The 55,689-nt window shown below is 68.4% G+C and carries 57 protein-coding genes and 1 tRNA gene; 34 read left to right on the top strand and 24 right to left on the bottom strand.

Features of this window, described 5'->3' with window-relative positions; translation table 11 throughout:
* Positions 1-21: 21 nt before the first annotated feature.
* A complete protein-coding gene (locus tag ACESK8_RS01675; RefSeq protein WP_372967014.1) occupies positions 22-1,032 on the bottom strand; it encodes a hemin ABC transporter substrate-binding protein in 1,011 nt (336 codons plus the stop codon).
* A 156-nt stretch (positions 1,033-1,188) separates the two neighbouring features.
* Between ACESK8_RS01675 and ACESK8_RS01670 the strand changes: the two genes are divergently transcribed.
* Both ACESK8_RS01670 and ACESK8_RS01665 read left to right on the top strand, forming a co-directional pair.
* Positions 1,189-1,635 carry a MarR family winged helix-turn-helix transcriptional regulator gene (locus ACESK8_RS01670; RefSeq protein ID WP_372967013.1) on the top strand — a complete coding sequence of 149 codons (447 nt, stop codon included), beginning with the start codon at positions 1,189-1,191 and terminating at the stop codon, positions 1,633-1,635.
* A 278-nt stretch (positions 1,636-1,913) separates the two neighbouring features.
* A complete protein-coding gene (locus ACESK8_RS01665; RefSeq protein WP_347125399.1) occupies positions 1,914-3,269 on the top strand; it encodes an MFS transporter in 1,356 nt (451 codons plus the stop codon).
* Positions 3,270-3,334: 65 nt separating this feature from the next.
* Here the strand turns inward: ACESK8_RS01665 and ACESK8_RS01660 are convergent, their stop codons facing one another.
* Both ACESK8_RS01660 and ACESK8_RS01655 read right to left on the bottom strand, forming a co-directional pair.
* On the bottom strand, positions 3,335-4,129 hold the full coding sequence (locus tag ACESK8_RS01660; protein WP_347125397.1) for a PaaX family transcriptional regulator C-terminal domain-containing protein: 795 nt from the start codon (positions 4,127-4,129) through the stop codon (positions 3,335-3,337).
* 154 nt (positions 4,130-4,283) lie between these two features.
* Positions 4,284-4,877, bottom strand: a complete 594-nt coding sequence (locus ACESK8_RS01655) for a TetR/AcrR family transcriptional regulator (protein WP_347125395.1) — start codon at positions 4,875-4,877, stop codon at positions 4,284-4,286.
* A gap of 83 nt (positions 4,878-4,960) precedes the next feature.
* On the opposite strand from ACESK8_RS01655, the gene merA reads away from it, so the two are divergent.
* The 3 genes from merA to ACESK8_RS01640 all read left to right on the top strand — a co-directional run bounded on the left by merA (position 4,961) and on the right by ACESK8_RS01640 (position 8,088).
* Positions 4,961-6,370, top strand: a complete 1,410-nt coding sequence (gene merA / locus ACESK8_RS01650; RefSeq protein WP_347125393.1) for a mercury(II) reductase — start codon at positions 4,961-4,963, stop codon at positions 6,368-6,370.
* A 129-nt stretch (positions 6,371-6,499) separates the two neighbouring features.
* Positions 6,500-6,844, top strand: a complete 345-nt coding sequence (locus ACESK8_RS01645) for a metalloregulator ArsR/SmtB family transcription factor (RefSeq protein ID WP_347125391.1) — start codon at positions 6,500-6,502, stop codon at positions 6,842-6,844.
* Complete coding sequence (locus tag ACESK8_RS01640) at positions 6,841-8,088, top strand: MFS transporter (RefSeq protein ID WP_347125389.1); 1,248 nt, start codon at positions 6,841-6,843, stop codon at positions 8,086-8,088. Before ACESK8_RS01645 ends, ACESK8_RS01640 begins: the two co-directional genes overlap by 4 nt.
* Before the next feature lie 18 nt (positions 8,089-8,106).
* Here the strand turns inward: ACESK8_RS01640 and hisD are convergent, their stop codons facing one another.
* On the bottom strand, positions 8,107-9,645 hold the full coding sequence (hisD, locus tag ACESK8_RS01635; protein ID WP_372967012.1) for a histidinol dehydrogenase: 1,539 nt from the start codon (positions 9,643-9,645) through the stop codon (positions 8,107-8,109).
* A gap of 57 nt (positions 9,646-9,702) precedes the next feature.
* On the opposite strand from hisD, the gene ACESK8_RS01630 reads away from it, so the two are divergent.
* From ACESK8_RS01630 to ACESK8_RS01575, 12 genes are all read left to right on the top strand, one after another.
* Positions 9,703-10,602, top strand: a complete 900-nt coding sequence (locus ACESK8_RS01630) for a cation diffusion facilitator family transporter (RefSeq protein WP_372967011.1) — start codon at positions 9,703-9,705, stop codon at positions 10,600-10,602.
* 51 nt (positions 10,603-10,653) lie between these two features.
* On the top strand, positions 10,654-11,031 hold the full coding sequence (locus ACESK8_RS01625; protein WP_372967010.1) for an ArsR/SmtB family transcription factor: 378 nt from the start codon (positions 10,654-10,656) through the stop codon (positions 11,029-11,031).
* Between the two features lie 295 nt (positions 11,032-11,326).
* Entirely contained in the window at positions 11,327-12,244 is a 918-nt protein-coding gene (locus ACESK8_RS01620) for a helix-turn-helix transcriptional regulator (protein ID WP_372967009.1), read from the top strand.
* Positions 12,245-12,500: 256 nt separating this feature from the next.
* Positions 12,501-13,589: an ArdC family protein gene (locus ACESK8_RS01615; protein WP_372967008.1), complete on the top strand. Its 1,089-nt coding sequence runs from the start codon at positions 12,501-12,503 to the stop codon at positions 13,587-13,589.
* Complete coding sequence (locus ACESK8_RS01610; RefSeq protein ID WP_372967007.1) at positions 13,589-14,521, top strand: bifunctional DNA primase/polymerase; 933 nt, start codon at positions 13,589-13,591, stop codon at positions 14,519-14,521. The genes ACESK8_RS01615 and ACESK8_RS01610 overlap by 1 nt, the downstream gene beginning before the upstream one ends.
* Entirely contained in the window at positions 14,521-15,180 is a 660-nt protein-coding gene (locus ACESK8_RS01605; protein ID WP_347125377.1) for a DUF2637 domain-containing protein, read from the top strand. The genes ACESK8_RS01610 and ACESK8_RS01605 overlap by 1 nt, the downstream gene beginning before the upstream one ends.
* The gene (locus ACESK8_RS01600; protein WP_347125375.1) at positions 15,177-15,638 is read left to right on the top strand and encodes a hypothetical protein; all 462 of its coding nucleotides are present in this window, start codon (positions 15,177-15,179) and stop codon (positions 15,636-15,638) included. Before ACESK8_RS01605 ends, ACESK8_RS01600 begins: the two co-directional genes overlap by 4 nt.
* 79 nt (positions 15,639-15,717) lie before the next feature.
* Positions 15,718-16,581, top strand: a complete 864-nt coding sequence (locus tag ACESK8_RS01595; protein ID WP_347125373.1) for a hypothetical protein — start codon at positions 15,718-15,720, stop codon at positions 16,579-16,581.
* Entirely contained in the window at positions 16,578-17,657 is a 1,080-nt protein-coding gene (locus ACESK8_RS01590) for a ParB N-terminal domain-containing protein (protein ID WP_347125371.1), read from the top strand. Before ACESK8_RS01595 ends, ACESK8_RS01590 begins: the two co-directional genes overlap by 4 nt.
* Positions 17,658-17,741: 84 nt before the next feature.
* Positions 17,742-18,440: a hypothetical protein gene (locus tag ACESK8_RS01585; protein WP_347125369.1), complete on the top strand. Its 699-nt coding sequence runs from the start codon at positions 17,742-17,744 to the stop codon at positions 18,438-18,440.
* Between the two features lie 15 nt (positions 18,441-18,455).
* Positions 18,456-19,616: a M23 family metallopeptidase gene (locus tag ACESK8_RS01580; protein ID WP_347125367.1), complete on the top strand. Its 1,161-nt coding sequence runs from the start codon at positions 18,456-18,458 to the stop codon at positions 19,614-19,616.
* Positions 19,616-19,882 (top strand): DUF6112 family protein, encoded by a 267-nt coding sequence (locus ACESK8_RS01575; protein WP_347125365.1) that lies wholly within the window; start codon positions 19,616-19,618, stop codon positions 19,880-19,882. Before ACESK8_RS01580 ends, ACESK8_RS01575 begins: the two co-directional genes overlap by 1 nt.
* A 77-nt stretch (positions 19,883-19,959) precedes the next feature.
* Here the strand turns inward: ACESK8_RS01575 and ACESK8_RS01570 are convergent, their stop codons facing one another.
* The gene (locus ACESK8_RS01570; protein ID WP_347125363.1) at positions 19,960-21,681 is read right to left on the bottom strand and encodes a hypothetical protein; all 1,722 of its coding nucleotides are present in this window, start codon (positions 21,679-21,681) and stop codon (positions 19,960-19,962) included.
* Positions 21,682-21,954: 273 nt separating this feature from the next.
* Here ACESK8_RS01570 and ACESK8_RS01565 point away from each other — a divergent pair, with 273 nt between their 5' ends.
* The 11 genes from ACESK8_RS01565 (at position 21,955) to ACESK8_RS01515 (ending at position 32,810) form a co-directional block, all read left to right on the top strand.
* Positions 21,955-22,224, top strand: a complete 270-nt coding sequence (locus ACESK8_RS01565; RefSeq protein WP_062764860.1) for a DUF6112 family protein — start codon at positions 21,955-21,957, stop codon at positions 22,222-22,224.
* Positions 22,225-22,264: 40 nt separating this feature from the next.
* Positions 22,265-23,692 carry a conjugal transfer protein TrbL gene (locus ACESK8_RS01560; protein WP_347125362.1) on the top strand — a complete coding sequence of 476 codons (1,428 nt, stop codon included), beginning with the start codon at positions 22,265-22,267 and terminating at the stop codon, positions 23,690-23,692.
* A 6-nt stretch (positions 23,693-23,698) separates the two neighbouring features.
* Positions 23,699-25,159, top strand: a complete 1,461-nt coding sequence (locus tag ACESK8_RS01555; protein WP_347125360.1) for an SCO6880 family protein — start codon at positions 23,699-23,701, stop codon at positions 25,157-25,159.
* Positions 25,160-25,202: 43 nt separating this feature from the next.
* Positions 25,203-26,381 carry a hypothetical protein gene (locus ACESK8_RS01550; RefSeq protein WP_347125358.1) on the top strand — a complete coding sequence of 393 codons (1,179 nt, stop codon included), beginning with the start codon at positions 25,203-25,205 and terminating at the stop codon, positions 26,379-26,381.
* The gene (locus ACESK8_RS01545) at positions 26,378-27,925 is read left to right on the top strand and encodes an ATP-binding protein (RefSeq protein WP_347125357.1); all 1,548 of its coding nucleotides are present in this window, start codon (positions 26,378-26,380) and stop codon (positions 27,923-27,925) included. The genes ACESK8_RS01550 and ACESK8_RS01545 overlap by 4 nt, the downstream gene beginning before the upstream one ends.
* Complete coding sequence (locus ACESK8_RS01540) at positions 27,925-28,476, top strand: hypothetical protein (protein ID WP_347125355.1); 552 nt, start codon at positions 27,925-27,927, stop codon at positions 28,474-28,476. Before ACESK8_RS01545 ends, ACESK8_RS01540 begins: the two co-directional genes overlap by 1 nt.
* Positions 28,473-30,248, top strand: a complete 1,776-nt coding sequence (locus ACESK8_RS01535; RefSeq protein WP_372967006.1) for a type IV secretory system conjugative DNA transfer family protein — start codon at positions 28,473-28,475, stop codon at positions 30,246-30,248. Before ACESK8_RS01540 ends, ACESK8_RS01535 begins: the two co-directional genes overlap by 4 nt.
* Positions 30,249-30,319: 71 nt before the next feature.
* A complete protein-coding gene (locus tag ACESK8_RS01530) occupies positions 30,320-30,796 on the top strand; it encodes a single-stranded DNA-binding protein (protein WP_347125352.1) in 477 nt (158 codons plus the stop codon).
* Positions 30,797-30,810: 14 nt separating this feature from the next.
* On the top strand, positions 30,811-31,431 hold the full coding sequence (locus tag ACESK8_RS01525) for a hypothetical protein (protein ID WP_372967005.1): 621 nt from the start codon (positions 30,811-30,813) through the stop codon (positions 31,429-31,431).
* On the top strand, positions 31,412-31,627 hold the full coding sequence (locus ACESK8_RS01520; RefSeq protein ID WP_347125348.1) for a helix-turn-helix domain-containing protein: 216 nt from the start codon (positions 31,412-31,414) through the stop codon (positions 31,625-31,627). The genes ACESK8_RS01525 and ACESK8_RS01520 overlap by 20 nt, the downstream gene beginning before the upstream one ends.
* Complete coding sequence (locus ACESK8_RS01515) at positions 31,620-32,810, top strand: tyrosine-type recombinase/integrase (RefSeq protein ID WP_372967004.1); 1,191 nt, start codon at positions 31,620-31,622, stop codon at positions 32,808-32,810. The genes ACESK8_RS01520 and ACESK8_RS01515 overlap by 8 nt, the downstream gene beginning before the upstream one ends.
* Positions 32,811-33,043: 233 nt before the next feature.
* Here the strand turns inward: ACESK8_RS01515 and ACESK8_RS01510 are convergent.
* Positions 33,044-33,117 (bottom strand) — tRNA-Pro (locus ACESK8_RS01510).
* A gap of 199 nt (positions 33,118-33,316) precedes the next feature.
* Here ACESK8_RS01510 and ACESK8_RS01505 point away from each other — a divergent pair.
* The 5 genes from ACESK8_RS01505 (at position 33,317) to ACESK8_RS01485 (ending at position 37,344) form a co-directional block, all read left to right on the top strand.
* Positions 33,317-33,895 (top strand): GNAT family N-acetyltransferase, encoded by a 579-nt coding sequence (locus ACESK8_RS01505; protein ID WP_372967003.1) that lies wholly within the window; start codon positions 33,317-33,319, stop codon positions 33,893-33,895.
* Positions 33,896-33,939: 44 nt separating this feature from the next.
* Entirely contained in the window at positions 33,940-34,392 is a 453-nt protein-coding gene (locus tag ACESK8_RS01500) for a hypothetical protein (protein ID WP_372967002.1), read from the top strand.
* 123 nt (positions 34,393-34,515) lie between these two features.
* Entirely contained in the window at positions 34,516-34,902 is a 387-nt protein-coding gene (locus ACESK8_RS01495) for an RNA-binding S4 domain-containing protein (protein WP_372967001.1), read from the top strand.
* Between the two features lie 38 nt (positions 34,903-34,940).
* Positions 34,941-36,398, top strand: a complete 1,458-nt coding sequence (locus ACESK8_RS01490) for a DUF222 domain-containing protein (RefSeq protein ID WP_372967000.1) — start codon at positions 34,941-34,943, stop codon at positions 36,396-36,398.
* Between the two features lie 382 nt (positions 36,399-36,780).
* Positions 36,781-37,344: a hypothetical protein gene (locus tag ACESK8_RS01485; RefSeq protein WP_372966999.1), complete on the top strand. Its 564-nt coding sequence runs from the start codon at positions 36,781-36,783 to the stop codon at positions 37,342-37,344.
* On the opposite strand, the gene ACESK8_RS01480 is transcribed toward ACESK8_RS01485, so the two are convergent.
* From ACESK8_RS01480 to ACESK8_RS01395, 18 genes are all read right to left on the bottom strand, one after another.
* Positions 37,337-38,281, bottom strand: coding sequence for an NUDIX domain-containing protein (locus ACESK8_RS01480; protein ID WP_372966998.1), 945 nt, complete (start codon positions 38,279-38,281; stop codon positions 37,337-37,339). The genes ACESK8_RS01485 and ACESK8_RS01480 overlap by 8 nt on opposite strands.
* Positions 38,278-38,478 (bottom strand): hypothetical protein, encoded by a 201-nt coding sequence (locus tag ACESK8_RS01475; RefSeq protein WP_372966997.1) that lies wholly within the window; start codon positions 38,476-38,478, stop codon positions 38,278-38,280. The genes ACESK8_RS01480 and ACESK8_RS01475 overlap by 4 nt, the downstream gene beginning before the upstream one ends.
* 187 nt (positions 38,479-38,665) lie before the next feature.
* Positions 38,666-40,186 (bottom strand): ribosome biogenesis GTPase Der, encoded by a 1,521-nt coding sequence (gene der, locus ACESK8_RS01470; protein WP_060927575.1) that lies wholly within the window; start codon positions 40,184-40,186, stop codon positions 38,666-38,668.
* Entirely contained in the window at positions 40,179-40,853 is a 675-nt protein-coding gene (gene cmk / locus ACESK8_RS01465; RefSeq protein ID WP_372966996.1) for a (d)CMP kinase, read from the bottom strand. Before cmk ends, der begins: the two co-directional genes overlap by 8 nt.
* Positions 40,846-41,991, bottom strand: a complete 1,146-nt coding sequence (locus ACESK8_RS01460; protein ID WP_372966995.1) for a prephenate dehydrogenase — start codon at positions 41,989-41,991, stop codon at positions 40,846-40,848. The genes cmk and ACESK8_RS01460 overlap by 8 nt, the downstream gene beginning before the upstream one ends.
* Positions 41,988-42,776 carry a pseudouridine synthase gene (locus ACESK8_RS01455; protein WP_372966994.1) on the bottom strand — a complete coding sequence of 263 codons (789 nt, stop codon included), beginning with the start codon at positions 42,774-42,776 and terminating at the stop codon, positions 41,988-41,990. Before ACESK8_RS01455 ends, ACESK8_RS01460 begins: the two co-directional genes overlap by 4 nt.
* A 58-nt stretch (positions 42,777-42,834) precedes the next feature.
* On the bottom strand, positions 42,835-43,437 hold the full coding sequence (gene scpB, locus ACESK8_RS01450) for an SMC-Scp complex subunit ScpB (protein WP_372966993.1): 603 nt from the start codon (positions 43,435-43,437) through the stop codon (positions 42,835-42,837).
* Positions 43,427-44,188, bottom strand: coding sequence for a ScpA family protein (locus tag ACESK8_RS01445; protein WP_372967100.1), 762 nt, complete (start codon positions 44,186-44,188; stop codon positions 43,427-43,429). Before ACESK8_RS01445 ends, scpB begins: the two co-directional genes overlap by 11 nt.
* Positions 44,189-44,348: 160 nt before the next feature.
* A complete protein-coding gene (locus ACESK8_RS01440) occupies positions 44,349-45,182 on the bottom strand; it encodes a ParA family protein (protein ID WP_056517281.1) in 834 nt (277 codons plus the stop codon).
* Positions 45,183-45,360: 178 nt separating this feature from the next.
* Positions 45,361-46,263, bottom strand: coding sequence for a site-specific tyrosine recombinase XerD (gene xerD, locus ACESK8_RS01435; RefSeq protein WP_372966992.1), 903 nt, complete (start codon positions 46,261-46,263; stop codon positions 45,361-45,363).
* Position 46,264: 1 nt separating this feature from the next.
* Positions 46,265-46,861: an NUDIX domain-containing protein gene (locus ACESK8_RS01430; RefSeq protein ID WP_372966991.1), complete on the bottom strand. Its 597-nt coding sequence runs from the start codon at positions 46,859-46,861 to the stop codon at positions 46,265-46,267.
* A 36-nt stretch (positions 46,862-46,897) separates the two neighbouring features.
* Entirely contained in the window at positions 46,898-48,616 is a 1,719-nt protein-coding gene (locus ACESK8_RS01425) for a CTP synthase (protein ID WP_372966990.1), read from the bottom strand.
* A 17-nt stretch (positions 48,617-48,633) separates the two neighbouring features.
* Positions 48,634-50,325, bottom strand: a complete 1,692-nt coding sequence (gene recN, locus ACESK8_RS01420) for a DNA repair protein RecN (protein WP_372966989.1) — start codon at positions 50,323-50,325, stop codon at positions 48,634-48,636.
* The gene (locus ACESK8_RS01415) at positions 50,322-51,236 is read right to left on the bottom strand and encodes an NAD kinase (protein ID WP_372966988.1); all 915 of its coding nucleotides are present in this window, start codon (positions 51,234-51,236) and stop codon (positions 50,322-50,324) included. The genes recN and ACESK8_RS01415 overlap by 4 nt, the downstream gene beginning before the upstream one ends.
* Positions 51,233-52,030 (bottom strand): TlyA family RNA methyltransferase, encoded by a 798-nt coding sequence (locus ACESK8_RS01410; RefSeq protein ID WP_372966987.1) that lies wholly within the window; start codon positions 52,028-52,030, stop codon positions 51,233-51,235. Before ACESK8_RS01410 ends, ACESK8_RS01415 begins: the two co-directional genes overlap by 4 nt.
* On the bottom strand, positions 52,027-52,203 hold the full coding sequence (locus tag ACESK8_RS01405) for a hypothetical protein (protein ID WP_372966986.1): 177 nt from the start codon (positions 52,201-52,203) through the stop codon (positions 52,027-52,029). Before ACESK8_RS01405 ends, ACESK8_RS01410 begins: the two co-directional genes overlap by 4 nt.
* A gap of 159 nt (positions 52,204-52,362) precedes the next feature.
* The gene (locus ACESK8_RS01400) at positions 52,363-53,400 is read right to left on the bottom strand and encodes an HAD-IIA family hydrolase (protein WP_372966985.1); all 1,038 of its coding nucleotides are present in this window, start codon (positions 53,398-53,400) and stop codon (positions 52,363-52,365) included.
* On the bottom strand, positions 53,400-54,314 hold the full coding sequence (locus ACESK8_RS01395) for a hypothetical protein (protein WP_372966984.1): 915 nt from the start codon (positions 54,312-54,314) through the stop codon (positions 53,400-53,402). Before ACESK8_RS01395 ends, ACESK8_RS01400 begins: the two co-directional genes overlap by 1 nt.
* Positions 54,315-54,383: 69 nt before the next feature.
* On the opposite strand from ACESK8_RS01395, the gene ACESK8_RS01390 reads away from it, so the two are divergent.
* A complete protein-coding gene (locus ACESK8_RS01390; protein WP_372966983.1) occupies positions 54,384-55,574 on the top strand; it encodes a hypothetical protein in 1,191 nt (396 codons plus the stop codon).
* The last annotated feature ends 115 nt before the right edge of the window (positions 55,575-55,689 follow it).

Genomic DNA, 55,689 nt, shown 5'->3' with positions numbered 1-55,689 from the left:
CCGCTGCCTTTCCCGAGACGCTCACAGTTCAGGAAACAGCGCTGCCTGCAGTGTCAGCACTGCACGGCCCGTGGACACGCCCGAGAACGCGATCTCCGTATCGCCCAGGACGATCAGCGCCTTTGTGTCGGCCGCCGGCACGGCGGAGAGTCCCGGAACCGTCGTCCAGATGCCATCTTCGCCGCCGAGGTCTGCCAGCTCGCTGTCACGGACAATGATGATGTCCGGCTTCGCGGCGATCAGTCCCTCGGCCGTGATCGACTGGTAGCGGTCCAAGCCGGATTCCGCACCTGCGTTGCGGGCACCCGCCGCGACGATGATCTCGTGCGCAGGCGTCGATTGGCCCGCCGCGGTCGTGGCCCCGCTGTCGCCCGCACCGGACGACGAGATCACCATGACGCTGGGGCGATCCTCATCCGGAATTCCGGTTGCGTTGTCTCTCGCCGCGTCGATCTGCGCTTCCACCGCTGACGCAAGCTCGTCACCAGTACTCGCAACCCCGAACACCTCCGCCGTCTTGCGGATCTTGTCGGGTGCAGGCTGGCTCGTGTCGATCAACACGGCGGGAACGCCCACCGCACGCAGCCCGGCGACAAGATCGCCATGTCGACGCAGGTTGTCGGCGACTACGAGAGTCGGCTCCAACGCAACAATGCCCTCAACGGTAAGGGGCCCCTGCCCTGCGGTGGTGACCCGTGTGTCGGCCTGCGAAGCGAGGTCCTGGAGCAGGGACTCCTCCGGCGTGATTGCTATTGTGTCGCCCACCCCCAACGCATGCGCGATCTCCAGGGTGGCATCGTCGAGCACCATGACCCGCTCCAGACTCGACACTTCCACCTCAGCCCCATCATCTCCGGTGAACACCACGGGCAGCTCCGGCGTGCCGGGGTCCACAGTGGGAACCGTGATCTCTGCAGGCGCCTGCGCAGTTTCCTGTGCCCCCTCCGTCGTCGGCTGCGCTGATGTGCACCCGACGACAGTCAGTCCGAGTCCTGCTGCGATCAAGATCGCGATCGCCCGCTTGATTCCCACGTTTACGCTCCTTCGAAGTAGGAAACCTCGGTGTGCGAGGTATTAGGCAACCCTAACCTATATTCGATGTCAGGAGGACAGCCTGCGGTGATCTGGGATGATCGTTGAGTGCGCTCAACCCTGCGCACAACGTCGAGGGCGGTCGAGGAGGATGCAATGGAAGACGTTGACGCTGCTCGACTGTCGCGCGTGATCGTCGAGCTTCGTCGCGCTCAGCGCATTCACAATGCAGCACCATCCCCTGTCCCGCGGTTGACCATGATGCAGAAAGAAGTCCTGGGGTGCGTCGCCGCCGCTCCCGGCGTGGGAACCTCGGCCATCGCGCAGTCGCTACACCTGAAACCCAACACGGTCAGCGGGGTGGTCAGCGTCTTGGTTCGACTCGGCTACCTGGAGCGCTCCACAGATGTTCGCGATCGCAGGGCCACACGCTTGCTCTTGACCGAGAAGGCCCGACACGCAAGCAGTCTGCGATGGGAGGGACGCGCTGATCGCATTTCTGCTGGGCTGGCGCATCTCGACGATACCCAGAGGGCCGCTATTCAGCTCGCACTCCCCGCACTCGAGTCACTGCGAGACGCGCTGGGGCCGGGGACCCCGTAGGCGCTCCTCGTTCTTGCGATCGGGCCGGGCGCATACGTCGCAGAAGCCCCAAGCCGGCCCACGGCCCGCGCTTCGACGCGCCGAGCGGGCGTTCAAGCATGAGTAGTGCGTTAACAGCACGCATCGCTGGTGCGACAGGCGAGACGTCGCTGACCCGCACGCGCAGTAGAGCACACCCCACTGCCGAAACCGCGCGATCATCGTGGAGGACGACGGAATATGTGACACACTCATTGCGTTACACGCATTACTTGTCACTTATTGAGAGGGGTCCTCGTATGAGCACCGCACCGAGCCGTGAGAGGGCGTCACTGGGCGCATCCTCGCGCGGCACCACGAAAAGATCCGCCGGGCTTGTCATCGCCCTCGCCTTCGTCGCGCTCGTCTTCGACGGTTATGACCTGGTCGTCTACGGCACGATCGTCCAGTCCATCCTCGATTATGAGGCGTGGGGACTCACGACCGCGGAGACCGGCGCCATCAATAGCCTCGCGCTGGTAGGCATGGCGCTCGGGTCCCTGACCGTGGGGTACCTCACCGACCTGATCGGGCGCCGCAAGGTACTGATCGGGGCCGTCGCCTTCTTCTCCGTGCTCATGATCGCCACGGCGCTGGCGCCCACGCCGGAACTCTTCGGCCTGTTCCGCTTCCTCGCGGGTATCGGGCTCGGTGGAGTGATCCCGACTGCGGTCACCGCAACGGTCGAATTCTCGAGGCCGGGGCGCAAGAACTTCAACAACGCGCTGATGTTCTCCGGGTACTCGGTCGGTGGCATCATTGCGGCGCTGCTAGCAATCTGGCTGGTCGACTCGATCGGCTTCCGTGGGATGCTCTCCATCGGCGCTCTGCCGCTGGTGACGATCCTTCCGCTGCTGATCTTCTTCTTCCCGGAGTCTCCGGCTTACCTTCGGGCCAAGGGGCGCATCGCCGAGGCGGACCGGATCATCCAGCAGTACGGCCTGGCGCCCGTGGCATCCGCACCGGCGACGACGGCGATCTCGGTGACGGACGGGTCCCCCCGTCAGCGGAACCCGCTGCTGGCGATTTTCACCGGCCGCTGGGCGCTGATCACCGTAGTGTTTCTCATCGCCGCAATCGCCGGTCAGATCCTCATTTACGGGCTGAACACCTGGCTGCCGAAGCTGCTGACAATCGCCGGCTACTCGCTGACCTCGTCGCTGACGTTCCTCCTTGTCACCAACGCCGGAGCTGTGGTCGGTTCGCTGATCGCCTCACCGCTGGCGGATCGTTTCGGCGCGAAGCGCGTCGTGTCCGTCTCCTTCGCCCTCGCCGGCACAGCACTGTTCCTCATGGCGCTGGGCTTCCTTCTCGGAGACGGCAGCGGGTTCCCGCTCGCTGTGACGTACCTGCTGGTGGGCGTCGTCGGCTTCGGCTCCATCGGTGCACAGATCCTGCTCAACGGGTTCATCGCCACCTCGTACACCGATGCGACACGCGGAACAGCGCTGGGCACAGTTCTGGCCGTCGGACGCGCCGGCGCCGCAGTAGCCATCGTCCTCGGCGGAGCACTCATCGCCGCAGAGCTGTCGAACTTCGTCAACTTCGCCGTGTGGGCCATTCCGGCACTTGTCGGCTCCGTGATGGTACTCAGCGTCCCACGCCGCAGGGAGTAGGCCAGCACACCGGTCTTCTTGACGGAGGGCGACGCGCAGTGCGTGTGCCCTCCGTCAAGACGACGCTACGGCGATGGCGCCCCAAATGTGGCGTCGACGAACGCCTGCGCGCCTCGGCGCAGACAACTCTCCGCCCGGTGATAGATCTCAAGAGCTTGCTGAGCCGGCCAGCCGGCCGGCTGCAGGGCCCGCGGCAAGCGGGGGTCGTGGCTCGGAAAGTGCCTCCAGTCGCTGATGATCTCCACCCGAGCGCGGAAGGCAGCGTCCGGTGCGGATGGCTCACAGTCCGCGGCGAGTCCGCCCCACCGTTCGAGGAACGCCCGATAGCCGCCTGCGATCTCGTCGAGCTCCCAACATTTGTCGACAAGTTCCAGGTCTTCGGTCAGGCCACCGGTCGAGGCGTTGAGCACGACGATCGTTGGGTCATCATGGCAGCCGAGCATGCGGTGCATGCGTTCGCGATCGTCATGCGGACTTACCCATGTGGTCGCGTTGAGCTGACCGAAGCCGTCGTCGAGGAGAATCCTCTTGAGCTTCTCTCTTCGACCACGCTCAGCTTCGGGAATCTGGTAGAGCACGATCGTCCACGTGCCAGCCCATTTATCGGACGCGAGGCGGTAGCTTCGCGCCCGGTCCTCGTCCAAAGCTGAACGGTACTCATCCGACGCCCGATAGATGGTCTCTCGGCCGATGCGCCGTGAGAAGAGCAGGCCTTCGCGACGCATGCGTGCGACTGTTGCGCGCACGGTCGCAGGTTCTATTTCGAGCGCCGCAAACAGTGTCGATAGCCGGGATAAGTGAACACCTTCATCGGGAATGTACTCGTCGAAGACGACACCGACGACGTCTCGAGCGTGCACGCAACTCCCCTCCCTGCGGTCCTATCGCACCGGGTGTCGACCCAGGATGCACAGAACGTTGCGCCGACACAGCGCCCATCCTAACGGGACGCACCGCATCGAACACCTCACCGAGACACAGCCATGGGCGGGCACCGCCGGACACCATGCGGCTTCAGTCCCGGGCGCCGCTGATCTCATCGACGCCATTCTCTGCGATCACCCTGACGGTGGGAATGAGTCGTTCGATCGCCACTCTTCCTGTCGTGCCCGCTGTGACTTTCGCACCTTCATACAAGGCCAACAGAACTTCGGAAGCTCTGCGACGGTCAAGCACGGAAGCACCGCACACATGATTCTGGAAGAACTCGAGCACGATGTTCCGATACTCGTCCGCGATCTCGACGGCGTGGCTTTCTTCGCTCAGGTGCTCACTGGTCGCGCCCGCGAACCGACAGCCGAGATAGTTGCCCGTGCTCGCCATATCGGCGGCTTCCTCAAACAAGGCGGTGATAGCTCGCGGCGATCCGACATGGGCGCGCGTGAGGTCCGCGAGATGGTCACGTACACGGTCCAGATGGTGCCGCAGATAAGCCTCGATGAGCGCGTCTTTCGACGGGAAGTGTGCGTACAGGGTCGCCTTGGCGACGTGTGACTCTTCAAGGATCCGATCAATACCAACAGCCCGTATCCCGTGATCGTAGAACAGGTCACTGGCGGTCGCCAGAAGCCTCTCCCGCGCAGGGGTGCGCCGCGATGCCGTCGTCATGAACTTGACAATACCAGACAGAACTGTCTAGTGTCGTGGCTATCGTACAGAACTGTCTGTTCATATTGTGGCAAGGAGCACAGATGTCAGTGAATCGAGAAGGGTCCACATACGATCTCGTCGTTATCGGTGGAGGGTCAGCGGCGTCCGCGGCGGCGGCCGAGGCGCTTCGCCTCGGCAAGTCGGTCGCGAAGGTGCAGGATGGCCCGATCGCGGGCACATGCCTGAACGTCGGATGCATACCGTCCAAGACGCTTCTGATCGCGGCGGCGGATCATGCCCGCGCCAGGCGGGCGAGATTCCAGGGCGTGAACACATTCGCAGGGACCGTTGATCTGCGGGCACTCGTGGCGGATAAAGAAGACTTCCTCGACACGTTGCGGCGAAATCAAGTCGAGGCGGCGAAGACGGCAGGTTTCGCGGACTACCGCGGCCGGGCCTCCTTCGTTGCCGACCACACCACTGAGCTGGTCCGAATTCGGATCGACACGCCGGATGGTGTCGAGGAACTGCAGGGCTCGGAAGTGATCATCGCGACCGGTGCTGACTCATTCATCCCCCCGATCCCGGGGCTCGATTCGATCGACTATCTCACTTCGGCGTCAGCGATGGCCTTGGAGACCCTCCCGGCGTCGCTGCTCGTCATTGGTGGGAACGCGATCGGCCTCGAGCAGGCGCAGCTCTTCTCCGACCTCGGCACCCGGGTGACGGTCATTGAGATTGCGGCACGAATCGCGCCGCTCGAAGACCCAGAGATGTCAACAGCGCTACAGGGCGCGCTCGCATCGCAGGGCATGCAGTTCGTCACGAACGCACATGTCTCTGAGGTGAGCCGTACCCAGGAGGGCGTTGTGATGCGCCTTCGCGTGGACGGGCAGCAGCGGGAATTGACGGCCGACGCGGTGTTGGTCGCAACGGGACGGCGCCCTCTGACCGACTCCCTCAATCTCGGTGCCATCGGGATCGAGACCGGTTCACGCGGCGAGGTGCCCGTCGACGAAAACCTGCGCACCGTCCATCCGCACGTCTGGGCGGCAGGCGACGTGACGGGTCAGGCACAGTTCGTCTATGTCGCTACCGCCCAGGGTCGAGCTGCCGCCGCGAACGCCCTGGGCAATAGTGCGCTGGCACTCGACTACGCGAACCTGCCGCGCGTCACGTTCACGTCTCCTCCGATCGCATCTGTGGGCCTGACTGCGGCCCAGGCTATGGAACAGGGCATCGAGGTGGACGTGCGCCGACTGGACATGGCATGGGTGAGCCGAGCGCTCGTAAACCGTGAAACCGACGGGTTGCTGAAGCTGGTCACAGACCGCGCGAGTGGTCGTATCATCGGTGCGCAGATGGTCGGTCACGAGGCCGGCGAGATCATCGCAGCGGCGGGATTCCTGGCATCCGCGGGTGTGACCGTGCAGCAGCTCGGCGACGCCTGGGCGCCGTATCTCACGATGATGGAATCGCTCCAGCTCATCGCCCGCACGCCGGCAGAATGAGCGCGAGGCGCCGTGCGGCGAGGAGTGCGAGGAGCGCGGTACCCCTCCTCGCCGCACGGCGTAACTCTCGGTGACACGGTGGGCGATCGTCTCGACACGCGCCGACGCTGCATGGTTTAGAATCTACGCATGCATGCAGAAACATCTGAAGAGCACACTGATCCCCACAGCGAATTCGTCGAGATCGTGGCCGAGGTGTTCCGCCTGCTCGCGGATGCGACACGGATCCGGGTGATCCTGGCGCTGAAGTCGGGGGAACTGTCCGTGAATGAGCTTGCGGAGATCGTCGATCGGCCGGCGCCCGCCGTGTCGCAGCATCTCGCGAAACTGCGCTGGAGCAAGCTCGTACGAGTGCGTCAAGAGGCGACGCGAATGTACTACTCACTCACCGATGATCATGCGCTGCGACTGATCACCGAGGCGATCCTGCAAGCGGAACACACGGTTGAGGATGCGCCGAGGCACCACGCATGATCGGTGTGCTGCGCAACGGCACCTATCGTGCGCTGTTCTTCGCACAGGTGATCGCACTCGTCGGTACGGGACTTCTGACTGTTGCGCTCGGGCTGCTCGCTTTTGAGATCGCGGGCGAGGCCGCGGGGTCCGTGCTTGGGACCGCGCTGACGATCAAGATGGTCGCCTATGTGGGCGTTGCTCCGTTGGCGGCGGCGCTGGTCGATCGTCTGCCGAAGAAGGCTGTCCTGGTCGGTGCGGATGTCATCCGGTTCGGCATCGCGCTGATGCTTCCGTTCGTTCAAGACACCTGGCAGATCTATCTGCTGGTGTTCGTGTTGCAGTCGGCGTCGGCGACGTTCACTCCTGCGTTCCAGTCGTTGATCCCGAGCGTGCTTCCCGACCCTCAGCAGTACACTCGAGCGCTGGCTTTGTCGCGGCTCGCGTATGACCTCGACTCCATCCTCAGCCCGCTTATCGCGGCGGCACTGCTGACGTTGATCGCCTACAACGATCTATTCGTGGGAACGGCAGTGGGCTTCGCCGTCTCGGCCGCCCTCGTGCTCATCGCCCGGCTCCCGGTCCTCCCCCGGGAGGGCTCGGGGTCGACATTCTGGGAACGGCTGCCCACGGGGCTCAAAGTCTTCGCTCGCACTCCCAGTCTCCGTTTTCTGATGGCGGCCAACGTCGTGGTCGCGGCGGGAACCGCGATCGTGTTGGTCAACTCGGTCGTGTATGTGAAGGGAGTGTTTGGGCTCGGTGATGCCTCTCTGGCCCTCGCACTCGGAGCCTACGGCGCGGGCTCCCTCGTGATCGCGCTGAACGTGCCATGGATCGTGGACCGGATCGGCGTGCTCCGCACGATGAGCGCCGGAGGATGGGCTCTCACTGCAGGCATGGTCTGTGCCGTGGCGATGACGATCGTCGCGACGACGACCGGGACGGGGTGGTGGATGCTCCTTGCGACCTGGGCGCTCCTAGGTGCAAGCACGTCACTGATCAACACGCCCTCGTCGCGCCTGCTCGCAGACGCATCGATTCCGGAGAATCGCAACCTCGTCTACACGGCACAGTTCGCCCTGTCCCACGGCTGCTTCCTGATCAGTTACCCGGTTGCGGGGTGGCTGGGAGCGATCGGTCTTCCGGTCGCGGCGTTCGCCCTGCTTGGCCTCGCGGTCGTCGGTCTCGTCGCGGTGACGCTGCTGCGCAGGCCAGCCGAACGGGTGAACGCGACCAGCGGGCTGAGCAGTGCCACCGGCAGTTGACTCTCTTGCGCCTATCGCTCAACTCAGGCGTGTTGTGACGGCGTCGCCGTGCGCCCACAGCCCCTCTGCGGCTGCCAGAGCAACAACCGTGGGCGCGGCGGCCCGAAGCCCTGCCAGCTCGTAGGCGATGATCTGCGTCGGGCGGAGGAAGGTCATCACCGACAAGGCCGCGGAGTGCCGAGAGCTCCCGCCGGTCGGGAGCACGTGATTCGAACCCGCGGCATAGTCTCCCAGTGACACCGGGGACCAGGGCCCGATGAAGATCGCACCCGCGTTGCGGACTCGGGCGGCGATCGACTCAGCGTCACGAGTCATGATCTCCAAGTGCTCCGGGCCATAGCGTGCACAGAACCCGACGGCGTCGTCCAGGCCGTCGACGATGGCGATGAACGACTGCGGGCCCGCCAGAGCACGACGCGCACGGTCACGATTGCGTGCGTTCCGTGTCTGCGCCTCGACCTCCTCGGCGACTGCGGTGGCGAGAGAAGCCGAGTCGGTCACGAGCACCGAGGCGGCATCTTCCGAGTGTTCGGCCTGGCTCAGCAGGTCAGCCGCGACGAAGACGGGATCCGCCGTGTCATCCGCGATGATCATGACCTCGGTGGGCCCCGCGACCGAGTCGATACCCACTGTCTGCTGCACCAGTGACTTCGCGGCGGCAACGTATGCGTTGCCGGGGCCTGTGATGATGTCCACGGCACGAACACCATCGCCGTTCGGCCCCGTCAACCCGAACGCCATTGCCGCGATCGCCTGGGCACCACCCACAGCGATCACCTCGGTGATGCCGAGCCGATAGCAGGCCGCCATCACCGGCGCGGGGGGCAGGCCGGTCCGCCGATCGGGCGGACACGCGACCACGATCGACTCGACGCCCGCCACCTGCGCGGGAACAGCATTCATAATCACGCTCGACGCGTACGCCGCCTTGCCTCCGGGCACATACAGCCCCGCTCGCTCCACAGGCCGGTACTCCTGCCGCACACTGGCGCCGCGACCGTACTCCGTCGCACTGGCGACCGGGAGCTGTGCGCGATGCGCTCGCTCCACCCGGTCCACGGCGTCGTCGACGGCCCTCCGAAAGCCCTCGGACTGCAGAGACCATGCGTCTTTCAACGCGACAGCGGGTGTTCTCAACCATTCCGGACGCAGCCCATCGAACTGCTCGGAATAGTCCAGTACGGCATCGCGACCCCGCGTGCGCACCGCGTCCACGATCTCCGCCGCACGCTGCAGAACGTCTTCCACCCCGCTCCCGCCTCGCTCGACGGGCAAGCGCCCGCTCTGACCTCCGCGGGCATCTCGGATCTGGATCACTTCTGCTCCTCCCCTCAATCCGCCGTCCGGTGGACGACTCGCACCAAATACGCTAATCTGCGTTTCTACGTGTATACGCATATTATAGGTAATCAGGAACCACGTGGAAAGCGAGATCGCATGGACAGCACGCCCCAACCACCCCGCACGCACTCGGAGGCCCCCTCCGCAGAGCACTCCCACGCGGACAACGCCCACGATCACGCGCACAACGACGCCGGGCGCGGCGATCACTCCCACGGAAGCGGAGCATGGGCGCAGTTCAAGCACGCGATCACACCGCACTCGCATGACGCGATGGAGAAGATCCAGACAGCGGAAGAAGCCCGCAACGACGGCATCCGAACCGCCTGGATCGGGCTGGCCGGAATGCTCACGGTGGCCATCGCCCAGATCTTCATCGTCGCGATCTCAGGCTCGATCGGCTTGCTGGCCGACACGGTGCACAGCTTCGGGCACGCCGTCACCACCATCCCACTGGTGATCGCCTTCCGGATCGGAGCCCGGCGTGCCACCGAGCGATATCCCTACGGCTACCGTCGCGCCGAAGACGTCGTGGGAATCTTCATCGTCTTCATCATCTTCCTCACCGCCGTGTACATCGGCTACGAAGCCATCAACGCACTAGTCAACCCGCGACCGCTGACCAACCTCGGATGGGTGTTCGCCGCGGGCATCGTCGGTTTCCTCGGCAACGAGATCGTCGCGGTCTACCGGATCCGCGGAGGCAAGCGGATCGGGTCCGCCGCGCTGATCGCCGAAGGGCAGCACGCGCGAGCCGACGGATTCACCTCACTCGCGGTCGTCGTCGGCATCAGCCTGGCCTGGCTCGGATTCCCGCAGGCGGATGCGATCGTGGGGTTGTTCATCGCCGTCGTGATCTTCGGAATCATGCTCAGCTCCCTGAAGTCGATCCTGAACCGCCTCATGGACGGCGTCGACAAAGGACTCATCGCCCAGGCGACCAATCTGGTTCGCGAGGTCCCCGGCGTTCGAAGTGCCACGGTCCGAGCCCGCTGGAGCGGACACCGCCTGCTCGTGGAAGCGTTCATCGAGGTCGACCCCGACCTGTCGCTCACCGAGAGCACAATGATCGCAGACGACGTGCGCACGACGCTCAAGACGAGCCTGCGCAGCGTGGAATCCACCACCGTTGAGTTCACCCCGACGACAGCAGCACACCCACACGAACACTAAGACCGCGCTCGCCGTCCGACGATCCAACGGACGGCGAACGCGGCGCGCAGCATGGAACGGAGCATCCTTGTGGACAGTACTGCCACGCCCGCCATCACCCCCGAAGACGCCGACGTCGCACGTGCGGTGCGCGTGCTGGCCCTTCTCGCTGAACCGACGCGCTTCCGAATCATCCTCGCTACCCAATACGGACCGATGTCCGTCAACCACCTCGCCGACATCGTGGAACGCTCCCCCGCCGCCGTATCGCAGCATCTCGCCAAGCTGCGGGCCGCAGGACTGGTCCGACGCGAGTCCCACGGAAACCAGGCCTTCTACTCAGCCGTCGACGAGCACGCCATCGCCATCGCCCACGCTGTCGCTATGCAAGCCGAGCATCATGCCGACGGCACTTCTTCTCAGCACCACGCGGGTGAAAACCCTACCTAGCGAGGAGGGCCGGGCTTGTCTGTGCTTCTTGAGGTTCGTGATCAGCCCAACAGCGTGAACGTGCAACGAGGATCGGGCAGAGCGAGGCGGGTACATTCTCCGGTCCGGAGAAGCGACAGTTCCCGGCTTTCGACCACGATTGAACTAAGACCGACAACAGCACCTGATCGGCCGTTGCCCTCCCGATGCGAACTATCCAAATGCGACGGGCGGAGTCAGCTCAGACAAGGACGGTTTGGGGATGACTAGAGCAGTTCCCAATGGGGCATCTGAAGGACATTGTGCAGTGGCACCCGTGGTGCGACTGATCGCTGTCGAATCGACGCGCACCCTCCCGACGAACCGTGTTGTGTTTGATGACGCCCGGATCATTCATGTCATGGAGGGAGCAACCGAGGTCGAGACCGCGGATACCAGATTCTTGCTTGAAGCTGGCGCCTCGCTCGCGATTGGTGGAGGACGCTGGTGCTCGATGCGTCCGCGCCTCCGCGCGAGGATGTGGGACATCTATATCGACGAGAGCTTCCTGCGTGCACAGTTGGCGCTGCTCTTGCCAGACAGAACCCGTGTCCAGCGAGGGTTCCACCCACATGAATGGAACGGCGGGCCTCTGTCACTCTCGCCGGGCGTCGCACGACTACAACGTCTTGAACCCCTCTGGCAACAGATGAGACTCCTCCCCGGCCGCGCCCATCTCCCTGAGGTCGCGGCCGCTCGCAATGTAGAACTGTTCGCACGCTGGATGAGCATCGTCGCACCTACCTTCCTCGCCGGGGAAGTGACCGATGATCCTTCTCCATCGACGGCGCAGGTCCAGAGCGCGGTTCGCGGACGCATCACCGACACAGCCACCCTCGGCTCCGTTGGACGCGCCGTGTGGCTGTTGCGAGAACGGATGCGTGAGCCGTGGACACTGACCACTCTGTCGGACTCTGTAGCGTTGTCACGCGCCCATCTGACACGTCTGTTCACCCTTCGCACGGGTATCTCTCCCATCCGATTCCTCACAGAGGTCAGACTCACTGAGTTCACGCGACTGATCGAGGAAACTGAGCTTTCGATCTCTTACGCCGCGCAGACGGTCGGCTGGCGTGATCCACGGATCGCTTCGGCGTGGTTCGTCCGCCGCTTCGGCGTCACTCCTTCGAAGTATCGGCTCACCCCGCACCCGCATCACACCACTCGTGAGGCACGAGTGCGCAACACGCCGTGAGAATCGAGAACCATGTGACAAACACGTGAACTCGATACTTGACTCGTGATTCTCGTTCGTTAACGCGGACCAATCCTTTTCAACTCGACAGCGAAAGGCGTGGCAGGTACATCGGATGGGATACGTCGGGTTCATCAGCGAGCCTGCCGGTCACGATCATTGTTTACTCCCCGTCTCATCCTCCTGACCCTCCCGGCGCACCTCATGGTCGCACGGGTCGGAGGCTTACGCCGTCGGCCTCATCTGAAGGAGGCCGATGATGGCAACGATCGGGACGTCACGGGATGCTTGGGATGCAAAGCTCGAACATCTCCATATGCAACTCTCGGCTGCGGTCGATCAGCTCGTCTCGGGTGCCGACTGGACGCGGGCGCTCGAGTTCGCGGCTCGGTTCCGGTCGCGGTCGTTCGGGAACACGCTGCTGATCTGGGCTCAGCATCTCGATGCCTTTGAGGCCGGGCGGGTGTCTTCGCCGGAGCTGTGCTATGTCGCCGGATACCGGCAGTGGCAGTCGTTGGGTCGTCAGGTTGAGAAGGGGCAACCGGGCTACATGATCTTCGCCCCGGTGACGGGCCGGTTCGCGTCCTCGACTCCGCAGGACTCGTTGTCGTGGCGCCGGTTGGGGCGGTTCGAGAAGCCGAAGCCGGGCGAGGCGGTGCGTTCGCGGATGGTGGGCGCGAAGCCGGCCTATGTCTGGGACGTGTCGCAGACCTCGGGCGATCCGATCCCCGAGCGCGCTGCGTCTGTCCTGCTGGAAGGCGATGCGCCCGAGGGTCTGTGGGAGGGCTTGGCCGGGCTGGTGGAGGCCGAAGGATTCGCGGTGCTGCGGGTCGAGCACGCCGGACTGATCCACGGCGCGAACGGCCTGACCGATTACATGAATCGCACGGTCTCAGTGCGGATGGACATGGACGATGCCGCGCAGGTGAAGACCCTTGCTCATGAGCTCGCGCATGTGCGCCTGCACGGCCCCGACAACCCGGATGCGACAGGGCATCGCGGGATCGGGGAGGTGGAGGCGGAGTCGGTGGCGTTGATGATCGGCGCCGCGCACGGCATGGATACCAGCTCGTACACGATCCCGTATGTGTCGGGGTGGGCGGGGACGGTGAAGGACAAAGACCCCGCGGAGGTGGTGCAGGCCACCGGCGAGCGGGTCCGCAAGACCGCCGGGGCGATCCTCGACGCCCTCCCGACCGTGCAGCTCGGCGGAGGTGACCCGCCCGGCCTGAACCGCGACGCCCTGCGCACCGAACGTCCCGCCCGGGCGGAGCGCACGGCGGCGCCGCGGGTGGAGCCGCCTCGGGCGTCTCGGGTAGCGGATGCCGCGGTGAGGGGCTTGTGATGCGGGCCGTGTCGCTGTTCACCGAGGCCGCGGGCCTGCCGTTGCCGGCGGCTGCGGCACGGTTCGCCGCCTTCGGGGTGCCGGTGTTCCCGTGCGTGCCGGGCGGCAAGCGCCCCCTGACCGGGCACGGCTTCCACGACGCGAGCACCGATCCCGCCCAGGTGTCGGCGTGGTGGCGACGGTGGCCGGGCGCGAACATCGCCGTCCCGACGGGTGCGGCGTCTGGGCTGGTGGTGGTGGATGTGGACGTGCACGGGCCGGTCGACGGGCGGGCGAGCTTCCGCCGTGCCCGCGACGCCGGGCTGGTCGAGGGTTGGGAGCTGCTGGTGCGCACCCCCACCGGCGGCATGCACGCCTACTACCCGGCGACACCGGGCACCGCACAACGATCCTGGCAAGCCGGGCGCGCAGGAGTCGATTTCCGTGGCGACGGCGGCTACATCGTCGTCCCGCCTTCGACCCGACCCATCGGCGCCGCCACGGTCGGATACCGCATCCTCCAGGTCGTACACGATCCGGGACGCGAGCTGGACGCGGGCAGGTTGCGGGACTTCCTCGACCCCCGGCCGCCGATCCGCCCTCGCCCGGGCGGCAGGCAGTCGGCGGGGCGGGAGGATGCGGAGCGGTTGGCGCGGTGGCTGGACCGGCAGGACACTGACCGCAATCTCAAACTGTTCTGGGCCTCGTGCCGACTGGCCGAGGGCGGCGTCCCGTTCGCTGATGCTCTCGATGCGGTGCTGACGGCCGTGAAGTCGGACTTCGGGCCGCGGGAGATCACCGCGACCGTCCGGTCCGCCTACCGCGCCGTCCACCCCGGTTCTGTCAGGCGCACGACGACCTCCCCGACGCAGGGCGCGTCACCGGTAGGAGCCGGCTGGTTCGACCGCCGCCCCTCCCCGGGCCGGCCGGCCGTGCCGAGGAGGGGGCTGTGATGGCGACGCAGGCGGGGAGGCGGTGGGCGGTGGTGACCGCGGCAGGCGGGACGGTGTTCATCGCCGCCGGAGCGTTCTGGCTGTCCTTCACCGCCTTGGCGGACCTGGCCCGCCGTTCCGGGATCGAGGCGGGGCAGGCGTGGGCGTGGCCGCTGATCGTGGACGGCATCATCGTCGTCGCAACCGTCGCCGTGGTCGCCCTGGCTGGGCACCGCCAGGCGTGGTACTCGTGGGTGCTGCTGGTCGCCGGCGCGGTGGTGTCGGTGACGGCCAACGCGATCCATGCCGTCGTCGCCGCGGACGCCGACGTGCCGGCGGTGCTCGCCGCGTCCGTTGCGGCGGTGCCCCCGCTGGTGCTGCTGGCGATCACCCACCTCACCGTCATCCTCACCCGCCCCGCCCCTACACACGCATCCGATCTGTCTGCCGACCCACCGACAGCGCCTGTCGCCGACTCGGGCCATGCGGTGATGCCGTCCGTCCCGTTGGCGGCGGCGGTGTCGCGGGGTGAGGGGCGTGAGGCGGCGGTGTTGCTGCGGCAGCAGGAGGGGTGGTCGAACAAGCAGATCGCCCGCCGCCTGGGCGTGCACCCGTCCACGGTGGGCCGCTGGTTCGCCCGGCCGGCGCTGACCGGCCCCGACTCGGAGGAGACGACATGAACGACGACAACCAGACCCCGGCCACGCACGGGCAGCACCGCGCGCCCGTCCGTCACGGCCACCGCGATGAGTCGGCGACGACGCCCGAGGAGCCGCGGCGGGGCGGGGACGGGGAGGTGTCGGTACTGGCCCGGCACGGCGACCCGTCTGTGACGCACGCGAAGGCCGACGCGGGGGCGGGGCGGCGGCGGTCGGGGGTGGAGTGGGTGCGGCCCACCGATCTGCTGGCTGCGCGGACGGGCAGGGTCGCCGGGCAGGGCATCGACTTCCATGCCGAGCTCGCCCGCCGCACCCGCCGCGCACCAGGACAGGCGTACCGGGGTGCGCGCACCGTCGCCCGCTCAGGGTCACGAGTGGTCAGCGAGCGGGTACGCCGCCTGCCTCCGGTGACCGCGTTCGGTCGCGGCGGGAGCCCCCGGCACTCGTGGGTGTCGCGGTCCGGGATCGGGTTGGGGTAGCCGTGTCCACCCCCGATGAGTCAACGCGCGCGAGGACGGGTGGGAGTCAGGGTGCACCTGCTGTGCAGGAGGTTGTGTGATGACACCGGAAAGTCCCCGCGAACAGCGGGCGAGATTCGAGGACTCGGAGGCGCTGCGCGCTCTCCTGAACCGTCTGCACGAGGCAGGCAAGGGCGCGTGGCGACACGACCCGGAGGCCGCCTTGCTGATGCGGCATGCCGCCGACAAGTACGCCGCCCTCGCCAAGAAGCACGGCCTGGACCCGTGGGAGGCCGCCTCGGCCGCGTTCGAGGCCATGCGGGGAGCGGCGACCCGCCGCGCGGATGACCCGTGGGCGGTGGTCACCCGCGCGGTTCAGGTGACATGCATCGGCGAGGAACGCGGCAACGGGCTCCTGTGCTCGGTGCACCAGGCCCGACGCCCCCGCTACTCGGTGTTCCACGACGCGGAGCGGTTCAGCGACCGGGAGAACCCACTGCCCGACTACCACCCCGCTTTCCACATCGACCCCTTCGCCGACCCCGACACCGATGAGGAGGACGGCGATGAGGTGGTGCCGGAGCGGGCAGTGAACGTCACCGCCGCGGTGGAGGACACCATCGCGCTGCTGAGCTGGGTCGGCTGGGAGCCGGTGACGGCACGGACCGCGGTGGAGTACATCACCGGCCGGCTCGCGGAGTCCGTCTCGCGGGCGTCGGCGTTCGAGACGCTGCGCCGCGACCGGCAGGCCCGCGCCCTGCTGGACTTGCCGGGCTCGTCGTGGACGACGCTGCTGCGGATCGTGCTCGGCCACCCCGGCCCCGCCTTGTCCGGCACCAACACCGGGCGCGGCCTGTTGCTGCGGCTGCTGAACCGCGAACCTCTCCGCGCGCTGCTGCGCGACGATGACCTCGTGCTCACCGCCGGTCTTGCCGCCCCCGACACCGGGGGCGATCTGCAATGAGCACTCCGCCGGGCGGCCACATCGAGCTGGAGCGGGCCGTGGATGCCATCGGCGTCGGACGCCGGCACCGGCAGGACTACGGCGACCTGGCACCGCTGGTCGATTCGATCCGCCGCAACGGGCTGCTGCAACCGATCACGATCACCCTCGACGGGCACCTGATCTGCGGTGCCCGGCGCCTGGCGGCGATCCGGCAGCTCGGGTGGAAGACCGTCAACCTGTGGGTCCGCTCCGGGGTGTCCGACCGGCTCGGGCAGCTCCTGGCCGAGCAGGACGACAACCTGCTGCACAAACCGCTCACCCAGCTCGAAGCCGCCGCCCTTTACCGGGAGCTCAAAGCCCTCCTGACCGAGGGTGCCACGCTGCGACAGGAGGCCACCCGGTTCCAGCCCGCTGGCACAGGCGAGGAGGACGGTGCCGTTAACTTAACGGCACCGTGGGCGGGCTCTGGGGAGGCGGCGGTGCAGGCCGCGCAGATGGTCACCGGCCGTGACTCGCACACCACGATGGAACGCATCGTCCGCCTCGAAGACCTCGCCGCCGACACCGCCCAGCCCGACGCGGTCCGGCAGCGGGCGACGGAGGAGGTGGAGCGGATCAGAGTCGGCGGGAAGGTCTACCCCGCCCACCTGCGGATGAACGCCGAACTGTCCCTCGCCGAGCTCTACCAGCTCGCCACCGACCCCGCCCAGCCGGCCGAGCTGCGCGAGCAGGCCAGGGCCGAGGCCGCCGGCGTGCGGGCCGCGGAACGGGACGCGCGCGCCGTGGAGCTGGAGCACCTCGCCAAAGACGCGCTCGCCCGCGTGCGAGCCGCGAAGAAGACCGGCCGCAAACCTCGTCCCCGGCTGCCGGCGGTCGAACCGGGTGAGGCGGTGCCGTACCCGCTGACCGTCTTCCTCGCGATCTGGGACGACCTCGCCGGCTGGTGGGCACATCACGATCCCGCCGGGGTCGGCCCGGCGCTCACCGACGAGCAATGGGCACGGTTCGAGGGCACCATCGCCGGCACCGTAGCGTTTGCCGACGCCGCCCGCGCATTCCGGCAGGCCGAGCGCCTGGGCGAACACATCGCCTGACCGGCGCCGACCTGACCGGCCCTCGGGGTGGCGAGGTGCACCTTCCTGGCGACCACTTCTGTCGCCTTCTGGGAGGACCCTCGTATGGACCCCACCGCCCCCGTCGATGATCGTCGCCGCCGCCGTGTGCTGATCGCCCTGATCGCCGGCGGCCTCGCCCTGCTCCTGCTGGTCGGGGTCGGCATCTACGGGCTGCTGCGCGGCCCCGCACCCCGCACCGAACCCGCCCCCGGCACGGCGGCTCCGACCATCACGGCCCCGCCAACCGGAACCTCCCCGGCCGACCCGGTGCCGGTGTCACAGCTCGGCGGGCCGGAGACGTTCGCCCGTCAGGTCGCCCTGGCGCTGTTCGCCTGGGACACCACCAGCGGGTACGGCCCGGCCGACTACGCGCAGGTCATCGTGGATGTCGCCGCCGGCGAGGAGGCGGACGCGCTGGCCGGCGATGTCCGCGCCTACCTGCCCGGCGCGGAGGCGTGGGCGCAGCTCCGACAGCACCAGACCCGGCAATGGCTGAGCATCCAGGAGATGTTCGTCCCGGAGGCGTGGGAGACCGCGACCGGGCAGGCAGCCCCCAGCCAGATACCCGAAGGCGCCGTTGCCTACACCATCGAGGGGACCCGGCACCGGGACGGCACCTGGGGCACCGAACCCGTCGAAGCCTCCCGCCCGGTCGTCTTCACGGTGTTCATCGTCTGCACCCCGGTTGTCACCAACCGAGGGATCACCGGCACGCACTGTGAGCTGCTGCGGCTGTCCCAGCTCGACAACCCCCTGCGATAGACGGGCGGTGTCCTGATGTGGAAGAAACTCGCCGCCCTCGCGGTGGCCCTGCTGTTCCTGGCCCCCTCGATCGTGCTCGTCGGGGTGGCCGCGGTGGTGAACCCGGCGATGACCGCCTGCTCGCCGGGATCGTTCATCGTCGGCCCGATCCCAGACTCCCTGGCCGCCACTACCCGCAACGGCGAGACGATCACCCTGAACAAGACGCAGCTCACTCACGCGGCGACAATCATCACCACGGGCTCGCAGACCGCTGGGGTGGGTCGGCCCGGCGTGGTGATCGCGCTGATGGCCGCGCTCACCGAATCGCACCTGCGGATGCTCGCCAACACCGGCACCTACCCCGAATCGGGGAACTACCCCAACGACGGCAACGGCTCCGACCACGACAGTCTGGGCCTGTTCCAGATGCGCCCGCAATCCGGGTGGGGCACCGTCGCCGACCTCATGGACCCGCAGTATCAGGCGCGCGCGTTCTTCGGCGGCCCCACCGGACCCAACTATCCGTCGCCGCGTGGCCTGCTCGACATCCCCGGCTGGCAGAGCATGGACCCCGGCGAAGCCGCACAAGCCGTCGAAGTCTCCGCGTACCCGGACAGGTATCAGAACTACCAGCCGGTCGTCGAAGCGATCCTCACCACCCTCACCCGACCCACACCCACCGGGGCCGGCGGTGATCCGGTGGTGCCCGAGACCACCAGGATCGTGTTCCCGCTGCCGGAGGGGACGTGGGTGCGCACGAGCCCGTTCGGGTGGCGCATTCACCCGATCACCGGGGAACGCTCCTTCCACACCGGGTCGGATTTCGCCGCCGCGGACGGCACCCCGATCCTCGCCGCCGCAGACGGCGTCGTGGTGCTGGCAGAGTTCTCCGGCGGCTACGGCGGCCTGATCGTCATCGAGCACACCGTCCGAGGTGAGCGAGTCGTGTCGTACTACGCGCACATGTGGGAGCACGGCATCCACGTCACCGCAGGGCAGACGGTCACCGCCGGGCAGCACATCGGCGACGTCGGCTCCTCCGGGCAATCCACCGGGCCACACCTGCATTTCGAGATCCGCCCCGGCGGGCAAGGACAAGAAGCCGTGGACGCGGACGCCTGGCTGACCGAGCACGGCGCCGAAGGCGTCACCGGCGGAGACACCGCCCTCGCCGCCTGCACCGGGGGTGCGTGATGGATGTGTTCCCCGACTTCGGCGGCGTCGGCGGCGCCGCAGACCTGCGGGCGATCGTCGGCGCCCTGCTGATGTTCGTGCTCGTCATCGCGGTGCTCATGCTGATCGTCTGCGCCATCGTGTGGGCGATCGCCTCCAGCAGCGGCAACTACCAGGCCGCCACCAAAGCCCGTACCGGCCTGTTCGTCTCCCTCGGCGCCGCAGCCCTCGCCGGCGCCGGGGTCGCGTGGGTCAACTTTCTCCTCGATGTGGGCGCGGAACTATAGCTGCCGATGGTGTCGAGCCAGTCGGTCGTGGCGTCCGGCGCGGCTACCGCATCGAACCGATAGACACCTCTCGTGCGTCAGCAAAGCCCCCAGCCGAGTGTTCTCAAGAATGAGCAGCTGACCGCGACGAGGTCCGGCGGTGACTCCTGGGTCGCCCACAGTGTGACCAGCGCTACGACCACCGATACGACGGAAACCCAAATCGCAACGCGCTGAACTCGGCGTGAATCGAGCGACGCACCAAGGGACGCAACGGTACTCAGCACCTCCCGGTATTCCGCATCGAACTCGACCAGCTCGCGAGCAAGACGCCTTTGAACCTTCCGTTCTTGCACATTAAGGTTGACGGGCTTGAAAGGCTTGCGGCCCTCCTCCTTATCCCGCTCCTTGAACCATGCTGTGTAGTCGAGATAGAAGACCGGCTCGCGATCTCTCCACCGTCGACGGTTGTATAGCTTGATGTCCTCCTCAAGCGTCGCGAGATCGAGGCTCGTGGTGAGAGTGCGTATACGAAGCCGTTTCAGGTCTCGACTGCTTGTACCACCGTGAAGCTCACGAGCGTTGTCGTGAGCGATAGACGCCTTGCCGCGTAGAAGGCGAAGAAACGCCGTGAGGCCAGACCTGGCCATGAAGTCGGTCGATCGAGAACCTACGAAGTAGCCGGCAGATTCGACTCCCGAGTGCCCGGTCCCTGACGTGATGCGGGCTGCCGCGTCGCGATTGCCCCATAGCGACCAGACATTCTCCGAAATATCTGGTGCCCAGTCTCGAGCGACAGGCTCCTGCAGGAGTAGCCCTGGCAACTCTTCACTAGTCACTCGATACGGGACGTGATCTTGCAGTCCCATTGCGCGCAATGCATCGTTCTCACGGTGAGAGGGTCGCGCATCGTCGTCCATGTGGTCAGCGACGTTGAAGAAGATGACGTCGAAGAGGGGTTGAGGATGGCGAGCGCTTGCGAAAGCTCCGGGTAGCGTACGACTCATCCAACGGCGGAGCTCGCGATGCACCTCGCTGCGAGCACGTTGTGTGCGGTAGTGCAGAACGGCTTTCGGCGGTTGCGAAACCGTCATTTGACCCTTCCTCCTGATCACGTCGTGCTGATGAGGTGCCCGCAGTTGTTCGTTGAGTCGGGCGGACACGGACTCGTCAAGCGAGAACCCGGCCACGACGGCGGTTACCCCTTTGCCGATCGACACGCCTATCAAGCTGATGCTCTTGACGCCAGCAGGCAGCTTTGCCCGCTGCGCATCGATGGACGTGTATTCGGCCGACCTCGATGTCAGCTCCGCCATCCGCCACCATGTCCGACCGTCGCCGCGGCGTGACGAGGTGACCGTCTCTGTTCCGCCAGGGTCCATGCCAAGGAACCGAGCACCGTCCCAACCAGACCGTCGAATCGCCTTGTGTAGCTCCCGAACACCGCTTGCCGTGAAGTACTCAACGAGCGATGCGTATGGCATCGTCACGCCCTCCCCGGAAGGCAGCTCTATCTTGTCGAAACGATAGAGATCGTTATCACCGCGCCGTTCGCGCGTGTGGTGCGTTTGATACAGCAAGTTTGATATCTCGCGAATCTTCACGCGCCAACGAGCTGGAATCCACGGGTCCACGTTTGAACGCTGAAGACTGCGTAGCACGAGATACGGCAGGTCATACCAGCGGAATCCTTTGCCGATATCGCGAATCGCTGTCTCACTGTTGGGCTCGTCAGTGACGTCTTCGATCTCGGTGGACGCGGACGCCAGCGGTCGTGCTTCTGGCGGGCCTTGTGGCCGTTGCGCTCTCCGTGCCGTCATGCTCTATCCGAATCTCTCAGTCACCGACCTTCCCATATTGCAACGCGCGCTCCATCGGGTGTCACCTCAACACAGCGTGAGAGTGCATGAAGCGCGTTCCGCAGTCGCGTCGATGTACTCGCGCCGCGCGACGCTCGTACGCTGCCTCACCGCAGCCATCGTCATACCCCACGGTACGAAACCACCCACAGAGTGCCCCGGACTGACGGGCGGGGCCGGGTTGCGCACCTGACCGTCGAGCACACGTCCCGTGAACAGTCAGGAGCACCCATCGTGATCGACATCGACCCCAACAGCTCGGGTCTTCCCGGTATCGAGCAACTGCGCATCATCGTCGGCGCGGTGATGACCGTGGGCCTGATCCTCTCCGTCCTCGCCCTGATCGTCTCGGCGATCGTGTGGGGCTTCGGCGCCAACTCCTCCAACCCGCACCTCGCCTCCCGCGGGAAGGTCGGCGTCCTCGTGTCGTGTGGGGCGGCGATCATCTGCGGCGCCGCGGTGACGCTCATCAACTTCTTCTGGGGCGTCGGGCAGGCCGTCTGATGACCACCCGAGCAAGGCGCCATCCGTGGAGGTGGGTGCGGTGAGCATCTGCGATGTCCCGGTCATCTCCTCCGTCTGCGACGCGGTCGGGGAGAGCACCGCGTCGTTGATCGCGGCCCCGTTCGACTGGCTCGGCCAGGCGATGGCCGGCGCTGCCGCGTGGCTGTTCGAGGCGGTGTGGTGGGTCTTCGACACCACCACCCTCGTCGATGTCACCAGCCCGGAGTACATCGGTGTCTACAACGTCCTGTTTGGCGTGGCGATCTTCGTGATGCTCGTGTTCTTCTGCTTGCAACTCATCACCGGCCTCATCCACCGCGACCCCACCGCGCTCAGTCGTGCCGCCCTCGGCCTCGCCAAGAGCGTGCTCGGCAGCTTCCTGGTCATCACGCTCACCGCGCTGCTGCTGGAAGTGACCGACCAGCTCGCGGTCGGCATCGTGCAGGCCACCGGGAACACGATGGAAGGGATGGGGACCCAGATCGGGCTCCTCGCCACGGGACTTGCCGGGATCAACATCGCCGCACCCGGTGTCGGCGCGATCCTGACCATCTTCCTCGCCGGCCTCGCCATCAGTGCGGCTGCGATCGTGTGGTTCTCCCTGCTGATCCGCAAGGCGCTCCTGCTGGTCGCGATCGTGTTCGGACCCATCGCCCTCGCTGGAGCGACGTGGGATGCCACCAAGGGCTGGTTCGCCAAGTGGGCGGCATTCGTGATCGCCCTGATCTTCTCCAAGCTCGTCCTGGTGGTGATCTTCCTCGTCGCCATAGGCCAGGTGTCCGCCCCCATCGAGGCCGACCTCGCCTCGATCAGCGACCCGATCGCGGGGGTGGTGCTGATGTTCATCGCCGCGTTCGCCCCCTACATCACCTACAAGTTCCTGTCCTTCGTCGGCTTCGATATGTACCACGCCATGTCCAGCGAGCAGGAGGCGAAGTCGGCGCTGAACCGGCCCGTCCCCGTCCCGTCCGCCCCGCAGGGCGACACCGCCAAGAAAGTCCTCGACGGCGGCAGCAACTCCGGCACCAGCGGCAGCAGTGCCGGTGGCGGTGGGGCGGCTCCAAAGGGTGCCGCTGGCTCGACGGCCAGCGCGGGAACGACAGGGACCGCCGCAGGCACAACCGCCACATCCGGCGGGGCAAGCGCCGGAGCCGGCGCGGGTGCGGGGGCCGGTGCTGCGGGGGCTGGTGCGGCGGTCGGTCCGGTCGGTGCGGCCGTGGTCGTCGGGGGCGAAGTCGTCAAGGGCGCCGCGACGGCCGGGCCGAAGGCCGGGAGCGCAGTCGGCGGGGCCGCCGAGGGCCACGCCGGGGCAGCAGCGGAGCAGGCCGCCACGCCGCCGGTCCCGCCCGCCACCGCGAACCCCGCCCCGACCGCTCCGCCGTCCGTCCCGTCGTCGGGGTCGGCCCCGCGCCGCGCACAGCCGACCCCGCCGCCGTCGACCAAGCCTGCGAAACCCGGGAAGGAGTGACCCCTAATGGCCACCACGACACATGCCGATTACCCGCTCGCTCCGGTGCAGTTCTCCCGGCTCACCCGCCGCGGCATCTTGCTGGGCCTGTCGCTGCCGCAACTGATCGTCCTCGGCATCGCGATCCTCGCCGTCGTCGCCTCCCTCTACACGGCAGGCGGCATGGGTCTGGCCTGGACCTCCCCGGTCTGGGCGGGCGCTGCCCTGCTCGCGGTCATCCCCGCCGGCGGTCGGAAGCTGATCGAGTGGGTGCCGATCCTTGCCCGCTGGACGCTACGGACCTATCTCGGGCAACTCATCCACCGCCGCCGGATCATCAAGCCGCGCCCAGCCGGAACCCTCGCCCTGCCAGGGGATGCCGCGGCCCTGCGGGAGTGGGAGGACCCGGAGACCGGGGCGGGCATGATCCACGACCCCCACGCCCAGACGTTGACGGTCATCCTCGGCGTCTCCCATCCCGCGTTCGTGCTCCTGGACCCCGGCGAGCAGCAGCGCCGCGTGTCCGGGTGGGGGCGCGTGCTGGCCGCCGCGTGCCGGTCCGGACGGATCGCCCGGATTCAGGTGTCCGAGCGCACCCTGCCCGACTCCGGCACGGGGCTGGCGGAGTGGTGGCGCACGCACGGCACCGACGACGGCTCCTGGGCCTCCACCACCTACGCCGAGCTCATCGACCGGGCCGGTCCCGCCGGGGAACGTCACGCCACCACCATCAGCCTCGCCCTGGACATGAAAGCGGCCGCCCGGCAGATCAGGACCGCAGGCGGCGGGATACGCGGCGCCGCAGCGGTGCTGCGGCAGGAGATGACCACGCTCACGACGGTGCTGCGGGCCGCCGAGCTCACCTCGACCGGGTGGCTCACGCCGGGCGAGGTCGCCGTCATCCTCCGCTCCGCCTACGACCCGGCCGCCGCTCCCGCCCTGGAACGCCACGGGACCCTGGGCCGCGACCTCGCCACCGCCGGCCCGGTCGCGGTCACCGAGACCTGGGAACGGCTGCGGTCGGATTCCGCGCACCATGCGGTGCTGTGGATCACCGAATGGCCCCGCTCCCAGGTGTATCCGGGCTTCCTCGCCCCGCTCGTGCTCACCGGCGGCATCCTGCGCACCCTCGCCCTGCACTACACACCCGTCCGCGCCGACCAGGCCGCCCGCGACCTGCGGAAGAAGAAGACCGAACTCATCAGCGACCAAGCGCAGCGCCGCAAGATCGGGCAGATCGAAGACGCAGGCGCATCCGCCGAGCTGGACGACGTGCTCCAGCAGGAAGCCGACCTGACCGCCGGGCACGGCGTCCTGCGCGTCACCGGCCTCATCAGCATCTCCGCACCCACCGTCGATGAGCTCGACGCCGCAGTCGCCGCGGTCGAGCAGTCCGCGATCCAAGCGTCCTGCGAAACCCGCCGCCTCGTCGGCCAGCAAGCCCAAGCCTTCGCCGCCGCCGCGCTGCCGCTGTGCCGAAACGTCTGACCACCCCCACCATCCGACCGCACTTGCGAGGAGTTCTCCGATCATGCCGACCTTCACCCATCCCGTAGACGACGCCGCCGAAGCATCCCAGGCACTGCGGGGACTCGCCCACGCGACCCGCACGTTCACCGACCCGGCCGACACCTACCCGGTGCTCGGTGATCTGCTGGCGGGCGTGCGGTCGCTGCGGCAGGTGCTCGACCAGCTCGCCGCCGCCCATATCGGCGGGCGGTCCCGCGCGCACGACGACGCCGGCAACCAGACCGCTGGGGCGACCGCGGCGCTGGCGGCGGCCGACGAGCTGCACCAGGCCGGCACCCTGCTGGATGCGGTGCATGACCGCGTGGACGCCGCGATGGGCCAGTCCGGGCGGATCGCCTGGCACCCCGCACCGGAACCGCTCGACACGTCCGGTGGTCTGCTGGCGACGGTGCAGGCCGGGGAGCTGACGTTGACGGTGTGGCCGGATGCCCCCTTGGGTGAGCACCAGCGGTACGCGTACCGCATCGAGCACACCGCCACCGGGCAGAGCTTCGAAGGGCGGGACCTGTTCACCGGGACCGGAGCGCCGGTGTCCCCGGCGCGGGCGCTGCGGGAGCTCGCGGTGTTCCTGTCCGCCGCCGGCGAGTCCCGCCAGTACGCCCTCGATCACCCCGGCGACCACACCGACCACGACGGGGCGTTCCCCGAATGGGTGGCCGACGCCGCCCGCCGGAACCCGGACAGCCTGGTCGAGTTGATCGACCACGACCCCGACCTGCCCGACACAGCGGGCCGCCGGTGGGTGAGTGTCGTGTTCCTCCAAGGGGAGGACGCGGATCGGGTGCTCGACATCATCGACCGTGACGGCACGGACGCCGCGATCGACCACCTCACCGGGCATGACTTCGGGGAGGAGACGACCCAGGCCGCGCTCGAGAACGGGTACGTCTACGACACGCCCCCTGTGGGAACCCTGGACCGCACCGCGACCCGCGGCGCCTACACCCTCACCTACAGTCCCTTCCTCAGCCACGTCTCCCTGCTGCGTGCTCACGACGCTGCCCCAGACCCGCAGTTACACACCGCCCCCACGCTGGCCACCGAGCTCACGTCGGCGTCGGTGTCGGCCGTGGGCACGGTGGAGCGTGCATCGGCGCGGGCGCGGCGATCCGAGGGGAAGGACTGGTTCGCCCGCCGGCCGGGCGCGTCCGTGTCACAGGGGCGGGGGCTGGCGCTGTGAGCGGGCAGGAGGAGGGCCGGCTGCATACGGCGGTGCTGGTCGGCCCGGAAGGCGAACGCCGCCGGCACCGCAAGGCCCGCAGGCAGGCCGCGACACGGATCGAGACCACCGCCCGCGAGACCCAGAAGGCGCAGGCGAAAGCCCGCTGGCAGGCCGAGCAGGCTGAGAAACGCGCCACCACCTACCTGCCCGCCGCCGGCGAGGCGGGACCGGCGGCGCTACGGACGCCGGGCCGGTTCCGGCTCCCCAAGCACCAAGACACGTCCGCGACCCTCGCCGGCCAGTACCCGTTCCTCGCCGAAGGCGGCCTCGGCAGCCAGGGGGTGTTCGTCGGCCAGGACCTCTACTCCGGCGGGTCGTTCGTGTACGACCCGTGGGTGCTCTACCAGCGCGGGCTGATCACCGCGCCCAACCTCGTCCTGGCCGGGATCGTCGGCTCGGGTAAGTCGTCGCTGGCGAAGTCCCTGTACACCCGCTCCCTCCCGTTCGGGCGCCGCGTGTATGTCCCCGGCGACCCGAAAGGCGAGCACACCGCCGTTGCCGAAGCGGTCGGCGGACGCGCGATCGTCCTCGGCCACGGCCTGTCGAACCGGCTCAACCCGCTCGATGAGGGCCACCGGCCTTCTGCTGTGTCGGACGCGGAGTGGGCGATGCAGGTCGCCTCCCGCCGCCGCGACCTGATCGGCGCTCTCGCGGAGACCGTGCTGGACCGGCCGCTGTCACCGTTGGAGCACACCGCGATCGACCTCGCCCTGAGGGACGCCGTGAGGTCGGCGGAGGTGCCGATCCTGCCGATGGTCGTCGACCGCATCCTGGCCCCCAACCCCGCAGACGACGAGGACGGGCGCCTCGCCGAAGACGGCCGCCTCGTCGGTCACGCGCTGCGCCGACTCGTCGCCGGGGACCTCCAAGGCCTCTTCGACGGGCCTTCGACGGTCCGGTTCGACCCGTCCCTGCCGATGGTGTCCCTGGACCTGTCGAGGGTGGCGGAGAACGCCACGCTCATTTCCGTGCTGATGACGTGTTCCTCGGCGTGGATGGAGTCGGCGCTGTCGGACCCGGACGGCGGCCAGCGGTGGGTGATCTACGACGAAGCCTGGCGACTCATGCAATACTCCGCCCTGCTGCGGCGCATGGATGCGCAGTGGCGGCTCGCGAGGCATTTCGGGATCGCGAACATGCTGATCTTCCACAAGCTCACCGACCTCGACAACGTCGGCGACCAAGGTTCCGCCATGCGCGCCCTCGCCTCGTCGCTGTTGGCGAACGCGGAGACCAGGATCATCTACCGGCAAGAGCCCGACCAGCTCGGCGCGACCGCCCATGCGCTCGGGCTGACCGGCACGGAGCAGAAGCTGCTCCCCGGGCTCGGCACGGGGCAGGGCCTGTGGCGGATTAAGGACAGGTCGTTCGTCGTGCAGCACCAGCTCCACCCCGCCGAGCTCGCCGCCTTCGACACCACTGGACGCATGACCCAAAAAGGCCGCGAGCTCAGGAATCTCGACGGTTCTTCGGGAATCTCGAACGATCGGCAGGAATCCTGATGGCCCGCCCACGCTACAAGCGCACCACCCCTGACATCGCCCGTGAGAGCGAGACACCGCCGGTCCCGGTCGTGCTCCCGCAGGCGGTCATCACCGTCGCGCCCGCCGGGACCATCACGGTCACCGGGGACGGGGACCCGGTGGGGCCGGAGCCGTTCGCTCCGGCGTGGCGGCGGGAAGACTTCGCCCGCGTGCTCGACCAGCTCACCGACACGCACCGTTCGGCGGTGCGTGTCGAGGTCCGTGAGGCGGACGGAACCGTGTTCACCGACATCATCACCCCCGGCACCCGCCGCCGCCGTCCCGTACCAGAACCCGCACCGGAACGCCCCGCACCGCAGGTGATCCCGGAGCTGGTCGTGCTGCACGGGGAGGGGTTCGTGCCTGGTGAGGATGTCGCCGTGGCGGTGGTGATCGCGCACGGGGATGCCGCGCCGGACGGCACCATGCGCGCCCTGCTCACCGCCGAGCAGGCCGGCGCAAGTCCGACCCGCGAAGTGATCCTGCTCGGCCGCGTCTCCGGCACCCTCACGATCGGGCACCCCGGATGAGCACCCCCAAACCTGCCGGGTCCCTCGGGGACGAGCTCAGCAACCTCGGCATCGGCATCCTCATCTCAGCTGCGATCCTCGCCGGTATCCTCCGCGCCGCCGGGTCCGTCGCCGCATGGATCACCGGCACCACCCAACCCGCCGGCGGTGTCGAGACCGGCCTGGGCGTGCTGCTGAACCCCGCCGACCCGGCCACCGCACTCGACGCCCCAGGGCTGAGCGCGGTCGCATACTGGATCACCGCGACCGTCCTCATCCTCGCCGCCAGCGCGGCCGGGTGGTGGGTGTGGCGGGCCGTGCGGGATCACGGCCGGCAGGTGAAGACCGACCCGTACCGGATCGCCGGGATCGCCACCCGCACCGAGGTCGCACGCGCCGCATCCGAGAAGGCACTGCTACGCCGCGCCGGGCACCTGCGCCCCTCCCTGGACACGCCGCAACCCGCAGACGTCGGCTACCGGATCGGCACCTCCCGCGGGCACGGGGTATGGGCCTCGGTAGAGGACTCGATCCTCCTGCTCGGCCCGCCCCGATCCGGCAAAGGCGCCCATATCGTCATCAACGCCATCCTCGACGCGCCCGGCGCGGTGGTGACTACCAGCACTCGCCCGGACAACCTCACCGCGACCCTCCGCGCCCGCCAACGCACGGGCGGGCCGGTGGCGGTGTTCGACCCGCAGCACCTCGCCGAAGGCGTCCCCGCCGGGCTGCGCTGGTCACCGATCCGCGGATGCGAGGACCCGCTGACGGCGATGATCCGCGCCACCGGGCTCGCCGCCGGCACCGGCCTATCTGCTGGTGGTGTCGAAGGCGGCGGATTCTGGGAAGGCAAGACCCGCACCGCCCTCCAAGCCCTCCTGCACGCCGCCGCCCTCGATCACCGTCCGCCGGGCGAGCTGTTCCGATGGACCCTCGACCCGTCCGCCGCCGCCGATGCGGTGGCGATCCTGACCGCGAACCCGCAGGCCGCTGTCGGGTGGGCGGAGTCGTTGCAGGCGATGATCGACTCCGACCCCCGCACCCGCGACTCCATCTGGCAAGGCGTCTCCCTCGCCCTGGCCGCCCTCGCCGACCCGCGCGTCCTCGACGCCGTATCCCCTCGCGAGGGCGAGGACTTCGACCCCGAAGCGTTCCTCCGCGCCAAAGGCACCCTCTACCTGCTCGCCACCGGCGCCGGAGCCAACAACAGCGCGGCGCTGGTCGCGGCGTTCGTGGAAGACCTCGTGGAAGCCGCCCGCCGCATCGCCGCCACCAGCCCCGGCGCCCGCCTCGACCCGCCCTTGCTGCTCGCGCTGGACGAGGTCGGCAACCTCGCCCCCTTGCCGTCGTTGCCGACGCTGATGGCCGAAGGCGGCGGCACCGGGATCACCACGATGCCAGTGCTCCAGTCGCTGGCCCAAGCGCGGGAGAAGTGGTCCGAGAACGCGGCCGGAGCGATCTGGGACGCTTCCATCGTCAAGATCATCCTCGGTGGCGCGTCGAACTCCAAAGACCTCCACGACCTGACCACGCTCATCGGGGAGCGTGACGAGGTGACCGACTCCACCACGATCGGCGACCACGGCTCCCGCACCGCGCAACGCTCCATCCGGCGGGTGCCGATCATGCCACCCGACGCGATCCGAACCCTCCCGTTCGGCACCGCCCTCGTCCTGCTCCGATCCGCCCCGCCCATCGTCACCAGGCTCCGCACCTGGAGCCAGCGGTCCGACGCGGCCAGGCTGCGCTCGGACCGGACAGAGGTCGAGACGCTGCTGCAACAGCGACCGTAGGGACGGGTGCGCGCACCTTCCTGGCAAGGAGACCCCGCCGTGGGGTCGTCGAGTCAAGGAGGGCAGTCGTCATGGCGATCCGCACGCAGGAATCGTTCTCAGGGTTCATCGCCTCAGACCCACAGCTCAGCCGCACGAACAAGGGTGAGGCGAGGTTCTACGCCCGGGTCGGGCAGGAGCACTACCGGCGGGAGCCGGATGGGTCGTTCACCGAGCTGGAGACCACGTTTCACGACCTCGTGGCCTACCGGGCCACCGCCGAGCGTGCGCACGACCGGTTCGCGAAGGGCGACAGCTTCGTCGCCGAGGGCTACACGCACCCGTTCGAGTACGAGCGCGACGCGCAGACCGTTCAGGGTGAGGAGTTCGTCGCCAAGAAGATCGGTCACGACACCGCCCGCACCAGCTACGACGTCGACCGCAGTCCCCGCGCCAGCCGTGCCGCCGCGGGGCAGGAGGCTCCGGCTCCGGCCGCGTCTCGGGCAACCGCGAGCTATGAGGAGCCGCGCCGGCCGTCCCCGTCCACAGCGCCGGCACTCGGACTGTGACCGAGGAGACCATGATGGCCGAAGTCGATGACGTCCCGGAGGCGGACGAGCCCGAGCCCGCCCCGCTGCACGATGACGCCGATGAGGAGGTCACGGATGCGGAGGAAGAACTGCTCGCAGAGCCGCCGCATCCAGTGAATTGGAACCTCCTCACCGCCGAGGAAGCCGCCGGCGAGTGGGTCGAGCTCGACAAGTGGGTGACCTGGCTGCGCCACACCTATGGGCTCCCCGCGAGCGTGATCCCGCCGTTCTGGCACCGCCATCCCGAGCTGCTGTGGGAGCTCAGCGCCCTGCATCTGCACTGGCTGTGCGCATACGACCCCGAGGAGAACGGGTCGGCACCCAACGGATGGCACAGGGACTTCGCCGATGCCCGCCAACGCCTGCGCGACTGGGTCGCCGCCTGCGGCACCCGCCTGGACCGCGACCGACCCACCCGGCAGACCGCGTGGCCGGGCGAGACGCCCACCGAGACGATCGAAGACACCGTGATCCCGGACCGGGCTGGGGACTTCCGCGCGTTCGTGAAGGCGGATGTCGCCCGTCGGCAGGCCGCCGAGGACGCCTTCTACGCCAGCCTCGGCGCCGACCCTACGACCGGCGAGGTGCATGGCGATGACGAGCCCGCCCAGTGATCGCGGCATCGGCACGTTCGAGCCACTGTGGTGCCCCAAGGAGGCATCCGAGTTTCTGACCGTCTCCCAAGCCACACTGTCTCGGTGGCGGCGGGAGAAGGTCGGTCCGCCGTTCGTGCAGGTCGGCGGCGTCTACAGGTACAACCCCGTCACCGTCCGTGCCTGGGTGCGCGAGCAGGAGACCGCTCATGGCTGACCCCCGCAACCGCCGAATGCCGCCGGTCGGCGTAGGTCTCACCACCGATGTCGAACGCCGCAGCGAGGGATTCCGCGCCCGAGTACGGTGGACCGACCCATCCACGAAGAAGCGCGTCGGCCGGGTCAGCCATGTTCGCACAATGGAGGAGGTCGAGGAGTTCTTCGACCAGATGCGCAAGGCCACCGAGACCGGCACCGACTCCACCGTCACCCTCACCGCCTACGCTGCATCAATCGGCGACCGCTGGCAGCGCGGTCTGGATCCCACATCCACCGCCGAGCTCTACGACACCGGGCTCCGGCTGCGGGTGCTGCCCGCGCTTGGACACGTGCGGGTCGCGAAGATCACCGCGGGGATGATCGACCGCACCATCGACGGCTGGGAGGCCGAGCACTCCGCGTCCACGATCAAGAACTCCATCGCCCCGCTGGTGCGCGTCCTGGACGAAGCCGTCCGCGACGACATCATCTCGATCAACCCCGCCAAGCACCGCGCCCGCCGCAACCTCGGCAAGCACGTCACCCACACCACCGGGGCACTGCGCCAATACGCACTCCCGGACCTCGCCACGCTGCGCAAACTCGCCGACGCCTGCGGGCAGGTGCACCAGTCATACTCCGATCACGTCATGCTCGCCGCGCTCCTCGCTGCCCGCGGCTCCGAGGTCGCCGGCCTCCGGGCGGGAGACGTGGACTGGGACAACCAGATCGTGTGGATCAGACGACAGCACTACCCCGGCCGAGGCGGCCTCGTCATCAAGCAGACCAAAGGCCGCCGAGACCGCCCAGTGCCTATGCTCGACGCCCTCGAATCCGTCCTGGAACGTCTCACCGCCGACAAACAGCCCGACGACCCGCTCCTGCGTGGACCCCGCGGCGGTGTTCTGACCACCGCGACCGTGCGTGACGCAACCCAGTGGGACGACCTCGTGAAGCGCCTCGGGTTCGGCACTCTCACCCGTCACGGGCTGCGGCACACCGGGGCGACCTGGATGGCCGACGCCGGCATCGCCCTGCACGTGCTCCAGGAGATCCTCGGGCACCAGTCGATCGAGAGCACCAAGGGCTACCTCCACCCCGACCACCGGCACCTCGCCGAAGCCGCCAGGCAGGCCAACCAGTTCCTCTCCGTAGCCCCCGCGAGGAAGGACGCCAGCCGCCGCGACGGACCCCGTCTATGAGCACCCAGAATCTACGCTCCGACCCTCCAGACAGGGGCCGGAGCAGCCGCCTGCCCGCAGATTGGTGCACCTCGCGGGCACTTTTTGGTCCACTCCGGCAACGTCGGCGTCAAACACGAGTGGTCCACTTCACCGGCGGGCAGATCAGCCGTATCGGCCGAGTGGACCAGGCAGTGACCACGCCCAGAAACGACGAAGCCCTGGTGAAAGTTGCCTCTCACCAGGGCTTTTTGTCGGGATGACAGGATTTGAACCTGCGACCCCTTGACCCCCAGTCAAGTGCGCTACCAAGCTGCGCCACATCCCGTTGTTTAGTTTTCGGACAATCCCGCCGCTCTAACTCACCTGACCCCCAGTCAAGTGCGCTACCAAGCTGCGCCACAGCCCGTTGTTCTGCACTCTCGCGCAGGCAACTCCCCTATCTTAGCCCCACCCGGCCGCGCTCCGCGAACCGAGTGAGCGCCGGGCGTTGCGGGTTGTCGGAGGTCCGGCGTAGCGTCGCGGGCATGGTGACGATCACGACGGAAGTGGCGACGGCCTCGCGATGGGATGACGTGCAGCATGCCCTCACCGGCGGCGGCGACGGCGCCAGCTGCCAGTGCATCTGGCCGATGCTGAGCAATAAGGACTGGGATGCGACGACGACTCCGCAACGCACGGAGATGCTGAGAGATGAGATCGCGGCGGGTCCTCCGCCGGGTCTGATCGCGTACGTCGACGGGGAAGCTGCCGGATGGATCCGCATCGGCCCGCGTACGAAGCAGGGGCGGATCCCCCGCACGCGGATGATCGCGTCCGCGACCACCGAGCCCTTCGATGACGAATCGGTCTGGGCGGTGACGTGCTTCGTCGTCCGACGCGAGCATCGAGGATCAGGACTCAACGCCGAGTTGCTGCGGGCAGCTGTCGACTACGCGCGCTCGTCGGGGGCGCGCCTCATCGAGGGCTACCCGGTCGACACCGGCGGTGAGAAGAAGCGGACGAATGACCTGTTCCACGGCACGCTCGGCACGTTCATCGCTGCGGGCTTCGATGTGGAGACCGAGATGAAGCCCGGCCGCACGCTCGTGTCGCTCAGTCTCTGAGCGCGACCCGCCTGTGTCGAGGTGCGGACGACTAGCGTGGACTCATGAGCGATGAGCATCCGATCAACGACCCCGAACTCGGCACGCTGACCCGCGCGACGACCGAGCTCTCGGACGGCACGATCCTGACCCACGACTGGTATGCCGGCAGCATCGAGCTCGACGGCGCCGAGCTCGAGCTCATGATCGAGGGGACGAACGCCGATGAGGCGAGCGCACTCCTCCCGCACGTCCGCGAGACGATCACCGCCCTTCCTCTGCTGCGACGGCTGGCGACGGATGCCGTGGTGACGGCGTTCAGCACCGGCACGCCCGAACCGCACGAACTCGAGGCCGCGTCATCCGATCTGACCCTCGACACGGTCGAGGCGTCCGACGACGGCACCATCGTGCTCCACTTCACCGACACCTGCGGCGAGCATTTCCCCGAGGGCTACTGGCCGGCGGTGCATCTCGGCGCCGACGGCCAGGTCACGCAGGTCACCGTCGAGTCCTGAACGGCCCATCCGGATGGTGCAGCCATACGATGGAGGGATGCCGCACAGCCGCCCGTCCGCCGCTCCCCCAGTGGAGTCGTTTCGGCGTGGCCCCTCGACCGATTCGCGCAGAGGAGACTCCTGATGGCCGACGCCGCACGGGTCGACAGCTGGCTGTGGGCGATCCGCGTGTACAAGACACGCTCCGCGGCGACGACGGCATGCCGCGCGGGGCATGTACGGGTGAACGGCGACAAGGTGAAGGCCGCCCAGCACGTTCGCATCGGCGACGAACTTCGCGTGCGCATCGCCGGCTTCGACCGGATCCTCATCGTCCGCCAGCTGCTCGTCAAGCGAGTTGGCGCGCCCCTCGCAGCGCTGGCATATGAGGACCGCACGCCGGAGCGGGAGCCGCAGGCGGCGCTCGGCCTCCGTGATCGCGGCGCCGGCCGACCGACCAAACGCGAACGCCGGGACATCGACAAGCTGCGAGGTCGCCGCCCGGAGGATGACGGTATATACCTGGGCTGACTCTCCCATATATCGAACATACGTTCTAAACTCGAGACATGCCGCGGACCACCGATCTCGACCTCGACCTCGAGGAACGCCGCCGCCTGCTCGATGACTGGCTCGAGAAGCGGCGGCAGATCGCCGTGCTCGAAGCCGAGGCGTACGGGCTCCTTGTCGAGCGGATCGCCGTCCACGACGCCGATGTGGCCGACAGCCCGCACCATCGCGACTCGATCTACCGATCCATGATCGCCGAGTACTCCGCAGCCGGACATCTGACGACAGGCTCCGTCGAGTACGGCTTCACCGACGCCCGAACGCTGCACAGGACCATGCCGACGGTGCGCGCCGCGTTCGAAGCGGGGGCCATCACCGCTCGCCACGTCCGTGAGATCGTGCGGGCCGGTGAGATCGTCGATGACGCCGTACGGGCGGGACGCGTGGAGCCGGACACGATGACCCTGTATGAGACGGCCGCTGTCGTGATCGCTGAACAGGACACCGTAGCGCGGACGGGGATCCGCGCGCGGAAGGCCGCGGCAGCGCTCGTCGGTTTGACCGTCGTCGAGAAGCAGCGCAAGGCCATCGATGAGCGTTCAGTCACCGTCAGGTCGGTCGACGATGGACTAGCGGTGCTCACGGCCATCCTTCCGGAATGGGTGGCAGTGGCCATCCACGATCGACTCACGCGTATGGCGCGACAGGTGGCTCGCACGCGCGACGAACGCGAGCCCGTCCTCGAACCGACGGATGCTCCGGAGGACTCCCGCCACCTCGACGACTTCTCCCCCGAAGACCCGCGTTACGACGCCTACTTCGATGGCGGCATCATCGTCGGCGAGGACGGCACGTTCACCACCGATCCGTTCACCACGCCCGTCGACCCGATGACCGATCCGACGAGTCCCGACATCGAACACCTCGCGGGCGATCAGCGCACGTTCGACCAGATCCGCGCAGACCTTCTCACCGATCTGCTGCTCGCTGCCGATCCGAGCGCAGTGAACGGCTCCGGGCTCGAGAACGTCTCGGCACGCATTCAGGTGACGGTCGCAGCCAGCACGCTCATCGGCGCCGACGATCGGCCCGCCGAGCTCGACGGCCACGGCCCGCTCGATCCCGAGGTCGCCCGGCGACTGGCCGGCTGCAACGGCGGATGGACTCGGCTCTTCCTCACACCGACCGGCCTCGTGCGCGAGACGGACTCCTACACCCCGTCGGAGTCGATACGTCGATACCTGCGCGCTCGCGACCAGCATTGCCGCTTCCCCGGGTGCAGAATGCCGGTGCATCGCTGCGAGATAGATCACAACCATGACCATGCTCGTGGCGGGCGGACGCACGTCGACAATCTGAGCCACTTCTGCAGGACTCATCACTCGCTAAAACATCCCGACATCGACGATCGTCACCGATGGTCCGCTCGGCAACTGCCCGATGGGACCGTCACCTGGACCAGTCCGCTCGGCAGGTCCTACGCCGACCCACCGCAGCGTCGAGTGATGTTCGTCTGATCCGATGCGTCTGACCGGATTCGGCCGAACGGATTCGTCCGAACGGATTCACCCGACCCGGTTCGGCCGGGTGGATGCGTCTGAACGACTGCGTCCGAACGGATGCGGCTGACTGGATTCTTGTGACATCGTCGAGCGTCAGCCCCGGTCCGACCTGCGTTCGTTTCCTGATTCGTGCCCACGCCCATCGCCCGGCCGTCCACTCCGCCCAGCGCCCGGTCGTCCACTCTGGCCCTCGCCCGGTCGAGCACTCTGGCCCTCGCCCGGTCGAGCACTCTGATCATCGCCCGGTCGGACATTCTGGCCAGCGCCCGGTCGAGCCGCGTGAGCGCTGCCCGGCCTGACCACACGAGCGCGCTCCGGTGCCACGGCGCGGAGCACGATGTACACGCCCCCGATCAATGCCGCGGCGATTGCGAAGATCACCGCGAACACCACGATGATCGCGATCGGGAAAACGATCATGAAGAGCGCGTTGAGCGCAGCGACAACGGCAGCAACCCTCAAGGCGCGCCGCGTCACCGCACCGGTGGCGATGTCGAAGCGGAGCGCGGGCACCCGTTCGCCCGCAGGCGTGCTCGGGCTGGATGCCGATTGCGCGCCGGGCTGCTCCCCTGCTGATGCGGCCGACCGCGCATCCACCTGCGTCCCAGGAGGCAGATTCGACCGCCCAACCGTCTGCGCGCCGCTCGGGCTCAGGACGGACCACGCACTCGCCCGACCCGCCCGGACCACGGCGACGACGAGCAGGGCCACTGAGATCCAGAACGCGCCGAAAGCAACCGGGTTGTCAACGGGGAAGAGCAGGAAACGCAACGGGAAGTACTGGTCGCCGCCGAAGATCGAGAGATGGATGGCGATCGTGCCGACGAAGGCAGCTCCTACTCCGACCACGTCACCGACGCGATCGGTCTCGACAGATCGGACCTGCCGTCCCATCATCTGACCCGGGCGTGGCCATCGAGGACGTCCAGCAGCCATCCCGCCGAACGCACCTGAGTCGCCCCCGCAGAGACGACGCGCGCCTGCAGTCCCCAATCGCTCGTCACCGCGACGACACGCTGCCCGGCCGAGACGAGACGCGCCACTTCGGCTACGATCTCGTCGTCTCCCGAGGCATCAGCGCGCACGACACGCACGCCGCCCGCCGGCAACGCGCCGGCATCTCCCTCGGCCGCAGACACGGCGACATCGCGTGCCTGCCCCTCGACAACTAGGGCGACCTCGGGGAACCAGGCGGTTCCGCCGAGTTCGAGATCGGCAGCGGGCACGGCGACACCTTCCAGCCGCGCCGCAAGCCGTGAGGCCGCGCCTGCCCGGTCCTTCCACCAGCCGTCGGGCACCGACCCGACCACGTTCGCGGCGTCCACGACGAGTGTCTGACGCACATCGAGAAGATCACGCAGCACCGGCCAGGACCGACCGAAGCCCGGATGCAGCGGCAGAGAGTCGACCTCGTCGACAGCGACCCACGCCAGAGCCACGCTCTCGGGGTCGCTGATCACCGGTTCGAACGGCTGCACGACATCAGCGATCACCGTCGTGTACGACCAGATGTCCAGATCGAGGACGCTCGTGAAACGAGGACGCACCGCGCCGTCCGGCACGCCCGCCTCTTCCTGTGCCTCGCGCACAGCGCCGACGATGGCGGTCTCCCCCTCGTGCAGCGCGCCCCCGGGCAGACCCCACGTGCCGCCGAAGTGGCTCCACGACACCCGGTGCTGCAACAGGATGCCCCTCGTGGGATCCACGGCGAGCAGCCCGGCCGCACCGAAGCGGCCCCAGTACTTCTCCCCCGACGGCGCCACCACCCAGGCATCACCCGGGTTTCGCGGCCCCGTCGGACGACGCGGTTCACCAGCAGCAGGAGGTACGACAGTCACCCCCTCAGCCTGTCACAGCCTCGAGGCATCGGCACCCGACCGGGACATACGAGGGAACAGCAGAACCGCCCTGAACAGGGGAAACAGGACCCGCGTCCCAGCCCGGGGATCAGCCTCAGCACCAGCACCAGCACCAGCACCAGCACCAGCACCAGCACCAGCACCAGCACCAGCACCAGCACCAGCACCAGCACCACACGCGTACTGTACCGCCATCCGACCCTGCCCCAGCCCCAGCCCCAGCCCCAACACCAGCCCCAGCCTCAGCACCAGCACCAGCACCAACACCAGCACCGATCCCGACACCACCACCGACACCACCACCGACAGAAATGGCTGTGCCCGCACGGATCACCGCGCGGGCACAGCCACCTCAGCTCAGAATCAGCGCTGGCGCTTCTCGCGCACCCGCATGTTGATGACGATGGGCGTGCCGTCGAACTCGTACAGCTCGCGCAGGCGGCGCTGGATGAAGCGGCGGTAGCCCGGGTCGAGGAAGCCCGTCGTGAACAGCACGAACGTCGGCGGTCGGGTCGACGCCTGCGTGCCGAACAGGATGCGCGGCTGCTTGCCTCCGCGCAGCGGATGCGGGTGCTCGGCGACGAGCTCGGCCAGGAAGGCGTTGAACTTTCCGGTCGGGATACGACGATCCCAGTTCTCGATGGCCGTCTCCAGTGCCGGGACGAGCTTGTCGAGGTGGCGACCGGTCTTGGCCGAGATGTTCACACGAGGGGCCCAGGCGACATGCGCCAGGTCCTGCTCGATCTCACGCTCGAGGTACCGGCGACGGTCGGCGTTCTCGAGGTCGTCGTCGTTGAGACGGTCCCACTTGTTGAAGGCGAGGACGAGAGCACGACCGGACTCGAGCACGAGGTCGATGATCCGCACGTCCTGCTCGCTGATGGTCTCCGAGACGTCGAGCACGACGACCGCGACCTCTGCCTTCTCCAGAGCGGCCGAGGTGCGCAGCGAGGCGTAGAAGTCGGCCCCCTGCGCCATGTGCACGCGACGACGGATGCCGGCGGTGTCGACCAGGCGCCACAGCTTGCCACCGAGCTCGACGATCTCATCGACCGGGTCGCGAGTGGTGCCCGCGAGATCGTTCACGACGACGCGCTCTTCGCCGGCCGCCTTGTTCAGCAGCGACGACTTGCCGACGTTCGGACGCCCGAGGATCGCGACGCGACGCGGTCCGCCGATCTCGGCCTTGGCCACGGCCGACACATCGGGGAGCGTCTTCAACAGCGCATCGAGCAGGTCGGCGACGCCGCGGCCGTGGATCGCGGAGACCGGGTGCGGCTCGCCGAGACCGAGGTTCCACAGTGCTGCGGCCTCGGGCTCCTGACGGGCGTCGTCGATCTTGTTCGCGACGAGGAAGACGGGCTTGCCGCTCTTGCGCAGCAGCTTGACGACATGCTCGTCTGTCGACGTGGCGCCGACCATCGCGTCGACGACGAACAGCACGACGTCGGCGAGGTCGATCGCGACCTCCGCCTGAGCGGCGACCGAGCGGTCGATGCCGCGGGCGTCGGGCTCCCAGCCGCCGGTGTCGACGAGCGAGAACCGGCGGTCCGCCCACTCGGCCTTGTAGGTGACGCGGTCGCGCGTCACGCCGGGGGTGTCCTCCACGACGGCTTCGCGGCGGCCGAGGATGCGGTTCACGAGGGCGGACTTGCCGACGTTCGGTCGTCCGACGATCGCCACGACCGGCAGAGCGGGGTAGAACTGGATCCCGTCCTCGCCCATGGTGATGCCGGCGAGGAGCGCGGCATCCTCATCGTCCAGGTCGTAGTCGGCGAGGCCGGCACGCAGCGTCTCCGCGCGCGCCTCGGCGAGCTGCTCGTCGAGCGACTCCATCTTCTCGGCGAGCTGGTCGGGGCCGCCTTCGTATTCGTCGTCAGCCATGGTGTACTCCTCGGATTCGTTCGATCACCGCGAGGACGGCGTCGATGGTCTGTGTGAAATCGAGCTCCGTCGAATCGACGACCTCGACGCCGTCCGCGGCGTTCAGGAAGTCGACGACGGCGCTGTCGGATGCGTCGCGCTTGTGCAATGCGGCGGCGACGGCCTCGGCGTTCTCGCCGGCGAGCTCGCCGGCACGTCGTGCGGCGCGCACCTCGGGTGCGGCCGTGAGCAGGATGCGCACGGGCGCATCCGGCGCCACGACGGTCGTGATGTCGCGGCCCTCGACGACGACGGCCGGGTAAGGCGCCTCCGCGACGAGCGACCGGAAGAGCGTGTTGACCTGCTCGCGCACCTCGGGCACACGGGCGACACCGCTGACGGCGCCGGAGACCGACGGCTCACGGATCGCGTCCGTGACATCGACGTCTCCGACCGTGACCGTGCGGTCGTCGGGGTCGAGGCCGAGGCGCACGGGGAACTCGGCGACGGCGGTGAGCACGGCGTCGGCATCCGCCGTGTCGGAGCCGCGGTCGAGGACGTGCCACGCCAGGGCCCGGTACGCGGAGCCGGTGTCGAGGTAGCCGAAGCCGAGCTTGCGGGCGACGGCCTTGGAAACGCTGGACTTGCCGGAGCCGGCAGGTCCGTCGATCGCGATGAAGTCAGTCATTGGTGGTACCTGCAATCCGCCATCCGCGTTCCTGGAGTCCGGTGATCGCCCCGTGCAATGCCGCAGGGTCGACGCTGATCTCAGCGAGCCCGAACTGCGCGCCGGGCGAGTGCTCGAGACGCAGATCCTCCACGTTCACCCCGAGCTCCCCGAGTTCACCGAAGAGTCGTCCGAGCTGACCGGCCGTGTCGTCGACCATGACGACGAGCGATTCGAACCGCTGGTTCTGGCCGTGCTTGCCCGGGAGCCGTTCGACGCCGTCGTTGCCCTGCCTGATCGTCTCCGCCACCACGCGTCGGGCACCGGGCGCCTCCGGAGCGCGCAGCGCATCGGAGACCTCGCGGAGGTCAGCGGCGAGGGCATCGAGGATCTCGACGACCGGCTCCGCATTCGCGCCCAGGATCTGCACCCACAGTTCGGGAGCGGATGCCGCGATGCGCGTCGTGTCGCGCACGCCCTGACCTGACAGGCGCAGCGCGCCCTCATCGGCCACGGCGAGGCGCGCAGCGAGGAGGCTCGCGACGACCTGCGGCACGTGGGAGGTCAGCGCGACCGACCGGTCGTGCTCCTCCGGGGTCATCTCGAGGGGCATCGCTCCGACGTCCAGAGCCAGCGCCTCGACGAGCGAGAGATCGGATGCCGTGGTCTCGGCATCGCGGCAGACGACCCACGGCCGTCCGATGAACAGGTCGGCACGCGCCGAGATCGCTCCCCCGCGTTCACGCCCCGCGAGGGGGTGCGAGCCGATGTACCGGGCGAGGTCGACACCGCGGCTCTGCAGCGTGCGGAACGGATCGAGCTTGACGCTCGCGACGTCGGTGACCACCGCATCGGGGAAGCGAGCGAGTTCCGCCTCGATGACGTCAGCGGTGACATCCGGCGGCACGGCAACGACGACCAGTACCGGCGTATCACCGTCAGCCGCTGCGCGACCGGCTCCGTAGTCGATCGCGAGCCGCAGCTGAGCGGGCGAGGTGTCGGCGAGGACCACGTCGATCCCCTTCGCGCGCAGGGCATGCCCGATGCTCGCGCCCAGCAGACCTGCACCGACGACGCGGACTGTTCCGGACAGGCGGGCGGCGATCCGAGGCGCGCCGGAACTCGGAGTGCCCGCAGGCGCACTCGTCGTATCGGTCACTCGTTCTCCTGCTGCTCGCCTGGCGCCGCGGCGACACCGGAATCACGGCGCGACAGAGTCAAGAGCGCGCCCAGTTCGATTTTAGTCAGTTCGCGGGTCTTCCCAACCGGGAGGGTTCCCAGGTGGAGAGGGCCGAACTGGCGCCGGACGAGTTCGGTGACCGGGTGGCCGACCGCGGCGAGCATCCGGCGCACGATGCGATTGCGTCCCGAATGGAGCGTGAGCTCGACGAGGCTGGATCCGCGAGAGGTGTCGAGCAGCCGGGCCTTGTCGGCCGCAATCGGTCCGTCGTCGAGCTCGATGCCCTTGGTGAGCTTCGAAATCGTCTGCGCCGTGACGGCACCCTCGACCTTGGCGATGTAGACCTTCGTGACGCCGAAGGACGGATGCGCGAGCACGTGCGCGAGCTCCCCGTCGTTCGTCAGCACCAGCAGGCCGCTCGTCTCGGCATCCAGGCGGCCGACGTTGTAGAGGCGCTCCTCGTAGTCCTCGGTGAACCGGCGGAGATCGGGGCGTCCGTTCTCGTCCCGCATGCTGCTGACCACACCGGTCGGCTTGTTCAGGATCACGTAGCGCTTCGAGACGTCGAGCTGCACGGCAGTGCCGTCCACGTCGATCAGATCCGTCTCCGGGTCCACCCGTCGGCCGAGTTCCGTCACGGTCTCGCCGTTGACGCGGATGCGCCCCTCGACGATGTACTGCTCGACGACGCGGCGCGATGCCACGCCCGCCGCCGCCAGTACCTTCTGCAGGCGGACGCCCTCAGGTGCCTCGAAGCCGCTCATCGGATGGTCCCTTCATGGAAGCTGGAGTGTGGAGAGGACGGATGTGCGCACGGCGCGCTCATCGGATGGTCCCCTCATCGAAGCCGTCTGCACCGTCATCGAGCAGCGGCGAGATCGGCGGCAGCTCGTCGAGCGAGTTGATGCCCAGGTGCTGCAGCAGCGTGTCGGTGGTGCCGTAGTTGATCGCGCCGGTCTCGGAATCCGCGAAGAGCTCGGTGATGAGCCCACGCGCGAGCAGGGTGCGCACCACGGAGTCCACGTTCACGGCACGGATGGAGGCCACTTGGCTGCGCGTCACCGGCTGCTTGTACGCGATGACGGCGAGAGTCTCGAGAGCCGCCTGCGACAGCCGTGCCGGAGCCTGCCCGCCGACGAACTCGGCGACCACGTCGTCGTGGTCCTCACGGACGTACAGTCGCCATCCGCCGCCGACCTCACGCAGCTCGAATCCTCGGCGCGGCCCCTGCCCCCGGCCGTCGTAGTCGTCGACGAGGGTCTCGATCGTCTGCCGCACGGCCGCGACCGGCGACCCCACAGCCGCGGCGAGAGCGACGAGGCCGATCGGTTCGTCGATGATCAGCAGGATCGCCTCGATCCGCTCGGAGAGCGGCGTCTCGCGTCCGACCTCCTGTGCGGCCGTGTCCATCGTGTCATCGGTCATAATCGGCTCCCAGGGATGCCAGTGTCTCGTCCGACCAGGAGTCGGCTGCCCAGCGGAGCGTCAGCTCGCCGAGGGGTTCCAGTTGTTCGAAGGAGAGCGCCGCGTGGCGGTACAGCTCCAGGACGGAGATGAAGCGTGCCACGACGATCCCCGGCTCGCTCACTCCGGCCACCAGCTCGCGGAAGCTCACCGACTCGGCGGTGCGGAGCAGCGTCACGACGATGGCCGCCTGTTCGCGGATGCTGACGAGCGGTGCGTGCAGGTGGTCGAGCCCGACATGCGGGATCTCCTTCGGCGCGAAGGCCAGCAGTGCCAGGGCGGCGAAGTCGTCGACGTTCAGCGACCAGACGAGCTCCGGCGTCTTCCGGCGATGCTTCTCGTCGAGGCGCACCGCCCGCACGTGACGCCGATCCTCACGCTGCAGGCACCGGGCGAACCAGGCCGAGACCTCCTTGAAGGCGCGGTACTGCAGCAGGCGGGCGAAGAGGAGGTCGCGGGCTTCGAGCAGCGCGACCGCCTCGGCATCCACCAGCTCGCCCTGCGGCAGGAGGCCCGCGACCTTCATATCGAGGAGGGTCGCGGCGACCACGAGGAACTCCGACGCCTGGTCGAGCTCCTCGTCGTCGTCGAGTTCCTTGAGGTACGCGATGAACTCGTTGGTGACGGCGCTCAGCGACACCTCGGTGATGTCCATCTCGTGCTTGGAGATGAGGTTCAGCAGCAGATCGAACGGGCCGTCGAAGTTCGACAGCGAGACCCGGAATCCGACCTCGTCCGCGGTCTCCGGCTCAGTCTCAGCCGACGGCGCAGTCTCAGCCGACGGCGCAGTCTCAGCAGGAGTCTCAGGCTCAGCAGCAGTCGCGATCTCAGCAGCCGGTGCGGCCGCAGCAGGTGTCTCTGACGGCTCGAGGTCAGGCGACAGCGCCACGGGCTACCAGCTCCCGCGCCAGCCGCAGGTAGGCCTGGGCGGCGGCGTGCTCCGGAGCGAACTCGGTGATGGGCACACCGGAGACCGATGCGTCGGGGAACTTGACGGTGCGACCGATCACGGTCTCGAGCACGTCATCGCCGAAGGCCTCGACCACCCGTTCCAGCACCTCGCGCGAGTGCAGCGTGCGCGGGTCGTACATGGTGGCGAGCAGGCCGTCCATCGTGATCGACGGGTTCAGCCGGTCGCGGACCTTGTCGATGGTCTCGATCAGCAGAGCGACCCCGCGCAGGGCGAAGAACTCGCACTCGAGCGGGATGATCACGCCGTGGGCGGCGGTCAGCGCGTTGACCGTGAGGAGGCCGAGCGACGGCTGGCAGTCGATGAGGATGACGTCGTACTCGCCCGCGACCTGACGGAGCACCCGCGCGAGGATGGTCTCCCTCGCGACCTCGTTGACGAGGTGCACCTCTGCGGCGGAGAGGTCGATGTTCGCGGGCATCACGTCGAGGCCCTCGACTCCGGAGTGCACGATCGCATCGTGGGCGTCGCGCTTGGTGTCGAGCAGCAGGTCGTAGATCGTCGGCACGTCGTGCGTCTGGATGCCGAGACCGGCCGACAGCGCTCCCTGCGGATCGAAGTCGACCGCCAGCACCTTGCGGCCGTATTCGGCGAGAGCTGCGGCCAGGTTGATCGAGGTGGTCGTCTTGCCGACGCCGCCCTTCTGGTTGCACAGCGCGATGATGCGGGCGGGACCGTGCGAGGCGAGCGGTTCGGGGGTCGCGAAGCCGTGATAGGGACGCCCGGTGGGTCCCATGGGGGTGTCGTCGGTCTTCGACGTCTTCGCCCTGGACTTCGCCGCGTTCTCAGCCACCGATTCTCCTGCTCGTTTCGTGCTTGATCGAGTCTAGCGATCGCCCGCCTGGATCGACGCTTCACGCCCGGCGATCCCACGTTTTCCGCCCTGCCTCGGTGTCAGGACGAAGGGGCGCGCCTCAGCGGGCGCGCGGGTGCGAGGTCGCGTAGATGTCTCGCAGCGTGTCGACCGAGACATGGGTGTAGATCTGGGTGGTCGCCACCGACGCGTGCCCCAGCAGCTCCTGCACCACGCGCACGTCGGCGCCGCCCTGCAGCAGATGGGTCGCGAACGAATGGCGGAGGGTGTGCGGCGAGACCTCGCTGGTGATCTGCGCCCCCTCGGCGGCCGCGCGGATCACGAGCCAGGCGCTCTGCCGGGAGAGGGGCGCTCCTCGCGCTCCGAGGAACAGCCGCGCCGATGCCCGCCCCTTCGCCGCGAGTCCCGGACGCACCCGGGTGAGGTAGGCGTCGACGGCCGCGCGGGCGAACGACCCGATCGGCACGATCCGCTCCTTCGAGCCCTTGCCGCGCAGCCGCAGCACGTCGCCGTGGGCGAGGTCGTCGACATCCAACCCGACGGCCTCGGACACTCGCGCCCCGGTCGCGTACAGGAGCTCCAGCAGCGCCCGATCCCGGATGCCGAGCGGATCCTCCGCCGAGGGCGCGGCGAGCAGGCGCTCGACCTGGTCGATCGTCAGCGCCTTGGGCAGGCGCTGCGGCGCTTTGGGCGGACGCAGCCGGCCGCTGGGATCGTCGTCCTCGATGCCCTCTCTGGCGAGGAAGCGGTGCCACCCACGGACCGAGGACTGCATCCTCGCCAGGCTCGTGGCCGCCGGCGCGGGCTCCGCGCCGGCGCGATCGGCGATGAAGCGACCGACCACCGCCGGGGTGACCTCCGCCGTGTCGGCGATGCCGTCGGCCGCGAGCCACTCTCGGTAGGCCGCGAGATCGCGACGGTAGGCGGCGATGGTGTGCTCGCTGAGACCGCGCTCGATCGTGACGTGGCGCAGATAGGTGTCCAGCGCGCGGTCGAGCTGCATCTCAGCCTCGGTCGCGCAGCCTCTGCGCGGCCGCCAGGACGCCGATGCTCAGGATGCCGTTGCGCATCCGCCCCTCGAGCACCGCTCGCACCGCGGCATCCAGGGGCACCCATTCGACGCGGATGTCGGCTTCTTCGTCCTCACGCGCGTGGGCGGTGTCGGCCGCGGATATCCCGGTCGCGAGGAAGATGTGGATGGCCTCGTCGTTGCCACCGGGGGTGGTCCATGACGAGACGAGCGGCTCCCAGTGCGCGGCGACGAGGTCGGCCTCCTCCGCGAGCTCGCGCTGAGCAGCCACGACCGGCTCCTCCCCCGCGACGTCGAGCAGACCGGCCGGCAGTTCCCAGTCGCGGTGGCGGATCGGATGCCGGTACTGCTGGATCAGCAGCACACCGCCGTCGTCGTCGAGAGCCAGGATCGCGACCGCGCCGGTGTGCGCCACGTACTGGCGACGGATCTCTCCGTCGCCGTAGCGCACCCGGTCGTCGCGGACGTTCCAGACGACGCCCTCGAACGCGACCTCGCTGCTGAGCACCTCAGGGTCGAAGGGCTCGTCGCGGAGCTCGTCGAACTCGGGCATCGACTCGGACTCAGACATCGGCTCCGCCGGACTCACGCATCGGCTTCGCCGGACTCACGCATCGGCTTCGCCGAAGTCAGCGTCGGCTTCGACGTCGAACAGCTCGCTCGAACGGTGCCGCTCGATGGCGGCTCCGACCAGGCCGCGGAACAGCGGGTGCGGGTCGGTCGGACGCGAGCGCAGCTCCGGGTGGGCCTGGGTCGCGATGTAGTACGGGTGCACATCGCGCGGCAGCTCCACGAACTCGACGAGATCGAGGTCGGGGTTGAGGCCCGAGAAGACCAGCCCTGCGTCGGAGAGGCGCGTGCGATAGGCGTTGTTGACCTCGTAGCGGTGACGGTGACGCTCGGATGCCTCGGCCGCGCCATACAGCTCGCGGGCCAGCGAACCCTCGGCCAGGGCCGCCTGGTAAAGCCCCAGGCGCATCGTGCCGCCCAGGTCGCCGCCGTCGAGGATCTCGATCTGCTCCGCCATCGTCGCGATCACGGGCTCGGTGGTCTCCGGGTCGAACTCGCTCGACGAGGCACCGACGATGCCGGCGACATCCCGCGCGTACTCGATGACCATGCACTGCAGACCCAGGCAGAGTCCGAGGGTCGGGATCCCCTGCTCACGCGCGAACTTCAGCGCGCCCAGCTTGCCCTCGATGCCGCGGATGCCGAAGCCACCGGGAACGCAGATGCCGTCGAGAGCGGCGAGCTGCTCGCGCGCACCCTCCGGGGTCTCGCAGCGGTCCGAGGGGATCCAGCGGATGTTGACCTTGGTCTCCTGCGCGAATCCGCCGGCCTTGAGTGCCTCGGTGACGGACAGGTAGGCGTCGGGGAGGTCGATGTACTTGCCGACGAGGCCGATCGTGACCTCGTGCTTGGGGTTGTGCACCGCGTGCAGCACCTTGCTCCAGCGCGACCAGTCGACCTCTTCCGCGGCCTTCCGGTCGAGGCCGAGGCGGCGCACGATGTACGAGTCCAGGCCCTGGTCGTTGAGCGTCGAGGGGATGTCGTAGATGCTCGGCAGGTCGACCGTGTTGATGACGCCCTCGGCGTCGACATCGCACATCAGAGCGATCTTGTTGCGGTTGCTCTCGCTGACCGGGCGGTCGCTGCGCAGCACGAGCGCGTCAGGCTGGATGCCGACCTGGCGGAGAGCTGCGACCGAGTGCTGCGTCGGCTTGGTCTTCTGCTCACCGGATGCGCCCATGAAGGGCACGAGGGAGACGTGGACGAAGAATACGCTGTCACGCCCGAGCTCGTGACGCAGCTGGCGGGCCGACTCGAGGAACGGCTGCGACTCGATGTCGCCGACGGTTCCACCGACCTCGGTGATGATGACGTCGGGGCGCGGGTCCTCGGTGGCCTGCAGACGCATGCGGCGCTTGATCTCGTCGGTGATGTGCGGGATGACCTGCACGGTGTCGCCCAGGTACTCGCCGCGCCGTTCGCGGGCGATGACCTGCGAGTAGATCTGGCCGGTCGTGACGTTGGCGGCCTGCGACAGGTTGATGTCGAGGAAGCGCTCGTAGTGGCCGATGTCGAGATCGGTCTCGGCTCCGTCATCCGTGACGAACACCTCACCGTGCTGGAACGGGTTCATCGTTCCCGGATCGACGTTCAGATACGGGTCGAGCTTCTGCATCACGACGCGGAGTCCGCGGGCCGTGAGGAGGTTGCCGAGGCTTGCGGCAGTGAGCCCCTTACCCAAAGACGAAACGACACCACCCGTCACAAAGATGTGCTTGGTCGTGTCGTTCTTGGGCCCCGCAGAAGAAGAGTTCATCACGGGCTTCGATCCTATCAGTCGCCGGAGGTGCCGAGGGTGAGAAGTTCCCTGGCGTGGGTGAGAGCAGCGTCCGAATCGGCGAGTCCCGACAGCAGACGAGCCATCTCGGCCTCGCGCTCGGGGCCGTCCAGACGGCGGACACTGGATGCCGTGACCGCGCCGTCGTTGGCTTTGACGACGGAGAGGTGATTGGTGGCGAATGCGGCGACCTGCGCGAGGTGGGTCACGGCGATCACCTGCGACTTCTCTGCGAGCCGGGCGAGTCGTCGACCCACTTCGATCGCCGCCGCGCCGCCGATGCCGGCGTCGACCTCGTCGAACACGAACGTCGGCACGGGGTCGGTGCCCGCGATGACGACCTCGATGGCGAGCATCACCCGGGAGAGCTCTCCGCCGGAGGCCCCCTTGGCGACCGAGCGCGGCTCGGCACCCGGGTGCGGGGCGAGGAGGATCGCGACGTCGTCCCGACCGTGCGTGCTTTCGGATCCCGGGGTGACCGCGACCTCGAGCCTGGCGTCGGGCATCGCGAGCGCGTGCAGCTCCTCGCTCACGGCGACACCCAGCCGGCGGGCGGCCTCCGTGCGCTCGCTCGTGAGGGCGTCGGCCTTCGCGTCGAGCTCGGCGCGCGCGGCATCCCGTTCGGCTTCGAGACTCACGAGCCGCTCATCGTCGTCGTCGAGCTCTGCGAGCCGCGTGGAACCCGTCTGCCAGAGCTCCAGTGCGTCGTCGAGTGACCCGTGGGCGCGGATCAGCGTGCCGAGCGCAGCCCGGCGCTCCTCGACGGCCGCCAGCTCATGCGGACCGGATTCGTCGAGGTCGGCCAGGTAGGTCGACAGCTGCACCGCGACGTCCGCGATGCGATAGCCGATGTCGGCGAGAGCCTCGGAGATTTCGGTCAGGGACGCGTCCGACACGCGCTCGAGCGCGCGGCGGGCCTCGGCGACGAGTGCGGAGGCATCCGGTTCGCCCTCCTCGTTCGACAGCGCGCCGTGGGCGAGGGAGGCGGCGAGCCGCAGCTCCTCCGCGTTCGCGAGGCGCTCGGCACGCGCGGCGAGTGCGACGTCTTCGCCGGGCTCCGGTGCGGCGGCCTCGATGAGCGCGAGGGCCTCACGCAGGCGGGTCGCCTCCTCGGCGCGACGATCACGGTTCTCGGTGATGTCGGTGATCTCGGCGTCCAGCGCGCGCCACCGCTCGAACGCCGTTCCGTACGCCTGCAGCGCAGTGGCGATGGGAGCACCGCCGAAGCGATCGAGGGCGTCGCGCTGTGCGGCCGAGGAGCGCAGGCGCAGCTGCTCGGACTGACCGTGCACGACGACGAGCTCCTCAGCGAGCGCGGACAGCACGCCCGCGGGAGCGGCCCGACCACCCACACTCGCGCGGCTGCGTCCCTCGGCGCTCAGAGTGCGCGAGACGTAGAGCTCGGCGGAGCCTGAGCCCGCAGGCTCCAGCTCTCCCCCGGCATCCGCGACGATGTCGGCGACGTCGCCGGTCTCCGGGACGATCCACACACCGGCGACCGAGGCCTGATTCGCGCCCGCTCGCACCGCGCCCGAATCCGCACGCTGCCCGAGCAGCAGTCCGAGACCCGTGACCACCATGGTCTTGCCCGCACCGGTCTCACCGGTGATGGCGGTGAAGCCCGCCCCCAGGGGGAGCACGGCGTCGGCGATGACGCCGAGGCCCTGCATCCGCATCTCCTCGATCACGACGCCGCTCCCTGCCCTCGCCACCCGGCGACCGGCAGCTGGAACTTGCGCACCAGGCGGTTGGTGAAGGCGGTCGGATGCAGGCGTGCGAGCCGCACGGGGCGCGACGAGCGTCGCACCACGACGCGCGCACCGGGAGGAAGGTCGTGCGAACGACGCCCGTCGCACCACAGGATGCCCGCACCGGAGGTGCCCTCGAGCATCTCGATCGCGACCGCGGCATCCGGGCTCACGACGAGCGGCTTCGCGAAGAGCGCATGCGCCGAGAGCGGGACGACGGCGATCGCCTCGACACGCGGCCAGATGACCGGGCCGCCGGCCGAGAAGTTGTAGGCCGTGGAGCCGGTCGGCGTGGAGACGACCATGCCGTCGCAGCCGAAGCTCGACAGCGGCAGGCCGTCGATCTCGAGGACGATCTCGATCATGCGCTCGCGGCTGGCCTTCTCGACGGTCGCCTCGTTCAGCGCGAAGGTCTCGTAGACGACGGTGCCGTCGACGTCCTTGACGCGCACGGAGAGGGCCAGGCGCTCCTCGACCGTGTAGTCGCGGGCGATCACCCGGCGCACAGCGGAATCCATGTCATCGCGATCGATCTCGGCGAGGAATCCGACGTGTCCCATGTTGATGCCGAGCACGGGGGCTGCACAGCCGCGCACCAGCTCGGCCGCGCGGAGGATCGTGCCGTCGCCTCCGAGCACGATCGCGAGTTCGAGGTCCTCCTGCTGCACGGTGTCGCCGAGCACGTCGACATCGGCGAAGTGCGCGTCGACGGCCTGCAGGTCGAGACTGTCGTCGGCAGCGAGGACCGGGCGTGCGCCAGCGCTGCGCAGTTCGTCGACCACCCGTCTGGCTGCTGCCACCGTCTCGTCCCGGCCGGCGTGAGCGACGACCAGGATGTTGCGCTCGTTCATCGTCTCCCTGCCAGTGCGTTGATGCGGTCCGACCATTCTGACGGATCACTGCCGCGCCCCGGCGCGAGGTGCAGGAGATACTCCGAGTTGCCGTGCGTGCCGAGGATCGGCGACGCGAGGATGCCGAGCATCCCGAGTCCCGCGTCCCAGGCGCTCCACGCCGTGCGCGCGACGGCGTCGGCGCGCGTGGCCGGGTCGGTGACGAGACCGCCGCGCACCGCGGTGCGGCCGACCTCGAACTGCGGCTTCACGAGCAGGATGATGTCGGCGCCGGGCGCCGCGACGCTCGCGACGGCCGGGAGAACGAGTTCGAGGGAGATGAACGAGAGGTCGCCGACCACGAGTTCGGGGGCCGAAGCCTCGCCGGTGACGCTCTGCAGATTCTCGGGCGTCATGTGGCGCACATTGAAGCCTTCGACGACCACCACTGCAGGGTCGGCGGCGACAGCCGGTGCCATCTGGTCATGACCCACGTCGACGGCCAGCACACGACGCGCGCCCCGCTCGCGGAGCACCTGCGTGAAGCCGCCGGTGGACGCCCCCATGTCCAGGGCGAGGCGCCCCTCGACCGAGACGGCGAAACCGTCGAGCGCGGCGATCAGCTTGTGCGCGCCTCGTCCGACGTAGTGATCGGCCCCCGCGACGCTGAGCTCCGAGGTGTCGGCGACGGACGTGGATGCCTTCACGACCGGTCGCCCGTCGACGCTCACCAGTCCGTCGGCGATGAGTGTGGCCGCATGGGTGCGCGAACGGGCGAGTCCTCGCGCGGCGAGGGCGGCATCGAGTCGCGTCATCGGGCGCCCGGCGCGTCGCGCTGGTCGAGCTTCGCGCCGCTGTCGAGACGGCGGGAGAGCTCGTCGTGCAGTCCGGAGTACGCTCCTGCTCTGGCAGCGAGCGGCTGCCCCTCGATCAGGCGCAGCCGACTCCACAGACCATCGGTCGGCGTGTTCGTCGTCTCTTCGCTCACGGTTCTACTGTACGCGGCGGGGCCGACGCGTCGGCGGAGCCACGGCGCACGCGCTCGGGCTCGCCTCGCGTGGCGCAGGGCGGCCGCGACCGCGCGCCCAGAGGGCAGCCCGTACCATCCCCGTTCACCCGCTCCCCCGGTCGTCCGGGAAGAGCGAGGTCAGGGACGGTGGAAGGGGTCGTCGTAGAGCCGCTCGGGCACGCGCAGCACGAACACCGGTGTGCCGGACGCCCAGATCGCGGCCGCTCCCGCGCGGAGGAGATCGATCTGCGAGTCGCCCTCGGCGACGATCTCGACATCGGCACCGGACACTCGCACCGAAGCCCCGTTGACCGAATGCACGCCGTCCTTGACGGTGGCCACCGGGTACGGCTCGTGCAGCTCCCGCAGATCGCTGAGGATGTAGGTGGGACGCGAGCCCTCGGGAGCTGCCAGAACGTGCTTCGGCCGGTCGATGCCCGTGAGCACCAGCGCCGAATCGATCCCCGCGCGCATGGCTCCGAGGATGTCGGTGTCGAGACGATCGCCGATGAAGAGCGGCTTCCGGGCACCGAAGCGTTCCGTCGCCTCCTCGAAGATCGGCGTCTCCGGCTTCCCGGCCACCGTCGCGAGACGGCCGATGGCCGTGTGCACGGCCGAGACGAGTGTGCCGTTGCCCGGCGCGACCCCCCGCTCGCGAGGGATCGTCCAGTCCGTGTTGGTGGCGATCCAGGGGATGCCGCCTTCCTCCTCGGGGACCTTCAGCGCGAACGCCGCCTCGGCGAGGTCGGTCCAGGCCACCTCGGGGGCGAAACCCTGCACCACGGCATCCGGAGCGTCCTCGGCGCTGCGGGTGACGGTGTATCCCGCCTTTTCCGCCTCGTCGACGAGGCCGGCCCCGCCGATGATGAGCAGCGTCGCCGGCGGCGGCACGATGTCCGCCAGCAGCCGCATGGCCGCCTGGGGGCTCGTGATGACATCCGCCGGTGCGACGTGCAGACCGAGACTCGTGAGGTGCGCGGCGACGGAGGCATCTGTGCGCGACGCGTTGTTCGTGATGTAACCCAGCCGTGCCGTGGCGGCGGCCGCGTTCAGGCTCTCCACCGCGTGCGGCAGGGCACCGGGACCCGCGTAGACGACACCGTCGAGATCGGCCAGGACGGCGTCGACTCCGTCGAGCGGAGTCGACGCCGTGGCCTTCTTGGAGAACAGCCCCACTACGCCTCCTCGGACGTACCCGAAGCCCGACGATCGCCGTTCGAGCTGTCAGCGCTGTCAGCGCTATCGGTGCTGTCCTCGGTGGCCGCCTCGTAGACGTCTTCGCCCAGCAGTTCGCGCACCTCGTCGTCGATCGACGGCTCGGACTCGATCGAGGGCTCCGCCTCGGTTGCGCCCTCGGGGGTGTCCACGGCTTCAGCGCCCTCGGCGGCGACCGACGCACCGGTGGCGTCGCTCGCGTCGTTGGCGTCGCTAGCGTCGTCTGCGTCGTCTGCGTCGTCTGCGTCGAGCGTCTCGACACGGTGATCGTCCACGGCCAGCTCGGCGCCGTCGATCTCATCGTCGAACTCGCCCTCGATCAGGCCGTCCTCGATGATGATCTCCTCGTCGCCGGCCTCGTCGACGCCGAGCGCTTCTGCGGCGACCTCGGCACGGTGTGCCCAGAACTCGGCTTCGTCGGTGCGTCCTAGATCCTCGAGCACGGCAGCGCGGGCCGCGAACAGCGCCGGGCTCCACTCGAAGGCACGATCGGGGTCGAGCTCAGGGATCTCGAGCTCGCCGAGCGCGAGTTCGAGATCGCCCTGGTCGAGCCGCGCTCCGGACATCGCGATAGCGAGAGACACGCGGACCGGTGTCGGCAGCGTTGTGCGATCGACCGCACGCCCCGTCTCCAGGGCGCGGTCGGGACGCCCGATGCCACGCTCACTGTCGACCATGAGTGCGATCTGGTCGTCCTTCCCCGAGATGCGACGGTAGGTGCGCAGCTCGCGCAGCGCAAGTGCGAAGTCCTCCGTGGCGTAAGCGGTGATTCCCAGCGTCTCGCGCACGATGGCGATACGCCCGGCGCGGCGGGATGCAGCGAGGGCGTGCTCATGCGCCAGTGCGGGATCCTCGTCGATCAGGCGCGATGCCATCGCGAGATGACGTGCGACCAGTTCGGCGTTCTCCTTGCTGAGCGTCTTCAGCTCGTTACGCGCGGAGGTGTGGAGATCGCGCGCCGTGACCTCGTCAGGGATGTGCGGGTCGTTGAAGCGCGGACGATCGCCGGATGCCTGGATGGGCCGCTCGCGACCCTCTCCCCCGCGCTGCGGGTAGGAACGCGAGGAGCCGCGCTCCGGCGCGCCGCCGCGAGAGTCCCGATTATCACGGTTGTACCCGCCGGTGCGGGGTGCGCCACCATCGCGGCTGTCACGGTTGTACCCACCCGAACGAGGAGCACCGCCCTCGCGGTGGTCCCGGTTGTAGCCACCGGTGCGGGGTGCGCCACCATCACGGCTGTCACGGTTGTACCCACCAGTGCGGGGAGCGCCACCATCACGATTGTCACGGTTGTAACCGCCCGAACGAGGGGCGCCACCATCGCGGTTGTACCCGCCGGTGCGGGGAGCGCCACCATCGCGGCTGTCACGGTTATACCCACCCGAACGGGGTGCGCCACCATCACGGCTGTCACGGTTGTAGCCACCCGAACGGGGTGCGCCACCATCGCGGCTGTAGCCACCACTGCGGGGTGCGCCACCATCACGATTGTCACGGTTGTACCCGCCCGAACGAGGGGCGCCACCATCGCGATTGTCACGGTTATAGCCGCCAGTGCGAGGAGCGCCACCATCACGGCTGTCACGGTTATAGCCGCCAGTGCGGGGTGCGCCACCATCACGATTGTCACGGTTGTACCCGCCCGAACGAGGGGCGCCACCGTCGCGGTTGTAGCCACCCGTGCGGGGTGCGCCACCATCACGGCTGTCACGGTTGTAACCGCCCGAACGGGGAGCGCCACCGTCGCGGTTATAGCCACCCGTGCGGGGTGCGCCACCATCACGGCTGTCACGGTTGTACCCACCCGAACGGGGAGCGCCACCGTCACGGTTATAGCCACCCGTGCGGGGTGCGCCACCATCACGGCTGTCACGGTTATAGCCACCCGAACGCGGAGCACCACCATCACGATTGTCGCGGCTGTACCCACCCGAACGCGGAGCACCGCCATCACGGTTGTCACGGTTGTAGCCACCCGTGCGGGGTGCGCCACCATCGCGACGCGGACCGCCTGTGCGGTTCTGATCGGGACGTCCTCCGGAGGGGCGCTGACCGCGCGATCCATTGTCGTCGTTGCGACGCGGACGGCGCTCTTCCTCTTCCGGCATGATGCTCCCTGTTCTCGATGTTGTTAACGCAAAATGGCCACCCAACGATGGGTGGCCATTTGCTTAAAAGAAGTCCGGCGGTGTCCTACTCTCCCACAGGGTCCCCCCTGCAGTACCATCGGCGCTGTGAGGCTTAGCTTCC

This window comes from Microbacterium sp. (assembly GCF_041641055.1).
GTDB lineage: Bacteria > Actinomycetota > Actinomycetes > Actinomycetales > Microbacteriaceae > Microbacterium.
The sequence above is the reverse complement of the archived record's forward strand: the minus strand, read 5'-3'. Positions and strand labels throughout refer to the sequence as shown.

What these genes read in the sequence shown, in the direction of transcription:
- ACESK8_RS01670 (WP_372967013.1), top strand. Translation starts at nt 1,189, where the DNA reads ATGGAAGACGTTGACGCTGCTCGACTGTCGCGCGTGATCGTCGAGCTT.
- ACESK8_RS01665 (WP_347125399.1), top strand. Translation starts at nt 1,914, where the DNA reads ATGAGCACCGCACCGAGCCGTGAGAGGGCGTCACTGGGCGCATCCTCG.
- ACESK8_RS01655 (WP_347125395.1), bottom strand. Translation starts at nt 4,877, where the DNA reads ATGACGACGGCATCGCGGCGCACCCCTGCGCGGGAGAGGCTTCTGGCG.
- merA (WP_347125393.1), top strand. Translation starts at nt 4,961, where the DNA reads ATGTCAGTGAATCGAGAAGGGTCCACATACGATCTCGTCGTTATCGGT.
- ACESK8_RS01645 (WP_347125391.1), top strand. Translation starts at nt 6,500, where the DNA reads ATGCATGCAGAAACATCTGAAGAGCACACTGATCCCCACAGCGAATTC.
- ACESK8_RS01640 (WP_347125389.1), top strand. Translation starts at nt 6,841, where the DNA reads ATGATCGGTGTGCTGCGCAACGGCACCTATCGTGCGCTGTTCTTCGCA.
- ACESK8_RS01630 (WP_372967011.1), top strand. Translation starts at nt 9,703, where the DNA reads ATGGAGAAGATCCAGACAGCGGAAGAAGCCCGCAACGACGGCATCCGA.
- ACESK8_RS01625 (WP_372967010.1), top strand. Translation starts at nt 10,654, where the DNA reads ATGGAACGGAGCATCCTTGTGGACAGTACTGCCACGCCCGCCATCACC.
- ACESK8_RS01615 (WP_372967008.1), top strand. Translation starts at nt 12,501, where the DNA reads ATGATGGCAACGATCGGGACGTCACGGGATGCTTGGGATGCAAAGCTC.
- ACESK8_RS01610 (WP_372967007.1), top strand. Translation starts at nt 13,589, where the DNA reads ATGCGGGCCGTGTCGCTGTTCACCGAGGCCGCGGGCCTGCCGTTGCCG.
- ACESK8_RS01605 (WP_347125377.1), top strand. Translation starts at nt 14,521, where the DNA reads ATGGCGACGCAGGCGGGGAGGCGGTGGGCGGTGGTGACCGCGGCAGGC.
- ACESK8_RS01600 (WP_347125375.1), top strand. Translation starts at nt 15,177, where the DNA reads ATGAACGACGACAACCAGACCCCGGCCACGCACGGGCAGCACCGCGCG.
- ACESK8_RS01595 (WP_347125373.1), top strand. Translation starts at nt 15,718, where the DNA reads ATGACACCGGAAAGTCCCCGCGAACAGCGGGCGAGATTCGAGGACTCG.
- ACESK8_RS01590 (WP_347125371.1), top strand. Translation starts at nt 16,578, where the DNA reads ATGAGCACTCCGCCGGGCGGCCACATCGAGCTGGAGCGGGCCGTGGAT.
- ACESK8_RS01585 (WP_347125369.1), top strand. Translation starts at nt 17,742, where the DNA reads ATGGACCCCACCGCCCCCGTCGATGATCGTCGCCGCCGCCGTGTGCTG.
- ACESK8_RS01580 (WP_347125367.1), top strand. Translation starts at nt 18,456, where the DNA reads ATGTGGAAGAAACTCGCCGCCCTCGCGGTGGCCCTGCTGTTCCTGGCC.
- ACESK8_RS01575 (WP_347125365.1), top strand. Translation starts at nt 19,616, where the DNA reads ATGGATGTGTTCCCCGACTTCGGCGGCGTCGGCGGCGCCGCAGACCTG.
- ACESK8_RS01570 (WP_347125363.1), bottom strand. Translation starts at nt 21,681, where the DNA reads ATGACGGCACGGAGAGCGCAACGGCCACAAGGCCCGCCAGAAGCACGA.
- ACESK8_RS01555 (WP_347125360.1), top strand. Translation starts at nt 23,699, where the DNA reads ATGGCCACCACGACACATGCCGATTACCCGCTCGCTCCGGTGCAGTTC.
- ACESK8_RS01550 (WP_347125358.1), top strand. Translation starts at nt 25,203, where the DNA reads ATGCCGACCTTCACCCATCCCGTAGACGACGCCGCCGAAGCATCCCAG.
- ACESK8_RS01540 (WP_347125355.1), top strand. Translation starts at nt 27,925, where the DNA reads ATGGCCCGCCCACGCTACAAGCGCACCACCCCTGACATCGCCCGTGAG.
- ACESK8_RS01535 (WP_372967006.1), top strand. Translation starts at nt 28,473, where the DNA reads ATGAGCACCCCCAAACCTGCCGGGTCCCTCGGGGACGAGCTCAGCAAC.
- ACESK8_RS01530 (WP_347125352.1), top strand. Translation starts at nt 30,320, where the DNA reads ATGGCGATCCGCACGCAGGAATCGTTCTCAGGGTTCATCGCCTCAGAC.
- ACESK8_RS01525 (WP_372967005.1), top strand. Translation starts at nt 30,811, where the DNA reads ATGGCCGAAGTCGATGACGTCCCGGAGGCGGACGAGCCCGAGCCCGCC.
- ACESK8_RS01520 (WP_347125348.1), top strand. Translation starts at nt 31,412, where the DNA reads ATGACGAGCCCGCCCAGTGATCGCGGCATCGGCACGTTCGAGCCACTG.
- ACESK8_RS01515 (WP_372967004.1), top strand. Translation starts at nt 31,620, where the DNA reads ATGGCTGACCCCCGCAACCGCCGAATGCCGCCGGTCGGCGTAGGTCTC.
- ACESK8_RS01505 (WP_372967003.1), top strand. Translation starts at nt 33,317, where the DNA reads ATGGTGACGATCACGACGGAAGTGGCGACGGCCTCGCGATGGGATGAC.
- ACESK8_RS01500 (WP_372967002.1), top strand. Translation starts at nt 33,940, where the DNA reads ATGAGCGATGAGCATCCGATCAACGACCCCGAACTCGGCACGCTGACC.
- ACESK8_RS01495 (WP_372967001.1), top strand. Translation starts at nt 34,516, where the DNA reads ATGGCCGACGCCGCACGGGTCGACAGCTGGCTGTGGGCGATCCGCGTG.
- ACESK8_RS01490 (WP_372967000.1), top strand. Translation starts at nt 34,941, where the DNA reads ATGCCGCGGACCACCGATCTCGACCTCGACCTCGAGGAACGCCGCCGC.
- ACESK8_RS01485 (WP_372966999.1), top strand. Translation starts at nt 36,781, where the DNA reads ATGTACACGCCCCCGATCAATGCCGCGGCGATTGCGAAGATCACCGCG.
- der (WP_060927575.1), bottom strand. Translation starts at nt 40,186, where the DNA reads ATGGCTGACGACGAATACGAAGGCGGCCCCGACCAGCTCGCCGAGAAG.
- cmk (WP_372966996.1), bottom strand. Translation starts at nt 40,853, where the DNA reads ATGACTGACTTCATCGCGATCGACGGACCTGCCGGCTCCGGCAAGTCC.
- ACESK8_RS01455 (WP_372966994.1), bottom strand. Translation starts at nt 42,776, where the DNA reads ATGAGCGGCTTCGAGGCACCTGAGGGCGTCCGCCTGCAGAAGGTACTG.
- scpB (WP_372966993.1), bottom strand. Translation starts at nt 43,437, where the DNA reads ATGACCGATGACACGATGGACACGGCCGCACAGGAGGTCGGACGCGAG.
- ACESK8_RS01440 (WP_056517281.1), bottom strand. Translation starts at nt 45,182, where the DNA reads ATGGGACCCACCGGGCGTCCCTATCACGGCTTCGCGACCCCCGAACCG.
- xerD (WP_372966992.1), bottom strand. Translation starts at nt 46,263, where the DNA reads ATGCAGCTCGACCGCGCGCTGGACACCTATCTGCGCCACGTCACGATC.
- ACESK8_RS01430 (WP_372966991.1), bottom strand. Translation starts at nt 46,861, where the DNA reads ATGTCTGAGTCCGAGTCGATGCCCGAGTTCGACGAGCTCCGCGACGAG.
- ACESK8_RS01425 (WP_372966990.1), bottom strand. Translation starts at nt 48,616, where the DNA reads ATGAACTCTTCTTCTGCGGGGCCCAAGAACGACACGACCAAGCACATC.
- ACESK8_RS01415 (WP_372966988.1), bottom strand. Translation starts at nt 51,236, where the DNA reads ATGAACGAGCGCAACATCCTGGTCGTCGCTCACGCCGGCCGGGACGAG.
- ACESK8_RS01410 (WP_372966987.1), bottom strand. Translation starts at nt 52,030, where the DNA reads ATGACGCGACTCGATGCCGCCCTCGCCGCGCGAGGACTCGCCCGTTCG.
- ACESK8_RS01395 (WP_372966984.1), bottom strand. Translation starts at nt 54,314, where the DNA reads ATGGCATCGCGCCTGATCGACGAGGATCCCGCACTGGCGCATGAGCAC.